This window comes from Acinetobacter sp. AOR12_HL, assembly GCF_027855275.1.
GTDB classification, from domain to species: Bacteria; Pseudomonadota; Gammaproteobacteria; order Pseudomonadales; family Moraxellaceae; genus Acinetobacter; species Acinetobacter baumannii.
In genome coordinates, this window is record NZ_JAKTIJ010000009.1 from 1 (window position 1) to 55,851 (window position 55,851).

The 55,851-nt window shown below is 39.4% G+C and carries 46 protein-coding genes, 2 tRNA genes, 3 rRNA genes and 1 pseudogene; 25 read left to right on the top strand and 27 right to left on the bottom strand.

Translation table 11 applies throughout. From position 1 onward, the window contains the following. Positions 1-461: 461 nt before the first annotated feature. Entirely contained in the window at positions 462-1,694 is a 1,233-nt protein-coding gene (tyrS, locus tag MKL36_RS02875) for a tyrosine--tRNA ligase (RefSeq protein ID WP_021510905.1), read from the bottom strand. 61 nt (positions 1,695-1,755) lie between these two features. Here tyrS and MKL36_RS02880 point away from each other — a divergent pair, with 61 nt between their 5' ends. Next, on the top strand, positions 1,756-2,883 hold the full coding sequence (locus MKL36_RS02880) for an anhydro-N-acetylmuramic acid kinase (RefSeq protein WP_021510904.1): 1,128 nt from the start codon (positions 1,756-1,758) through the stop codon (positions 2,881-2,883). A 127-nt stretch (positions 2,884-3,010) separates the two neighbouring features. Further along, positions 3,011-3,856, top strand: coding sequence for an alpha/beta fold hydrolase (locus tag MKL36_RS02885; protein ID WP_021510903.1), 846 nt, complete (start codon positions 3,011-3,013; stop codon positions 3,854-3,856). 55 nt (positions 3,857-3,911) lie between these two features. Here MKL36_RS02885 and erpA read toward each other — a convergent pair whose 3' ends face one another. From erpA to MKL36_RS02905, 4 genes are all read right to left on the bottom strand, one after another. Then, a complete protein-coding gene (erpA, locus tag MKL36_RS02890) occupies positions 3,912-4,247 on the bottom strand; it encodes an iron-sulfur cluster insertion protein ErpA (RefSeq protein WP_000993572.1) in 336 nt (111 codons plus the stop codon). A 124-nt stretch (positions 4,248-4,371) separates the two neighbouring features. Next, positions 4,372-5,376 carry a putative solute-binding protein gene (locus tag MKL36_RS02895; protein ID WP_001212536.1) on the bottom strand — a complete coding sequence of 335 codons (1,005 nt, stop codon included), beginning with the start codon at positions 5,374-5,376 and terminating at the stop codon, positions 4,372-4,374. A 342-nt stretch (positions 5,377-5,718) separates the two neighbouring features. After that, positions 5,719-6,726 carry a putative solute-binding protein gene (locus tag MKL36_RS02900; protein ID WP_000724999.1) on the bottom strand — a complete coding sequence of 336 codons (1,008 nt, stop codon included), beginning with the start codon at positions 6,724-6,726 and terminating at the stop codon, positions 5,719-5,721. A gap of 255 nt (positions 6,727-6,981) precedes the next feature. Then, a complete protein-coding gene (locus MKL36_RS02905; protein WP_021510902.1) occupies positions 6,982-7,986 on the bottom strand; it encodes a putative solute-binding protein in 1,005 nt (334 codons plus the stop codon). Positions 7,987-8,242: 256 nt separating this feature from the next. Here MKL36_RS02905 and MKL36_RS02910 point away from each other — a divergent pair, with 256 nt between their 5' ends. Next, complete coding sequence (locus MKL36_RS02910) at positions 8,243-10,168, top strand: ATP-binding cassette domain-containing protein (RefSeq protein ID WP_021510901.1); 1,926 nt, start codon at positions 8,243-8,245, stop codon at positions 10,166-10,168. Between the two features lie 251 nt (positions 10,169-10,419). Continuing rightward, complete coding sequence (locus MKL36_RS02915) at positions 10,420-10,977, top strand: VTT domain-containing protein (RefSeq protein ID WP_001009202.1); 558 nt, start codon at positions 10,420-10,422, stop codon at positions 10,975-10,977. Between the two features lie 85 nt (positions 10,978-11,062). Here MKL36_RS02915 and cybC read toward each other — a convergent pair whose 3' ends face one another. The 5 genes from cybC to dnaA all read right to left on the bottom strand — a co-directional run bounded on the left by cybC (position 11,063) and on the right by dnaA (position 17,754). Beyond that, positions 11,063-11,455 carry a cytochrome b562 gene (gene cybC / locus MKL36_RS02920; RefSeq protein WP_021510900.1) on the bottom strand — a complete coding sequence of 131 codons (393 nt, stop codon included), beginning with the start codon at positions 11,453-11,455 and terminating at the stop codon, positions 11,063-11,065. A 37-nt stretch (positions 11,456-11,492) separates the two neighbouring features. Next, on the bottom strand, positions 11,493-13,961 hold the full coding sequence (gene gyrB, locus MKL36_RS02925; protein ID WP_000093729.1) for a DNA topoisomerase (ATP-hydrolyzing) subunit B: 2,469 nt from the start codon (positions 13,959-13,961) through the stop codon (positions 11,493-11,495). A 52-nt stretch (positions 13,962-14,013) separates the two neighbouring features. After that, entirely contained in the window at positions 14,014-15,096 is a 1,083-nt protein-coding gene (gene recF, locus MKL36_RS02930) for a DNA replication/repair protein RecF (RefSeq protein ID WP_000550816.1), read from the bottom strand. Between the two features lie 14 nt (positions 15,097-15,110). Beyond that, the gene (dnaN, locus tag MKL36_RS02935; RefSeq protein WP_001237350.1) at positions 15,111-16,259 is read right to left on the bottom strand and encodes a DNA polymerase III subunit beta; all 1,149 of its coding nucleotides are present in this window, start codon (positions 16,257-16,259) and stop codon (positions 15,111-15,113) included. 97 nt (positions 16,260-16,356) lie between these two features. Next, positions 16,357-17,754, bottom strand: coding sequence for a chromosomal replication initiator protein DnaA (gene dnaA, locus MKL36_RS02940; protein ID WP_000964768.1), 1,398 nt, complete (start codon positions 17,752-17,754; stop codon positions 16,357-16,359). Between the two features lie 670 nt (positions 17,755-18,424). Here dnaA and rpmH point away from each other — a divergent pair. From rpmH to mnmE, 5 genes are all read left to right on the top strand, one after another. Further along, on the top strand, positions 18,425-18,559 hold the full coding sequence (gene rpmH / locus MKL36_RS02945; RefSeq protein ID WP_000831329.1) for a 50S ribosomal protein L34: 135 nt from the start codon (positions 18,425-18,427) through the stop codon (positions 18,557-18,559). 29 nt (positions 18,560-18,588) lie between these two features. After that, positions 18,589-18,981 carry a ribonuclease P protein component gene (gene rnpA, locus MKL36_RS02950; RefSeq protein ID WP_001240377.1) on the top strand — a complete coding sequence of 131 codons (393 nt, stop codon included), beginning with the start codon at positions 18,589-18,591 and terminating at the stop codon, positions 18,979-18,981. 10 nt (positions 18,982-18,991) lie between these two features. After that, entirely contained in the window at positions 18,992-19,312 is a 321-nt protein-coding gene (gene yidD, locus MKL36_RS02955) for a membrane protein insertion efficiency factor YidD (protein WP_000251652.1), read from the top strand. Positions 19,313-19,317: 5 nt separating this feature from the next. Then, positions 19,318-21,078: a membrane protein insertase YidC gene (gene yidC, locus MKL36_RS02960; protein WP_001188089.1), complete on the top strand. Its 1,761-nt coding sequence runs from the start codon at positions 19,318-19,320 to the stop codon at positions 21,076-21,078. Between the two features lie 90 nt (positions 21,079-21,168). After that, positions 21,169-22,524: a tRNA uridine-5-carboxymethylaminomethyl(34) synthesis GTPase MnmE gene (gene mnmE, locus MKL36_RS02965; protein WP_021510899.1), complete on the top strand. Its 1,356-nt coding sequence runs from the start codon at positions 21,169-21,171 to the stop codon at positions 22,522-22,524. Between the two features lie 46 nt (positions 22,525-22,570). On the opposite strand, the gene MKL36_RS02970 is transcribed toward mnmE, so the two are convergent. Beyond that, positions 22,571-22,834 carry a metal/formaldehyde-sensitive transcriptional repressor gene (locus tag MKL36_RS02970; protein WP_000018128.1) on the bottom strand — a complete coding sequence of 88 codons (264 nt, stop codon included), beginning with the start codon at positions 22,832-22,834 and terminating at the stop codon, positions 22,571-22,573. Between the two features lie 57 nt (positions 22,835-22,891). Here MKL36_RS02970 and dmeF point away from each other — a divergent pair, with 57 nt between their 5' ends. Together dmeF and MKL36_RS02980 are read left to right on the top strand one after the other, a co-directional pair. Further along, positions 22,892-23,866 (top strand): CDF family Co(II)/Ni(II) efflux transporter DmeF, encoded by a 975-nt coding sequence (dmeF, locus tag MKL36_RS02975; RefSeq protein ID WP_021510898.1) that lies wholly within the window; start codon positions 22,892-22,894, stop codon positions 23,864-23,866. Positions 23,867-23,961: 95 nt separating this feature from the next. Beyond that, positions 23,962-24,660: a DsbC family protein gene (locus MKL36_RS02980; RefSeq protein WP_021510897.1), complete on the top strand. Its 699-nt coding sequence runs from the start codon at positions 23,962-23,964 to the stop codon at positions 24,658-24,660. Between the two features lie 52 nt (positions 24,661-24,712). Here the strand turns inward: MKL36_RS02980 and MKL36_RS02985 are convergent, their stop codons facing one another. The 8 genes from MKL36_RS02985 to MKL36_RS03020 all read right to left on the bottom strand — a co-directional run bounded on the left by MKL36_RS02985 (position 24,713) and on the right by MKL36_RS03020 (position 32,213). Further along, positions 24,713-24,964 carry a GlsB/YeaQ/YmgE family stress response membrane protein gene (locus MKL36_RS02985; protein ID WP_000269732.1) on the bottom strand — a complete coding sequence of 84 codons (252 nt, stop codon included), beginning with the start codon at positions 24,962-24,964 and terminating at the stop codon, positions 24,713-24,715. 172 nt (positions 24,965-25,136) lie between these two features. Beyond that, on the bottom strand, positions 25,137-25,664 hold the full coding sequence (hpt, locus tag MKL36_RS02990; RefSeq protein WP_000214980.1) for a hypoxanthine phosphoribosyltransferase: 528 nt from the start codon (positions 25,662-25,664) through the stop codon (positions 25,137-25,139). Positions 25,665-25,878: 214 nt separating this feature from the next. Then, positions 25,879-27,204: a guanine deaminase gene (gene guaD / locus MKL36_RS02995; RefSeq protein WP_016684991.1), complete on the bottom strand. Its 1,326-nt coding sequence runs from the start codon at positions 27,202-27,204 to the stop codon at positions 25,879-25,881. Positions 27,205-27,260: 56 nt separating this feature from the next. After that, entirely contained in the window at positions 27,261-28,316 is a 1,056-nt protein-coding gene (locus tag MKL36_RS03000; RefSeq protein ID WP_016684992.1) for an aromatic ring-hydroxylating oxygenase subunit alpha, read from the bottom strand. Between the two features lie 289 nt (positions 28,317-28,605). Continuing rightward, a complete protein-coding gene (locus MKL36_RS03005; protein ID WP_021510896.1) occupies positions 28,606-29,766 on the bottom strand; it encodes a glutathionylspermidine synthase family protein in 1,161 nt (386 codons plus the stop codon). A 21-nt stretch (positions 29,767-29,787) separates the two neighbouring features. Continuing rightward, entirely contained in the window at positions 29,788-30,153 is a 366-nt protein-coding gene (locus MKL36_RS03010; protein WP_021510895.1) for a hypothetical protein, read from the bottom strand. A 188-nt stretch (positions 30,154-30,341) separates the two neighbouring features. After that, entirely contained in the window at positions 30,342-31,298 is a 957-nt protein-coding gene (locus MKL36_RS03015; RefSeq protein WP_021510894.1) for a TerC family protein, read from the bottom strand. A 318-nt stretch (positions 31,299-31,616) separates the two neighbouring features. After that, positions 31,617-32,213 carry an undecaprenyl-diphosphatase gene (locus tag MKL36_RS03020; RefSeq protein WP_000051338.1) on the bottom strand — a complete coding sequence of 199 codons (597 nt, stop codon included), beginning with the start codon at positions 32,211-32,213 and terminating at the stop codon, positions 31,617-31,619. A gap of 135 nt (positions 32,214-32,348) precedes the next feature. On the opposite strand from MKL36_RS03020, the gene MKL36_RS03025 reads away from it, so the two are divergent. Continuing rightward, positions 32,349-33,599 carry a low temperature requirement protein A gene (locus MKL36_RS03025; RefSeq protein ID WP_001266013.1) on the top strand — a complete coding sequence of 417 codons (1,251 nt, stop codon included), beginning with the start codon at positions 32,349-32,351 and terminating at the stop codon, positions 33,597-33,599. Positions 33,600-33,668: 69 nt separating this feature from the next. Here the strand turns inward: MKL36_RS03025 and mpl are convergent, their stop codons facing one another. Continuing rightward, positions 33,669-35,042 (bottom strand): UDP-N-acetylmuramate:L-alanyl-gamma-D-glutamyl-meso-diaminopimelate ligase, encoded by a 1,374-nt coding sequence (mpl, locus tag MKL36_RS03030; RefSeq protein ID WP_000550108.1) that lies wholly within the window; start codon positions 35,040-35,042, stop codon positions 33,669-33,671. Between the two features lie 241 nt (positions 35,043-35,283). On the opposite strand from mpl, the gene MKL36_RS03035 reads away from it, so the two are divergent. The 4 genes from MKL36_RS03035 to MKL36_RS03050 all read left to right on the top strand — a co-directional run bounded on the left by MKL36_RS03035 (position 35,284) and on the right by MKL36_RS03050 (position 39,455). Further along, positions 35,284-35,646, top strand: coding sequence for a DMT family protein (locus MKL36_RS03035; protein WP_002018080.1), 363 nt, complete (start codon positions 35,284-35,286; stop codon positions 35,644-35,646). Between the two features lie 183 nt (positions 35,647-35,829). After that, on the top strand, positions 35,830-36,342 hold the full coding sequence (gene purE / locus MKL36_RS03040) for a 5-(carboxyamino)imidazole ribonucleotide mutase (RefSeq protein WP_000994663.1): 513 nt from the start codon (positions 35,830-35,832) through the stop codon (positions 36,340-36,342). A gap of 9 nt (positions 36,343-36,351) precedes the next feature. Further along, the gene (locus MKL36_RS03045) at positions 36,352-37,473 is read left to right on the top strand and encodes a 5-(carboxyamino)imidazole ribonucleotide synthase (RefSeq protein ID WP_000361786.1); all 1,122 of its coding nucleotides are present in this window, start codon (positions 36,352-36,354) and stop codon (positions 37,471-37,473) included. Between the two features lie 689 nt (positions 37,474-38,162). Beyond that, on the top strand, positions 38,163-39,455 hold the full coding sequence (locus MKL36_RS03050) for a lytic murein transglycosylase (RefSeq protein WP_021510893.1): 1,293 nt from the start codon (positions 38,163-38,165) through the stop codon (positions 39,453-39,455). A 49-nt stretch (positions 39,456-39,504) separates the two neighbouring features. Here the strand turns inward: MKL36_RS03050 and MKL36_RS03055 are convergent, their stop codons facing one another. The 6 genes and pseudogenes from MKL36_RS03055 to MKL36_RS03080 form a co-directional block, all read right to left on the bottom strand. Continuing rightward, positions 39,505-39,891 (bottom strand): hypothetical protein, encoded by a 387-nt coding sequence (locus MKL36_RS03055; RefSeq protein WP_001985173.1) that lies wholly within the window; start codon positions 39,889-39,891, stop codon positions 39,505-39,507. Between the two features lie 101 nt (positions 39,892-39,992). Next, positions 39,993-41,003: a M57 family metalloprotease gene (locus MKL36_RS03060; protein ID WP_021510892.1), complete on the bottom strand. Its 1,011-nt coding sequence runs from the start codon at positions 41,001-41,003 to the stop codon at positions 39,993-39,995. Positions 41,004-41,084: 81 nt separating this feature from the next. Continuing rightward, positions 41,085-42,002: a matrixin family metalloprotease gene (locus MKL36_RS03065; RefSeq protein WP_021510891.1), complete on the bottom strand. Its 918-nt coding sequence runs from the start codon at positions 42,000-42,002 to the stop codon at positions 41,085-41,087. A gap of 330 nt (positions 42,003-42,332) precedes the next feature. Then, the gene (dnaK, locus tag MKL36_RS03070; RefSeq protein ID WP_001062605.1) at positions 42,333-44,273 is read right to left on the bottom strand and encodes a molecular chaperone DnaK; all 1,941 of its coding nucleotides are present in this window, start codon (positions 44,271-44,273) and stop codon (positions 42,333-42,335) included. 153 nt (positions 44,274-44,426) lie between these two features. Beyond that, complete coding sequence (gene grpE, locus MKL36_RS03075) at positions 44,427-44,981, bottom strand: nucleotide exchange factor GrpE (RefSeq protein WP_001262789.1); 555 nt, start codon at positions 44,979-44,981, stop codon at positions 44,427-44,429. 128 nt (positions 44,982-45,109) lie between these two features. Beyond that, positions 45,110-46,038 (bottom strand): annotated as a pseudogene (locus MKL36_RS03080) (LysR family transcriptional regulator). A gap of 107 nt (positions 46,039-46,145) precedes the next feature. Here MKL36_RS03080 and MKL36_RS03085 point away from each other — a divergent pair. Continuing rightward, complete coding sequence (locus MKL36_RS03085; RefSeq protein ID WP_021510890.1) at positions 46,146-47,012, top strand: MBL fold metallo-hydrolase; 867 nt, start codon at positions 46,146-46,148, stop codon at positions 47,010-47,012. A gap of 391 nt (positions 47,013-47,403) precedes the next feature. Next, entirely contained in the window at positions 47,404-47,634 is a 231-nt protein-coding gene (locus MKL36_RS03090) for a hypothetical protein (protein WP_000733015.1), read from the top strand. A gap of 173 nt (positions 47,635-47,807) precedes the next feature. Here MKL36_RS03090 and MKL36_RS03095 read toward each other — a convergent pair whose 3' ends face one another. After that, positions 47,808-48,134, bottom strand: coding sequence for a hypothetical protein (locus MKL36_RS03095; protein WP_001274778.1), 327 nt, complete (start codon positions 48,132-48,134; stop codon positions 47,808-47,810). A gap of 210 nt (positions 48,135-48,344) precedes the next feature. Between MKL36_RS03095 and MKL36_RS03100 the strand changes: the two genes are divergently transcribed. The 7 genes from MKL36_RS03100 (at position 48,345) to rrf (ending at position 55,843) form a co-directional block, all read left to right on the top strand. Continuing rightward, a complete protein-coding gene (locus MKL36_RS03100) occupies positions 48,345-49,415 on the top strand; it encodes an alpha/beta hydrolase (RefSeq protein ID WP_000123591.1) in 1,071 nt (356 codons plus the stop codon). A gap of 143 nt (positions 49,416-49,558) precedes the next feature. Further along, on the top strand, positions 49,559-50,116 hold the full coding sequence (locus tag MKL36_RS03105; protein WP_021510889.1) for a peptidylprolyl isomerase: 558 nt from the start codon (positions 49,559-49,561) through the stop codon (positions 50,114-50,116). Between the two features lie 391 nt (positions 50,117-50,507). Further along, positions 50,508-52,044: ribosomal RNA gene (locus tag MKL36_RS03110) — 16S ribosomal RNA — on the top strand. A 59-nt stretch (positions 52,045-52,103) separates the two neighbouring features. Next, positions 52,104-52,180, top strand: a tRNA-Ile gene (locus MKL36_RS03115). Between the two features lie 55 nt (positions 52,181-52,235). Next, positions 52,236-52,311 (top strand) — tRNA-Ala (locus MKL36_RS03120). 340 nt (positions 52,312-52,651) lie between these two features. After that, a 23S ribosomal RNA gene (locus tag MKL36_RS03125) occupies positions 52,652-55,544 on the top strand. Between the two features lie 184 nt (positions 55,545-55,728). Continuing rightward, positions 55,729-55,843 (top strand): 5S ribosomal RNA (gene rrf, locus MKL36_RS03130). Together the 16S, 23S and 5S rRNA genes with 2 tRNA genes alongside form the textbook arrangement of a ribosomal RNA operon. Positions 55,844-55,851 lie beyond the last annotated feature (8 nt).

Below are 55,851 nucleotides of genomic sequence, written 5' to 3' on the forward strand. Positions count from 1 at the left end.
ATCAATCTAATCACAAGTAACTGTTTTTCAACAAGTTTCTATCTGCATCACCGCCGATGGATGTGCATTATAGACCATCTCTCTCCCTTTGCAAGGGGTATTTATCCCTTTTTCACTTGAGTGCCGTTTTTTTCTACTATTTTGCGAAAAAAGTGATATATATGGCTTTTTTTTAGGCATTTTTACTATTTTTTATTGGTTTTTATCTTTAGCTATATAATCATTTTAGAGTTAGGGAGTCTTTTATATGGTTTTTATTCCTCTATAAGCTTTTTTATTCCAAAGAATCCAAAGAAATATTAGAGCAAATACTCTACCCCACTTTATATTTCTTCTTATTTTTTAATTTATTTTATTCTTAATAATACTTAGATGGTTCCACGTGGAACGCTTAATTGGTTTTTATAGTTCTGAAATAAAAAAAGCAGGATTACTCCTGCTTTTCTATCACTACATAACTTTTAGTCAGTGAAAGTTACACGTGCAATTGCTTTTTTCCCAGACTGAATAATAAAAGTCCCGTTTTCTTTTACAGAGAAACTTGCATCTACTACATTCCAGTCTACTTTTACTGCCCCTCGTGCAACAGCATCTTTTGCAGCTGCTGCATTTGGATTTAATCCTGCTACGCGAAGAATCGTGGCAATAAAGATTTCACCACCAAACTCACCACGTGAAATAGTTACTTCAGGAGTATCTGCTGGCACTTCACCTTCTGTAATACGGTTACCAGCACTCTTATGAGCATTAGCAGCTGCTTCAGCATCATGGAAGCGTTCAACCAACTCGAGTGCAAGAATACGTTTTACTTCTTGTGGATTACGACCAGCCGCGATTTCATCTAATAAAGCTTTGATCTCATCTAGAGATTTAAAACTTAATAAATCGAAATAACGTTCGATTAAAGAGTCAGGCATTGATAATACTTTTTGGTACATTGCACCTGGCGCATCAAAAACACCAATATAGTTACCTAAAGATTTAGACATTTTATTTACGCCATCTAAACCTTCTAGAATTGGTACAGTGATACACACTTGTGATTCTTGGCCATAACGGCTTTGTAACGTACGGCCCATGAGTAAGTTAAAGGTTTGGTCTGTACCACCTAACTCAACGTCTGCTTCAAGTGCGATAGAGTCATAGCCTTGAACTAAAGGATATAAGAACTCATGAATTGCAATTGGCTGATGGTTGTTATAACGCTTAGTGAAGTCATCACGCTCTAACATACGTGATACTGTTTGCTGGCTTGCCAACTGAATAAGATCCGCAGCAGACTTTTGATTAAACCACTCTGAGTTAAAACGTACTTTTGTTTTTTTCGGATCTAAGATTTTGAAAACTTGTTCTTGATAAGTTTTAGCGTTAGCTTCAACTTGTTCGCGTGATAACGGCGGACGAGTTGCACTTTTGCCTGTTGGATCACCAATCATGGCTGTATAGTCGCCAATCAAGAAAGTAACTTCATGACCCAAATCTTGAAACGTTTTTAGTTTATTAATAAGAACCGTATGTCCTAAATGTAAATCTGGAGCTGTAGGGTCAAAACCAGCTTTAATTTTAAGAGGACGATTCTCTTTAAGCTTTTTCAGTAAATCTTCTTCTGAAATAATTTCGTGCGTGCCTCGTTGGATGAGGGCAAGCTGTTCTTCGGCGGGCAAGAAATTTGACATCACAAAACCTAAACACATCAGTTATTCAATTTGTGCGATATACTAACATTTTTTCAGCGTCTTGCAGGGGAAGTTGCATATGAGCGCAATCTATATCGGCGTAATGACTGGCACTAGTATGGATGGTGTGGATATTGTTGCGGCTTCATTTGAGCCACTACAGCTTCATGCCACACTTACAGTTCCATTCGAACCCGAGTTACGTGATGAGCTTATGGCATTAACTTTACCCGATGACAATGAAATTGACCGCATGGGTAAAGCTGATGTTGCTCTAGCCAAAATGATTGGTCATGGGATTAATTCTCTCATTGAAAAGCACCAATTAGATCGTAGTCAAATTAAAGCGATTGGGTCGCATGGACAAACCATTCGTCATCGTCCAGAGCATGGTTTTACGCTACAAATTGGCGATCCAAACATTATTACTGAGATCACTCAAATCCCGGTCGTTTCAGATTTTCGTCGTAGAGATATGGCAGCAGGTGGTCAAGGCGCTCCATTAGTGCCTGCATTTCATCAGGCATTATTTCAACATCCAAGCATTCATCGGGTGATTTTGAATTTGGGTGGCATTGCCAATGTGAGCATGTTGCCTGCCAATAATCCTGACGGCGTTTTTGGTTTTGATACGGGACCTGCCAATATTTTGATGGATGCATGGTGTCATCGCCATACAGGCCATCCATACGATGAAAATGGTGACTGGGCGGCTTATGGTCATCCTATTCGCTCTTTACTCGACCGTCTTTATGCTCATGAGTATTTTTCTAAAGAACCTCCTAAAAGTACGGGACGTGAAGATTTCAATATTGACTGGTTAGATGATCAGTTAATCGATTGGCGTAATGATTTAACTTATGATGAGTTAGAAGATACACCTGAAAATATTCAAGCTACCTTATTGAAACTTACTGTACGCGCCATTCAAAAAGCGATCTATCGTTCTAATATGGAAACAGGTGAAGTTTATGTATGTGGAGGTGGAGCTTATAACTCTTATTTGTTAGAACAATTACGTTGGCGCTTACGTAAGCACAATTGGTCAGTTCAAACCACTGACGTTTTAGGGCTCTCCCCTACTTGGGTTGAGGCTACAGCATTTGCATGGTTAGTAATGCGTTTTGTGGATGGTTTAAGTGGTAATTTACCTGCGGTAACAGGAGCCTCAGATTTTAGAATCTTAGGCACGATCACGGCGGTATAAAGCTACTTATTCAATTTAATTAGATAGATTCGACCTCATAACACATTTCCTGACCCGAAATGCTGTTATTAAATTGGTCATAAAAACTCATGATAAATGCCAACAAAAATAAGTAAGGCATGTTGTTATGGATCTGACCAAACGTATTCATCAATACACACGTGGGGCTTGGACATTCGATGTCATTGATTCAGGCCCTATAGATGGCCCTCTCGTGGTTTTATTGCATGGCTTTCCAGAAACTGCCCATAGTTGGGAGCAGACTTCGGAATTATTACATCAGCATCAATTTAGAACATTTGCGATCCATCAACGTGGTTATAGTCTAAATGCTAGACCACAAAGCCGCTTTCATTACGCTTTAAGTGAACTAACTGAAGATGTCGCAGTTTTTATTAAGGGACTTGGTCAACCAGTTTATTTAATTGGGCACGATTGGGGTTCTGTAGTTGCGTCTAGTGTAGCTATGAAGTATCCGCAGTATATTCAACATCTCACTTTAGTTTCCGTACCCCATCAAGCTGCTTTTTTAAAAGCCTGCTTAAGTAGCAATCAACTACTAAAATCTTATTATTTTGCAGTTTTTCAGCTTCCTATTTTGCCCGAACTTTTATTTAAGAAAATGCCTAAAATAGCAAGAAAATTTCTTAAATCATCTGGCATGACCGAACAGCAAATTGAAATATTCGAAACTGAATTTATAAAAGAAAATAGGCTAACTACGGCATTAAATTGGTATCGTGGCTTTTTTTGGGAAAAGCCTGAAAATCCTTTTAAAGCAATAGACGTTCCCACTCTTTTTATTTGGGGTAAGCATGATATTGCAGTAACAGAAAAAAGTGCCAAGTTAAATTCAGGTTATTTTAAAAATAATTATAAGGCTATTTTTATGGATGCCTCTCATTGGATTCCTTATCAAAATGCACCTGAACTCGTACAATGCTTTTTAGAATCTATACATGATCAAGCATAATCTTATAAATAAAAAACCTCTCTATAATGAGAGGTTTTTTTATTTAAAATTCTTTTTAAATTGAGAATGAAGAACCACAACCACAGGTTGTTGTCGCATTCGGGTTCTGCACAATAAAGCGTGAACCTTCAAGGCCTTCAACATAATCAACCACTGAGCCAACTAAATATTGATAGCTGAGCGAGTCAACCAGCATCTTTACATCGCCATTTACAAATTCAGCATCATCTTCATTTACGCTTTCGGCGAAATTGAAGCCGTATGAAAACCCTGAACACCCGCCTCCGGTTACATATACACGTAACATGAGATCGTCATTCCCTTCACTATCACGGAGTTGGCGTACCTTATTGGCAGCATTATCTGTCAAAACTAGAGCTTGGGCATTCATGATGATTGTTCCTCGGATTTTGCTGTGCCTTTCAAAATAAAAAAGACCCTATATTGAGTATAGCATAATCAATATAGGGTCTGTCTTCGAAGTTTAAAGCGAATCTTGAGTATTTTTATCAAGATTATTTGTAATTCTCATCTTGTAAGCCACATTCAAAGTTTTTCGCGTCTTGCTTACAACGGAATTGCCATAGTAGTTTCATCATCCGTTTATCATAAACACCGCGTTGTGTAAGGTTAATTCGAGACTCACGCATGAGCTTTTGGTAACCTGGTTTATCGGCAGCTGGTACTTCCATCCAATATTTTTGCGGAATATCCGCTTTCATTTTACCCAAGATAGTAAAAGCACGCGGTAACTGACCAGCCACCCACTCTCTAGATTTCTGACCAAAACCAGCTGGGAATTTGTCTGGACGAATAATAATATTTCCGGTCACCTGTAAAATTGGATAGTTTACAATTGCCCCTTTTGTACCTAAGCCTTTTTGTAACTCTAAAGGTTTAAAAGCTGCTGCTGGCGCACCAATAATATCCACCTGATGATTATTAAATTTGGCCCCGAAGTTAGTCACATCTGCACTCACTGCCTGAGCACCCACCTGCTGAACCATAATTTTTTGTGCTTCATCATAGTCTAATACGGCGATTTTTTTACCGGCAGCTTTCGCTACGGTATTAATACTACGGTCGTTTACTAAAAGGTAAGCATCTCCTACCGGAATAACGCCTACTACCTCATAGCGGCCATTGACCATATATTTACTAAAGGTTTGGCTTGCTAAACCTTGCATGACTTTAACAGCAAGTTTGAGATCGGGAATCGCGCCAATTGCATCTAATGATCCCGTAAATGAGTTGAATTGACGTCCGCGCATGCCTGATACACTAATACCATCACATTTGCCCGCTTTAAAATCTTCAGCAATCACTGCTTCATTCTGGTTTACTTTTAGTTCGATATCAGCTCCCCAGTTTTTCGCTGCAAGCTGATAGTCCTTCATGAGTGCATAGACATCGCCATTTTTACCAACAAAGTCAAAAACACATATGGTTTGTTTGGCCTCGGCTGCAAATGAAATTGTTGTGAGTCCCATCGCAAGTAAAAGCGTTTTGGAAAATCGCATATTCTTTTCCTTTCCTTGTAAATTTTTTGTTTTTGGCATCAAGAAATTTCACGCTGGTTGGCATGATTCTCATGAGATATGCTTCATCTAAGATTCACACTTGAGATATTTTTATGCTCAATTCTGTTTGTCCGAGCTCAATAAAAAATAACGAGTTAAATTCTCTTAGCTCTTTTAATGACTCACTTCCTTGTTCTATTTTCTAATATCTTCATATATCCAGATGAAGTTTTATCCTCAATTTAGATTAGCGTCTTTTTAATGAATCACAATGGCTGAATTGACAGCTTTTAGAAAGCAAAAAAGCCTAGAATAAATCTAGGCTTTTAAGTTCAAAATGAATTATTCACCAGGCATTGAACATTCAAAGTTAGCTTTGTCTACAGAACAACGTGCTTTTTTCAATACAGACATCATACCTGCATCGTAAATACCGCGTTTAGTTAAATCCATACGGCCATCACGTAACATTTTTTGATATTTCAGTTTGTCTTCAGCACTTAGGTTCATTTTGTATTTACCTGGAATTTGTGCTTCTAAACGGTTAATCATTGCAAAGCTTTTTGGTAATTGTTTTACGAACCAATCACGAGACTTTTGACCAAAGCCTGCTGGGAATTTATCAGCACGTAATACTAAATCAGCCGTTACATGTAATACCGGGAAGTTCCACATTACACCGTTTGCGCCCAAACCTTTGTTCAATTCTAATGGTTTGTATGCATAAGCAGGCGCACCTACCATATCTACCTGACCATTATTAAATTTAGCAGCAAAGTTTGAAATATCAGAAAGAACTGCCTGAGCACCTACGCGCTGCACCATAATTTTTTGTGCATCGTCATAACCTAACACGGCGAATTTTTTACCAGCAGCTTTTTCAACTGAGTTAATGTTTTTATCACGTACGAAAATGAACGCTGAACCTAACGGAGAGATACCAGCAACTTCGTATTTTTTACCGCCAAGGTTAGTTGTCATTTTTGCAGCATTACGTGCATCTAATACATAAGTAATAGCACGTTGAGCAATTTGGTTATTAGGAACGCCGCCAAGTGAGTCGATTGATCCGGCAAATTTGTTATATTGGCGAGCGCGCATAGCTGTCATTGCTACGGCATCACATTTACCAGCTTTAAAATCATTATCTGCAACAGCCTCGTCCTGACGAGGAACTAAGTTAATTTCAGTACCCCAGCCTTTTGCAGCTAGAGCCCATTCTTCCATCATTTTATATGAGTCGCCTGCTTTTCCTAAGAGGTCGAATACACACACGGTACTCGCTGCTTGCGCTGAAGCAGAAAAACCAACAACAGAAGCGGCAGCCATAGCAAGTACGATTTTTTTCATTTTCTTCATCCTTCCACGGAACAGATTTTTTGTTTGAAGTTTCCTTTCAAACACAGATATTAATCATGTTTTTTAGAAAAAAATAGAGCTTTTACTCAAATATTTTTATCTCATTGAACCATTGTTTGTTCGATTTAAATTATTTATTAAAATGAAAAATCGCTAATTTTCCGTAAGTTATTTTTTATATTCACAATTTTCATACCCATATTCAGCTTTGAAATATCTGTAGGGTTTTTGTGATTAAAAAACAAACTACTCTCCAGTCAGCGTACATTCAAAATTTGTCCGTTCAATGGTGCATCGTGCGCGCTTGAGTACACTCATCATTGTCGCGTCATATACACCTTGTTTTGTTAAGCCAAGGCGACCTTCACGTAATATTTTCTGATATTTCAACTTATCTTCGGCTGAAAAATTTAATTTAATTTTAGGAGGAATACCGGTTTCTAACCGTTTTACCATTGCGAAGTTCTGTGGCAACTGTTTAATAAACCATTCACGAGACTTCATTCCAAAATTGGCCGGAAACTTATCACTTCTTGCAATTAAATCCCCTGTGACGTTCACCACAGGAAAAGTAAACATGGCTCCATTTGTTCCAATTCCCTTACCAATTTCTAACGGTTTATAAGCATAAGCAGGTGCAGCAATTGCCTCGACTTGGCCACTATTAAACTTTTTCACAAAATCGGTAATCTCAGAAGGAATAGGCTGGGCACCTACACTTTCAACCATAATTTTCTGGGCTGCGTCATATTGCAAAATGGCAAACTTAGTCCCACGTACTTTCTCAATTGAGTTGAGGTTTCTATCTCTTACAAATAAGTACGCTAGTCCGATCTGGACAATTCCAACCACCTCATAGTTTGTTCCATTTTGTATGGTTAGCATGCGATGTTTATTACGTTGATCCAAAACATAACTAATCGCCTTTTGAGCAATAGCATTACTTGTCACTCCCCCAATTGCATCAATCGAGCCTGCAAATTTATTATAGTTTCGTGCTCGCATTGAAGTCATATAAGCTGCATCGCATTTACCCTCACGCAGCCTACGATCTACCAGAGCTTCATCTTGAAATGGAATTAATGTAATGTCCGCTTGCCAACTTTTTGCCGCAAGTGCCCATTCTTCCATCATTTTGTAGGATTCACCTGATTTACCCAATAAATCGAATACACATACGTTTTGCCCCGCGTGTGTTGTCCCCATAGCACAGCAAATGACTGCACTTACTATCCCCAATCTTTTTTTCATTTGACTTTCCTTAGTCTGGTTTTATTAGTTAGTAGCTCATTTATCAACCAAGTTTTAAATTGTTTTTATTTTAGCCATATTTTTCTAAATGTGGCCTATCTTGCTCAAAATTTGGATATTTTCAGACGAATAGCTTTAATCGGGATCAGTGAAACCATGCAATCTCAGTATTTATAAACTAAAACTCCGAAAGTTTTGTCTTCATGATCAGTTCTCTTTAAAATACAGCATCCCTAACTCACCTCGATAAGACAAGATGATTCAATTTGACCAAGTTTCTTTACGCCGCGGTGGACGTGTTCTATTTCAAAAAGCGTCTATGCAATTACACCCAGGTTGGAAGATTGGTCTGACTGGGGTCAATGGTGCAGGTAAATCAACACTATTTGCAACATTACTCGGTAGCTTAGGAGCAGATGAAGGCTCGCTTACTCGTCCTTCTGTATGGACTGTTGCCCATATGGCGCAAGAAGTTAAAGCCCTAGACATGCCTGCTATCGACTTTGTCCTTTCTGGTGATGAAGAATATTGGGATATTCAGAATAAACTTGCTCAACCAGAACAATTAACAGACTCGGATTTGGCTAAATTACATGGCCGTTTTGATGAAATTCATGGTTATTCTGCGCCATCTAAAGCAGCTCAGCTGATGGCTGGCTTAGGGTTTCTAGAACATCAATTACGTTTAAACGTTGCTAGTTTTTCTGGTGGATGGCGTATGCGTCTAAATTTGGCGCGTACATTGATGAGTCGTTCTGACTTACTCTTATTGGATGAGCCAACTAACCACTTAGATTTGGATGCAATTTTATGGTTAGAAGATTGGCTCAAAGCTTATGAAGGCACCCTCATTTTAATCTCGCATGACCGAGATTTCTTAGATGCAATTACAGACCATATTCTTCATATTGAGAATCAGGAACTTACGCTTTACACGGGTAACTACTCCACATTTGAGACCACTCGAAGTGAACGTTTAGCACAACAACAACAAGCTTTTGAAAAACAGCAAGAAGCACGTGCTCATTTACAAAAGTTCATTGATCGCTTTAAGGCTAAAGCCACTAAAGCTCGTCAGGCACAAAGTCGTATTAAGCAACTTGAACGCATGCAGCAACTTGCACCTGCTCATGTAGATACACCGTTTACTTTTAGTTTCCGTGAACCTACCAAAATGAGTTCACCGTTACTGACCTTAGAAAATGCCAGCATAGGTTATGGCGATAAAAAAATTGCTGAAAAAATTAAACTTCAAATTACGCCAAACTCGCGTATTGGTCTGCTTGGTATGAATGGTGCGGGTAAATCAACATTGATTAAAAGCTTGGTGGGTGATTTACCATTACTGGCAGGTGAACGTAAAGCTTCCGAGCTACTCAACATTGGTTACTTTGCGCAGCACCAAATGGACGCCTTAGATGGTCATGCCAGCCCAATGCTTCAACTCGCCCGGATAGCCGATAAACAAATTAGTGAAGCAACATTACGTTCTTTTTTAGGTAGTTTTGGCTTTAGTGGCGAACGCATGGATACTCCATGTGAAAGCTTCTCTGGGGGTGAGCGCGCTCGTTTGGCCTTAGCACTCATTGTATGGCAGCGCCCAAATGTTTTAATTCTGGATGAACCAACGAACCACTTAGACCTTGATATGCGTCATGCGCTTAGTATGGCCTTACAAGATTTTGAGGGTGCAGTTGTTCTGGTTTCTCACGAACGTCAACTTATTGCCAGCGTTTGTGATGAACTCCTTTTGGTACACGGTGGCAAATGTACCGAGTTTGAAGGTGATTTGCAGGATTATGCTAAATGGCTACGTGAAGCACGCCAGCAACAAATCAATGCTCAGACTGCTGTAGCACAAAATAATTCATCTTCTGCCGCTCCCGCTAAAGTCGATAAAGAAGCACAGCGTAAAGAAGCAGCTCGCCGTCGTGAACAAACTCGACCAATCCGTAAAAATATTGAAAAGGTTGAATCTCAAATTGAAAAGCTTCAGCCACGTCTTGCTCAAATCGAAGAAGCTTTAGCAGATACTTCACTATATGAAGCTAATCGTAAGGAAGATTTGCTTAAACTGATGAATGAGCAAACCGAACTCAAAGCTAAGCTTGAACAATATGAAGAGCAACTCTTAGAACTCATGATGGAACTTGAGGAAATGGAAGCCTCATTTGAAAACTAAATATCTTGGCCAGTATTCGTATATTTAAGTATCTGTACTGGCTTTTATTTTTTATTAGCTTATAAAAATATGAACGATCTCTAATAAAGTTTCATTCAGCTGTTAAATTTTTGAGATAGATTCAAATTTGATAACATATAAAACTTAAGCTACATCTTAAGGGTTGCCATACACAGATAATTTAACTAAATTCTGTAACTTCGTTTTTACCCTTCTTGAGTAGGTATTTAATTCGGGATCAGACAAACTGAATGAATTTTATTGATTTTATTACTAATTTTGAACAATTTTTACCTATTTTGATTCAGGAGTATGGTGCATGGGTTTATGCCATACTCTTTTTGATTATTTTTTCTGAAACCGCTTTTGTGTTTATGTTCTTTTTACCTGGAGATAGCTTACTTTTAACTGTAGGTGCACTGTGCTCGGTGGTTGAACTGATGCATCTTGGTTATATGATTACTCTGCTCACCGTTGCAGCAACATTAGGCTATATCGTCAATTATTCTATTGGCCGCCATTTTGGAAACCGTATTTTTGAAGCAAAATCACGTTTTATTAAAAAAGAATATTTGAATAAAACGAACCGCTATTTCTTGCAACATGGCGGTAAAACTATTCTTTTAGCACGTTTTATTCCTTTCGCACGTTCTTTTGCACCCCTCGCTGCCGGCTCAAGCAATATGAGCTATGGAAAATTTTTGATTTACAATGTGGCAGGAGCTATTTTGTGGATCTGCATCCTTTTAACGGCTGGCTACCTATTTGGCCATGCACTCATTCAAGTTACAGATTTTGTTGAAAATTAATAAGTTTGGTTAAATAAATTTATATAGCTAAAAATAAAGGGAATGAATTAATCATTCCCTTTATTTGATTTAGATCAAAGTAACTTTATCTAAACTTTTTGTGGTTTTCATTACGAATATTTACCAGATTAATTGCTTCAGCTTTGGCTTGGTCCAATTGTCCCTTATCAACAAAAACCGTAACCCGATCAATTTCAGCAACCAACTGATCTAAACCCGCTTGGTACTCTTTTACCTGTACATTTTCAGGGGGTAAACCTTCCAACTTATGAGGTAAAGATAATTTTGAAGATAATGCTGCCTGACGCATAATCACAAGCTGCTGTTTAGCGTTATCGATATCTTTTGCTTCAGCAAAGGCTTTAGTGCTCTTCGCTAAAGTTTTCATGTCGGCTTCCAAGTCTGCTGCAAATGCAGAATGACTCACTAAAGCCGCACATGAAATCAGTATACTTGCTAGAATTTTTTGACTCATCATCTTCTCTCCCTAGACTGATTTAGAATCTTGCTATCAATTAAGCATCAATATCCGCATTTAATGCATTTTCTTCAATAAAGGCGCGACGTGGTTCAACATCATCGCCCATTAAGCATGAGAACATGCGATCAGCTTCAATTGCATCATCAATAGTCACCTGTAACATATTACGGTTTTCAGGGTCCATTGTGGTTTCCCAAAGCTGCTCAGCATTCATCTCGCCCAGACCTTTATAGCGCTGGATCATCATTCCACGGCGTGAATCTTGCAGAATGTGCTGCCATACCTGATGGAAATTAGCGACTTGAATACGACGATCACCTTTTTGCAAGTATGCGCCATCTTCAATTAACTTGAACCAACTCTTCGAGTTCTTCAATAAACGAGCATATTCCGCAGAATTCAATAAACCTGCGTCAAGTAAGTAAGCATGTGGCAAGTTATGAACATATACAGTTACACGTGGCCAGTAATGCGCAGATTTCTCGCCTTGAGCATTCTCGCGTTCAAATGTTTCAAGCGTAATTTCAGGGCGCAAACTTGGCTGTAGTCTTTGTACAGCTTCACGTACTTGATCCGCCCATTGTTGTACATAAGCTTGATCATGGTTTTGATCTGCTTTAAATGCGTCGACTTCGAGTAATGCATCAAGTAAGCTTGCTGGATAACGTAACGTTAAGCGTTGTAAGCTCTTTTGTGAAACTTGATAGTCTTGAATTACTTTTGCCAGCGCTTCACCTGTAATTGCAGGCGCATCAGCACTAATATGTAAAGCAAGCTCATCAATCGCATTTGAAATCAAGTAAGTTTCTAATGCGTCGTTATCTTTAATATATTGCTCTTGCTTACCTTTTTTGAGCTTATACAAAGGTGGCTGTGCAATATAAATATGACCACGTTCCACCAACTCCGGCATTTGACGGAAGAAGAATGTTAATAACAATGTACGGATGTGCGAACCATCGACATCGGCATCGGTCATAATAATAATTTTATGATAACGGAGCTTGTCAGGGTTATATTCTTCACGGCCAATACCACAGCCAAGTGCTGTAATTAATGTACCCACTTCCTGACTAGAGATCATTTTATCAAAGCGCGCACGCTCAACGTTCAGGATCTTACCTTTTAAAGGTAGAATAGCCTGCATTTTACGGTTACGGCCTTGTTTGGCACTACCACCCGCAGAGTCACCCTCGACAAGATACAATTCAGAAAGCGCTGGGTCTTTTTCCTGACAGTCAGCCAATTTACCAGGCAAACCTGCAATATCTAATGCACTCTTACGGCGTGTCATTTCACGTGCTTTACGTGCAGCATCACGTGCGCGTGCAGCATCAATAATCTTGCCTGCAATTGATTTTGCAGCTTGTGGATTCTCAAGTAAGTAAGCAGAGAACTCTTTGTTCATTGCTTGCTCTACCGCTGGTTTTACCTCACTTGATACCAATTTTTCTTTTGTCTGAGACGAGAATTTTGGATCAGGAACCTTAACAGAAATAATCGCTGTTAAACCTTCACGCGCATCATCACCAGTCACATTCACTTTTTCTTTCTTGAGAATATTTTCATTTTCAAGATACTGGTTTAAGCCACGTGTTAAAGCTGCGCGGAAACCTGCTAAGTGCGTACCACCATCTTTTTGTGGAATGTTGTTTGTGAAACAGCGAACATTTTCTTGGTAACTATCGTTCCATTGCAATGCAACTTCTACAGCAATACCGTTGTCAGCATCAGCTGTGAAATGGAAGATTTCGTTGAGATGGTTTTTACCTTCGTTGATGTATTTTACAAACTCAGATAAACCGCCTTCATAGTCATACACATGCTCAAGGTTAATACGTTCATCACGTAAAACGATACGTACACCAGCATTCAAGAAAGAAAGCTCACGTAAACGGCGTGCTAGAATTTCAACATTAAAAATGGTTTGACTGAATGTTTCTGCACTTGGCCAAAAACGTACAGTTGTTCCGGTATTATCCGTTTCACCAATCACACGCAATGGATATTGCGGATCACCATGATGATATTCTTGCTCATGGATTTGACCAGCACGGTAAATCGTTAAATGCAATTTACTTGAAAGTGCGTTAACAACCGAAACACCTACGCCGTGTAAGCCACCTGAAACTTTATAGCTATTATCGTCAAACTTACCGCCTGCGTGCAGAATCGTTAAAATTACTTCTGCAGCAGAAACCCCTTCTTCAGGGTGAATATCGGTTGGAATACCGCGGCCATTATCTGAAACACTGACCGATTCATCTTCGTGAATCGTGACAATAATTTCATCACAGTGGCCAGCTAAAGCTTCGTCGATTGCATTATCGACAACCTCAAACACCATATGGTGTAAACCGGTACCGTCGTCTGTATCCCCAATATACATACCCGGACGTTTACGAACTGCATCTAATCCACGTAATACTTTAATACTAGAGGAATCATAAGCCTTTTCATTGGTTTGTTCTGTTTGAGAGGCTGATTGAGACTCTGAACTCATGGTTTCTCCCTAGCAAATATAGGTTTATTCAAAGATGGGTAACATCAAAAAATTATGGTGCAGCAAGACTAACTTGACCGGATTCAACACTGAATAATTGATATGAAATAGACAGATCATGTAAATGTTTTTTTACCGATGCATGATCTAAAGTTGTCATAAAAACCTGGCTACCAAGTTGGCTTAATCGTTCAATTAAACGTTGTTGTGCGGTTAAGTCTAATTCTGCTGTCAGATCATCTAATAATACCACAGTTTCCTTATTACTCGCATGCAACATTGCAATTTGTGACAGTTTTAAGGCAATAATCAAGAGTTTTTTCTGACCTCTTGATAAAACATCATCCGCATGTCCAAATGGCGTTTTTAAGCGCAAATCTGCCCGATGCGGACCATACTCGGTATAACGTCTCTCGATGTCTTTTTGATGCTGATTCAACAAGTCTTGCATAAGCCCCTGCTCTGTATGAAAACCTGGGCTATATTCCAGCTCAATCTCCAAATCAGGCAGTAATTGGCTTAAGTCATTTTGGAAATAAACATTCCATTGCTCGACTATACTTAAACGTTGTGAGTGCAAAATCTCGCCATAATCACTCAACATTTTGTTCCACGGTTCTAAATCAGCTAATGAAAGATTACGCCGTGTTTTGAGTAAGGTATTACGCTGCTTTAGCGCACGAGAGTAATATTGCCACGCAAAATAAAATTCAGGTTCCACGTGGAACATAAGCCAATCTAAAAGTTGTCTTCTTGGCTTGGCACCATGATCAATAATATCCGTACTTTGCGGATCAATATGCTGTAAAGGAAGCAATTTTGCGAGCTGACCTTGAGTCGCAACAGTATCGCCATTCACTTTCATGAGTTGCTCACCAGAAGCGAGTTTCTGCATACCAATTTTTTCAGTTGCTGACTGAGCAAATACAATCGCGTCGTCAGCTTCATATTGAATATAATTTTTGGGTATATGTGTACGGAATGAGCGACCTGTTGCAAGCAAATGGATCGCTTCTAAAATTGATGTTTTACCCGAACCGTTTGCGCCATAAAAGACATTAAACGGTTGCAACCCATAGAGTGCAACCGTTTTTAAATTACGCACACGTTCAATATTTAAGCGCGTAAGATGCATATAGTTAAACCAGATTAAACACGCATCGGCATAACCACATAGGTCTGGTCAGGATGAGCCGGATCTTGAACCAATACAGACTGATTCGCCTCAGTCATGCTCATATTTACATCATCACCATCTAATACACCCAACACATCGAGTAGGTATTGAGCATTAAATGACATTTCTAATGGGGCACTTTGATATTGGATCGCTAAATCTTCAATTGCTTCATCTTGTTCAGGGTTATTTGCACGAAGCTGTAAAGAATCCTGATTGAAGTTTAGGAAAACACCACGCAATTTTTCATTACTTAAAATTGCTACACGTTGTAATGATTGTTTAAATACGTCATGACCAATCAAAACATGTTTATCACCACCACGTGGAATAACACGGCGATAATCAGGGAATTTCCCATCAATCAATTTAGTTGTAAAACGAACTGTAATATCACCTTGTTCTTTATCACGGCTTGGCGTATTAATCGTTACATTTAATAATTCACGGCCAATAAGCAAAGTGAGCTGTTCATCTTCAATGCTGAGTAAACGTTGTAATTCACCCACAGCTTTACGAGGCACAATCGCTTGTACCAACTGAGATGAAGTAGAGGAAGCCAAAATTTCACAAAGTGCTAAACGGTGACCATCAGTTGTTACTGCACGCAATTGATTTTCATCAATTTCTAATAAAGTACCAGTGAGGTAAAAACGTACGTCTTGTACAGCCATTGCAAAAGCAGTTTTTTCAAATAAACGCTTTAATTCACGTTGAGTCACCTGTACTTGCGTACCTTGGCTATTCTCAGTGGTTAACAATGGATAATCTTCAGCCGGTAGTGTACCTAGCACAAAACGGCTATTACCAGACTTTAAAATACATCTTTGATCTTCAGTAATTTGTAAATCAATCAATGCAGCTGTAGGCAAAGATTTACAAATTTCCATCAATTTACGAGCAGGAACAGTTGTCTCGCCTGCCTCAAGGCACGCCCCTTCTGATAAAGCGGTGCTCGCTACGAGTTCAACTTCTAAATCGGAACCCGTAATAGTGAGCGCTTGAGCATTAGTCTGAATTTTGACGTTTGAAAGAATATTCAAGGTATGACGACGTTCTACCGCACCGACCACATGCGATAAAACATTGAGTAAACTTTCTTTAGCGATTTTCAAACGCACGATTCATTCCTCTAGCAACTTGGAGCAAACATTTCATTTTTTAGCTGTGTACTATGCTGCACTTACGTAGACTTTGCAACAACGTCTTATTATTTCATTAACTTTGAAGCAAACGTAATAAGTTCTTATAATCTTCATCAAAGATTGGGTCTTCTTCCCGTAAACTGACGACTTTTTCACAAGCATGCATCACTGTACTGTGATCACGCCCACCAAAAGCCATTCCAATTTCAGGAAAACTATCTCCCGTTAATTCACGGGCAAGCCCCATCGCCAACTGACGTGGTCGAGCATAAATTCGGGTACGCTTTGGACCTACCAGCTCTTTTAATGGAATTCGGAAATATTCACTCACTACACGCTGGATATTTTCTACACTAATTGTACGAGCACGGATCGCTAAAACATCTTTTAAAGATTCCCGTACGACATCAAGGTCAATTGGAGCACCTTTAAAACGTGAAATTGCGACAACTTTATTCAGTGCGCCCTCAAGTTCACGTACGTTCGCTACGACTTGTTGGGCAATAAACAACGCACAGTTTCTAGGTAAATCAACGCCACTATTTTCAGCTTTTTTAAGCAGAATTTCGATTCGAGTTTCAATATCAGGTGGTTCAACACCTACTGATAGCCCCCAGGAAAAACGAGAAACCAAACGAGGATCAAGTTCTGTTAATTCTTTAGGATATCGATCTGATGTTAAAATAATTTGTTTGGATTCATCAAGTAAGGCATTAAATGTATAGAAGAATTCAACGAGGCTTGCTTCTTTTCCTGCCAAAAGATGAATATCATCTACTAATAACAAGTCTAAAGAACGGCAATTTTTCTTAAACTCTTCTACCTTTCCTTTTTGTAATGAGCTCACAAAATCTTGTACAAAACTTTCTGAAGTCATATACATGACTCTTGCATTCGGCTTCGCTTGCAGTAAGGCATTACCAACTGCTTGCATTAAGTGAGTCTTACCAAGACCTGTCGGGCCATATAAAAACAAAGGGTTATGTTGAGAAGCACCTAACTGTGTTAATACTTTTCTACAGGTTTCTGCTGCCATTTGGTTAGAACGGCCTTCAACAAATAGTGAAAAAGTAAATTGTGGATTTAATAGTTTCTTTTTTGAACTCTTAGAACTAACCGCAGTATTAGCAACAGGTTCCGGTTCTCTTTTCACCTTAGCAGGTTGAGGTATAGGGGCAGTTTGTAAAGCTGCTGTAGTTGTTGCAGGCTGTTCACTAGAGGACAAAATACTACCAGGACGAGAATCTACCAAGATTTCAACCTGACGCACCCGCCCTTCTGACAATTGTTCAGCCAATATAGAAATTAACTCTAAATGATTCTCTTGAATATAACGCGTCCAATAAGGATTAGGAGCATAGAGACGTAGTATCCCCTCTACTTCTTCAGCTACTAAAGGGCGAATCCACATCGCAAAGACGTTATCAGAGAGCTCTTGTCGCAAGCGAGTTAAGCAGTCTGTCCAAAGCATGTGTATCCCCTATGTCTGCGTTTTAAATTCAAATCATTTAAAGATTAACCCTTCCTGATGAGAAGGGGTCGCCATTCTACCCAAGTTATCCACATCTGTCATGACGATTTCGTTTGATTTTGCCTAAAAAGAAATCTCTTGTGAATAAATTTAAATTCAAAATCAATTGTGAATAACTTTTTGCACATCCTGTGGATAAATTATCACATAAACTTATCCACAATCCATAAAGACAATAAAAACAGAGTTATCAACAGTTCAAATATATGTTTTTTAAATTTAAAACTGTGAAATCCACAAGAAAAGTCCACACTAATAAGAATAAATTTAAATTTTAAAATTTGAATTTATTTAATAGGGCTGATCCAAATTGTGGATAACTAAAAAATATGAATTTAAATTCAAATATACCAAATCAAAACCAACTTCACATCAAGGTTTGTTGATAAGTATGTAAATAAGAAGTGTATATCTTAAAAGTCTTAATAAAAATAAACAATTACTTTGTGCATAACTTTTAAATAAGAAAAATAGGCTAAATATAAAGAGAAGATAAAAAGTTAAAAATTTGACTTAAATACAAAACTTTCACGGTTTTTCATTGACAGCGTAAACATTGCACAATAAAATCGCGGACCTTTATAGAAAGATCATTTTTGGGAGTTTCGATATGAAACGTACTTTCCAACCATCTGAATTAAAGCGTAAACGCGTTCATGGTTTCCGTGCTCGTATGGCAACTAAAGCTGGTCGTCAAGTATTAGCTCGTCGTCGTGCAAAAGGTCGTCATAGCTTAACTGTTTAATACTGTTACGCTGACCAGACTTGGGTGTGATGGCACTTTACAGTTTTAGCACAGATCTTCGTATACGCTGTGCTGCAGATTATAAAAGTGTATTTGATGGTGCGCTTTTTAAAGTGCATCAACCCCATTTTTTATTTCTTGCAAAATTAACCGAACAGCCTAACAGCCGTTTGGGTATTGTTGTTGCTAAGAAAAAAGTGCGTCGTGCGCATGAAAGAAATCGAATAAAACGTCTTGCTCGTGAGAGCTTTCGTCTACATCAGCCGAAATTTGGGTCAGACATAGATGTTGTTGTGATGCCTAAAGTTGGTATAGAAACGATTACGAATGCTGAGCTATATCAACAATTAGATTTTGCTTGGCAAAAATTACAACGCTTAGCGAAAAAACATTCTAAAGTTGTCCCAACCTCGCAGAATTAAGAGATGACCAATGGTTCGTATTTTGCGTTGGTTCATTCGACTGTATCAAATTGCGATTAGTCCGCTTCTTGGACCCCGTTGTCGTTATATCCCAACTTGTTCCCAATATGCGCTAGAAGCATTACAAACTCATGGTGCGATAAAAGGCGTTTGGTTATCTTCTAAACGTATTTGTCGTTGTCATCCGTGGGGAGGCTCTGGATACGATCCGGTACCGCCTAAAGCAATTCGTTTTATTTCGTTTCATCAAATAGATTCTCAAACGCATCATGTTGCTGTACCCTTTCGTGATCGTTTAATGAAGCAAAATCTCTCTAACCATTTGGGGTAATAGATATGCAACAATGGGCCAGGTTTGCAATTCTCGGGGCCATGTTTGTCACCGCATATTTGCTCATTTTGGCTTGGCAAAAAGATTATGGAAATGCTGCAACTGCACCGCAACAACAAGCGGCGGCTGTAAGTTCACATGAAGTATCTGCTGATTTGCCAAATGCTAAAACTGCAACAGTGGCTTCCGATGTGCCACAAGCAAATATTGCGCAGTCACAAACCACAGATGCAACTGCACCTGTGAATCAACAGCTTATTTCAGTACAAACTGACCTTTATCATCTTTGGATCAATCCAAAAGGTGGTGATATTGTTCGTATTGAATTACTCTCTCACGACAAGAGCAAAGACAGTAATCAACCATTTGTTATGCTTGAAAATGATGCCAAGCGTACTTATGTTGCTCAGTCTGGCTTAATTGGTTTGAATGGACCAGATAGCAGTCGTGGTGGTCGCCCATTATATGCTGTTGAAAAAACATCATATACTTTAGCTGATGCTAAAGGGGTACAAGATCAAAGTGGACATTCTGAGAAAGTTTTAACAGTTCCTATGGTGTTTAAGACACCAGAAGGCGTTGAAATTATTAAAACTTTTACATTTACTCAAGGTCAATATCCAATTGTTGTTAAACATCAAGTTGTTAACCGTAGCCAACAAAACTGGCAAGGTCAGATGTTTGGACAGTTGAAACGTGATAATTCGGAAGATCCAGGTAAGTCTTCTCAGGGTATTTTCACTTTAGGTACGTTCTTAGGTGGTGCATGGGGTACTCCGGATGCTCACTACAACAAACTTAAGTTTGCGAATTTCTCTGAAGAAAAACTCAATACCGAAGCTAAAGGCGGTTGGGTTGCAATGGTTCAGCACTACTTTGTAAGTGCTTGGATTCCAGGAAACCTTAAACTGACTCAAGCAAATGGTCAGCCTTATGTCGCTAAACTTGAATCTCGTCAGTCTGCGGATCATATGAATATTATTGGCTTTACTTCGCCAGTAATTAATGTTCCGGCGGGTACTTCGATGGAAGTCGATGCGAAGCTTTATTCAGGTCCAAAAGTACAATCTGAATTAAAAGATTTAGCGGTAGGTTTAAACCAGACTGTTGACTATGGTTGGTTATGGCCAATTGCGAAGTTATTGTTCCTAGGTCTTCAATTCTTCCATAGCATTGTAGGCAACTGGGGATGGTCAATTATCTTACTTACCATTATGGTGAAGATGATTTTATGGCCTTTATCTTCAAAAAGTTATCGTTCTATGGCGAAAATGCGTGTGATTGCACCAGAAATGCAACGCATGAAAGAAGAATTCGGTGAAGACCGTATGCGCTTCTCGCAAGAAATGATGGCGCTTTACAAACGTGAACAGGTTAACCCGCTTTCTGGTTGTTTACCGTTATTGCTACAAATGCCAATTTTCCTTGCTTTGTACTGGGTACTCATGGAAAGTGTGGAATTACGTCATGCACCGTGGTTAGGCTGGATTCAAGACTTGTCTGCGATGGATCCATGGTTCATCTTGCCATTAATTATGGGTGCGACAATGTTTGCTCAGCAAATGTTGAACCCGCAACCAGCTGATCCAATGCAAGCGAAAGTATTCCGCATTATGCCGATTATGTTTACGGTATTTATGTTGTTCTTCCCTGCGGGTCTTGTGTTGTACTGGATTGTGAACAACAGTATTACAATCTTACAGCAATGGTTTATTAACAAGAGCGTTGAGAAAAGTCGTATCAGTAAAGCTGAATCGGCATCTTAATCCTTGAACTTTTGCTGAATCAATCCGCTTAAGATGGTAATCTTAGGCGGATTTTTCTTTGGCTGTATTTTAGGTTTTTAGGTGAATAATATGCATAGTCAAACCACAATTGCCGCAATTGCAACGCCACCAGGGCGTGGTGGAGTGGGCGTGATTCGCTTATCGGGACCTAAGGCCTATGATATTGCTCAAAAACTGACGCAAAAAAACTTACCTGAAGCTCGGATGGCGGGTTTCCGTAAGTTTTATGATGCTGATGGAAGTATTATGGATGAAGGTATTGTCTTGTGCTTTCCAAATCCACATTCTTTTACTGGTGAAGATGTTATAGAACTTCAAGGCCACGGTGGTCCTGTCATTCAAAATGCCTTACTTGGCCGTTTATTTGAGCTTGGGGCAATTGCTGCAAAAGCTGGGGAATTCTCCATGCGAGCTTTTGAAAATGGCAAAATGGACTTGGTACAAGCTGAAGCAATTGCCGATTTGATTGATGCGACCTCTCAAGCTGCGGCTCGTTCGGCAGTCCGTTCTTTACAAGGCGCTTTTTCAACAAAAATTAATACAGTTTTAGAAAAACTGATTCATTTACGTCTGCACGTAGAAGCTGCGATTGATTTTCCAGAAGAAGAAATTGATTTTTTGGCTGATGGCAAAATTTTAGCTTTACTTGAAGACGTTCAGCAGTCTGTACATGCTGTTCAAACCTCTGCACGACAAGGGCAATTACTCCGTGAAGGTCTACAGGTTGTTATTGCGGGTAAACCAAATGCAGGTAAGTCGAGCTTGTTGAATGCACTTGCTGGTGTTGAGCGTGCAATTGTGACTGATATTGCTGGCACAACTCGTGATGTTTTACATGAAAAAATTAGCTTAAATGGTTTACCAATCACCTTAACGGATACTGCGGGTCTTCGTGAAACGGGAGATGTAGTCGAGAAAGAAGGCATTCGACGTGCAATCAAAGAAATTGAGCAGGCCGATTTGTTGTTATTGGTCTACGATTTAAATCAAGGCGATGATCCTTTAAAACTGGCTCAAGAATACTTTGCCGAACATATTGAACCGCGTCGTCTCATGTTAATTGGCAATAAATGTGATTTAACTGGTCAATCAGCCGAAATAAGCGATTATCAAGGGTTCCGTCATATCACAGTTTCAGCAAAACAAGAGATGGGCGTACAAGGCCTCGTAGATGCGATTACAGCGCATGCAGGCTTTCACCCTGAGGAAGATGCATTTATTGCGAGAACACGTCATTTAGACGCAATGAAGCGCACTCAGCTCTATTTGGCAGAGGCACGTGAGCAACTTGTTGTATTTAACGCTGGTGAACTCGTTGCTGAATCACTACGTCTTGCTCAAAATGCTTTAGGTGAAATTACGGGTGACTTTAGTGCCGATGACCTATTAGGCAAAATCTTTGGTTCGTTCTGTATCGGAAAATAATAAAAAAACTGGATGATGTAGAGTGCTATGTCATCCAGTACTTTTCTCAGCCGTATCTCTTTAAAACTTTTAAAAATTCATCTAACTCATTTTGATCGACTTCTGCGCCTTTAAGTACGTGATGATGTAAATGCTGTTCCATTAATTCACTCATCAAACCGTTTATTGCACCTTTTATGGCTGCAACTTGCTGCAAAATATCTATACATGAAGATTCTGGTTGTTCTATTGCATTTTCAATGCTGTTGATTTGCCCTTTTAGTCGTTTTACACGATTAACAATTTTTTTATCCTGACCAATGTGACTCATCTGTTTTCTCTTGTACAATTTAATATACTGGTAGGGAGTATATTGGGTTTAAATTTTATGCAGGATTATAGTGTATCACGTCATCATCAACATCAGTTTGATGAAGGAAATCCACTTGCACAAAAACGTATTTTGATTGCAACCATTTTAACGGCGTCCATGATGGTACTGGAAGTATTTGGTGGGTGGTTCTTCAATTCAATGGCACTACTGGCCGACGGTTGGCATATGAGTTCACATATGTTGGCCCTTGGTTTAGCCTACTTTGCCTATCGTGCAGCCCGTCATTATTCCAATGATCACCGTTTTAGCTTTGGAACTTGGAAAATTGAGATTTTAGCCGGCTATAGCAGCGCAATTTTGCTGATGGTTGTGGCTATTTTTATGGCGTTTCAGTCAATTCAACGTTTATTTAACCCAGTTGAAATTTTTTATAATGAAGCTATTCCAATTGCAATTTTAGGTTTAGTTATTAACTTGATTTGTGCCTGGTTACTTCATGATGATGGTCACCATCACCATCACCATCACCATCACCATCACCATCATGAGCATAGCCATGGGCATCATCACCATGATTTAAACCAAAAAGCTGCGTTTTTACATGTGGTTGCAGATGCAGTGACTTCTGTTTTTGCAATTGTAGCGCTTTTCGCAGGTAAATATTTTGGATGGGATTTTTTAGATGCACTTTTAGGAATTTTAGGTGCTATTTTAGTTGCAAAGTGGTCTTTTGGCTTAATGAAAGAAACAGGTAAAACCCTTCTAGATGCTGAAATGGACCATCCTGTAGTTGATGAAATTCGGGAAGTAATAGCTGAATTTCCGAAACATGTGGAAATTACAGATATTCATGTCTGGAAAGTCGCAAAAGGTAAATTTTCTTGTATTTTGGCACTTGAAACTGACAATATCTCTTTAAATGCAGACCAGATTCGTGATGCTTTATCGATTCATGATGAAATTGTGCATATTTCAGTAGAAATTAATACCTTAAAACCTGTTTATGTTCCACGTGAAACATTGGCGTAACTGAGTAGAAGTTTGGTTATAACTCGGTAATCAGTTCTGTTTTCACTAACGGAACTGATTAAAATGTTCTTCTCTCCTGCCTCCGAGTCGGTTTTATGATTAAAAAATTAGGAATATTGGCGTTATTTAGTTTAACTACAAGTTTGAGTTTCGCTAATGTAGATACTGTTCGGGAAAATATTAAAAAACAATATCCTAATTTGAAAATTAGTAATATTGAGAAAACCGAAATGCCTGGACTATATAGTGCTAATCTGGACCAGCAAATTATTTATCTTGGTGAAGATGGGCAGCACATGTTTGTAGGCTCTATGATTCGGTTAAAAGACCAAAAGAACTTAACTAAAGATCTGGTTTTAGGGCAGAACTCAATTGATTGGAAACAGTTACCTTTAAAAGATGCCATTAAAACAGTCAAAGGTAATGGTCAGCATGTTTTAGCAGTATTTTCTGATCCAAATTGCCCTTATTGTAAGCAGCTTGAACCTGAACTCGACAAGCTTAAAGATGTCACTATTTACACTTTTATTTATCCTTTAAAACCTCAGTCTATTGTGGTTTCTAGACAAGTTTGGTGTGCACCGAATCAATCATATTCATGGAAAAAATTAATTGAGCAAGGTGTTAAACCAACGGTTACGAGCTGTACAAACCCGATTGACCGTAACTTGGAATTAGGGAAAAAATTAGGTTTTAATGGCACACCTACTCTCATTTTTGCTAACGGATTTAAACTCGTCGGAGCGCGCTCTGCTGAAGAAATTCAGGCAGTTTGGAAAGAGTTAGGTTTATAAAATGAATTAAAAAAAGCACCTTTCGGTGCTTTTTTAAAATTAAATTTCCTACTTAGCTTTTTCGTGCAATTAGGTTATAGATAAAGAGAATAATGACGGCACCAATGACAGAAGCAATAAAGCCCGCCGCTGAATTTTCTCCATAAAGACCAAGTAAGCGACCGCCATAAGTGGCTAGAAGTGAACCTGCAATACCAATTAAAGTAGTAACAATAAAACCTGCTTTATCATCACCTGGGTGTAAAGCACGAGCGATTAAGCCAGCGAAGAAACCAACCACAATAGCAACAATAAGTGACCACATATTTGTTCTCCAGTTGTTTTTTTGATGAAGTTAATGATTTTGCTTCATATTCTATCGTGCGGTAGAGTGATCTGTTTTGTCTGTAGCAGATTGCGACTTTTTGTGTCTTTTTTGTTCAAAACTCAGCCTTTATATAAAAAAATAGCACCTTGCGGTGCCATTTTTATAAAATTTATAGGCCAATCTCACCAATAAATGGTAAGTGTCGATATTTCTGGTCGTAGTCTAAGCCATAACCAACAATAAATTTATCTTCAACTTCAAAACCTAAAAATTTAACTTCTAAATCAATTTCACGGCGAGATGGTTTACTCACTAATGTGCACAATTGAATTGAATTTGGTTCGCGAGTTTGCAACATTTCCACGACTTTGCTTAAGGTGTTGCCTGAGTCAATAATATCTTCAACCACAAGCACGTCTTTACCACGAATTTCACCATCAAGATCTTTTAAAATTTTAACATCTCGACTTGAAGTGGTACCGCCGCCATAGCTAGACACTGTCATAAAGTCGAGTTCATGTGGTTTGGTAATCGTACGGCATAAATCTGCCATGAAAATAACAGAACCACGAAGTAGACCAATCAGAACCAATTCTTTGTCACTATTTGCATAGTGAGAATTGATTTGCTCGCCGAGCTCTTTGACTTTTGCTTGAATTTCTTCGGTTGAAATCATGATGCTCATTGCAACAGTCATGGCAGATTCCTACAAGATATAAAAGAAAAAATAAAAAAGGTGTTGACCAGCAACACCTCGAAAATCTGAGTTAATGGTAAAATTTTAAAGCAAAATGACGTTTCATGCACCCTTTGATGGCTGTGAAATTTTATCATTTTGCGGATTATGTCGATCACGCTTTAACGCAATAGCACATATTCCAAATAATAACAAAAGCTTAACAATACCTTTTTTATTTGGCTGTTTCTTTTTGATAAGCACGGTTTCCATAAATATAAGTTGCCTCAATATTACGGTCATCACCTAAAGTGAATAATGCAAACAGTGAATCTTCAACAGACTTAGATTTAGACTGGCGAAGTTCCTGTAATGCTGTTGGCTTTAAGTTTAGTACCACAAAGTCTGCTTCTTTCCCGACGTTGAAGTTGCCTAACTGATCCTGCAAATCGAGTGCTTTTGCTCCGCCTAGGGTTGCATGATAAAGCGCTTCATAAGCTGAGAGTTTATCACCTTGTAATTGCTGAACCTTATAAGCCTCGTTAACAGTTTGCAGTAAGCTAAACGATGTGCCAGCCCCAATATCTGTCCCTAAGCCTACTTTCACTTGTTTTTCCCAAGTTTTTTTCAATGGAAATAAACCACTGCCTAAGAACAGGTTTGAAGTTGGGCAAAATGCGATAGCCGATTGTGTATCATGCATACATTGCCATTCTTCATCTTCTAAGTGAACGCAATGCGCAAACACAGAACGCTTACCAGTCAGACCATAATGTTGATAAACATCTAGATAGCCCGCTTGTTCCGGAAATAAAGATTTCACCCAAGCAATTTCATCTTTGTTTTCACTTAAATGCGTATGGACATACACATCCGGAAATTCTTGTTTTAACTGCCCTGCTCTTTCTAACTGTTCAGGTGTAGAAGTTGGTGCAAATCGTGGCGTAATCGCATATAGAGCACGGCCTTTACTATGCCATTTTTCAATCAAGGCTTTGGTGTCGGTATAAGCTGTTTCTGGTGTGTCACACAGCGCTTCAGGGGCATTACGGTCCATAAGTACCTTACCAGCAATTAAACGCATCTGAACGCGCTCTGCGGCTTCAAATAAGGCATCTACAGATTCGGGATGAACTGTACAGAAAACGAGGGCCGTAGTTGTACCGTGTTTTAAGAGTTCCTGAACAAAGAACTGGGCAATTTCGTTTGCATATGTTTTGTCTTGAAACTGGATTTCAGTTGGGAAAGTATAAGTATTAAGCCAGCTTAAAAGTTGCTCGCCGTAAGCTCCCACCATTTCGGTTTGAGGGAAGTGAATATGAGTATCAATAAAGCCAGGTACAATCAATTGTTCTGGATAATGTTGAACCTCAACTCCAGCAGGAAGATGCTGTTGAGCGTCTGCCCATGCACCAAACCATTTGATTTTTCCATGTTCACTAATCAATACGCCATCTTCCAAATAACGTATTTGATTTGGAATATCAGTTGGCTCAGAGACAGTTTGTTGAATATCTAAAAAACGACCACGCACAACGGTGGTATTTGCGATCAATGACATGGAAAGCCTATATATTTTCACTTTTTTCGATTGATTGTACCCCAGTTAGCCAAGATTTAAACGGTATAACGTTTACTTAGTCCCCATTCAGCCAAAATCCTTCGATAAGTCGTTGATGAACGGTCTGCTTCAAAATGTGCTTCCATCATTAGATCAAGCGGTAGTTCTTCTGGTTTTTGTGATTCGACCATGTCTTGGTCTTCGGCAAAAATTTGCGCATTAAATGCATATACTTTTTCTAAATCACCTGTTTGGTCAAAGTTACGGGTGAGTGGAACAAATAAGCGGGTTTTATTACTTGAGATAGGACAACAGGCATTTAAAATTTTTAAGATCCCACCTTCTGGAAAATCGACAGTAAGTACGGCAGAAAATGGTGGATAAACCTCAAAGGTACGCTTCCACAAAAAGCCTTCTGGTTCGAGATGTTTTAGTTCATGCGGATAATTACTGACATTGCTGATATAGACCGTTTTTAAGCCATAGTTAGTACGTTCAGTGTGATATTTTGGGACGATGGGATTATCACGATTCGCAAAGGCGTTGTGATGCACCCATGCAAAATGAGCGACATCAATAAACCCTTCAAGCTGACGACCACTAGAACCACCAATATCCACAAAAGGTGGCAAAATCGCTTGATGCTCTGCATCATCCCAAGTATCTAATACAGGAATATTGGCTTTAGCAATATCACGACCATGAATACTGGTCCAAATGAGGCCATATCTTTGCACAACCGGAAATTTGGTCAGAGAAAAACGATCAGAAATTTTAATTAGTTCGGGTTGAGCTGGTATTTGAGTACATTTCCCTTCAGTGTTATAGCGTAGACCGTGATAAGGACAAACAATCTCTTCACCATCCACCCAGCCTTTGGTTAAAGGCACGCCACGATGTGGGCAAATATCTCGAACCAGATGAATTTCTCCACTTTCTGTTTTGTATAACGCCATATTGATGTCTAGTAGTGTGACTCTTTGAGGCGCATTAGAGACATCTTGAATACGTGCGACGGGATACCAGTGAGTAGATAGAATTTCCCAATCTTTTGCTTCAAAACTGCTGTTACACGGCATGGCAAGGGGAGTTAAAGTTGGAATCGCATTCATGGCATCACTCCTTAAAAAATTAGGGCTCTGACGAGCCCTTAAAATCTAGGCTTTTTTCTTTTTAGGAGATGCAAAGAGCTTGCCAATATTGAATTTTAAGAAAGTAAACTAGAATAAAAAATTTAAAATACATAGAGTTAAATCATTATATTTTTGAATTTTTGTTCTAATTTAGCTTTAAAAGCGAACATTGATTATTCGCTATATATTTAAAATGCACTGATTGACTGCGTCGAAGGCACAATAAAAAAGCACCTAAACAGTGCTTTTTTAAATCTCTATTCGCTTATTACTCGACAAAATAATGTGCTGCAAAGTGGGCATCATTACCAATGATGTCATAACAATCTTCACGAATAGACATGCCTGCACATTGATGTCCAACCATCCATAAACCAAGAGTAGGTAGTTGTCCTGAAAATAATGGGGTATCTACCCATTTCTGTACGACATAACCATATTTGTCATAGTCATCAAAATAAAAGCTACCAGAAGCCGCGCCTTGGTCATGGCCGTCTTGTAAAACCCGAATATTGGCCCCTTCCCTTGCCAAAATCGGCTTTTTCACCCATTTGCCAGACAAACTTTGTTGCGGGTCATAGGTATGGGTTTCGACCAATAATGGATGATTGGGATAACACTTCCAAAGCTCAACCAGAATCGCCTTATTTGAAAGTAGCATTTTCCAGCAAGGTTCAATCCACTGTGTTTGTGGGTGGATATATTGAGAAAATGCTTCTTCCCAGATCCATTCCCATGGATAAAGTTTAAATATGTTTTGAATGGGCTGATTATGGAGATCAACAAAATCTTGCCCGTTCCAGCCTATGTTCTCCATAGAAAGCTCGGAAACTTGTAGATGAGCTTGATAAGCGGTATCCATCAAATACTCTAAATTACCCCAGTCTTCCCTTCCAGCCTCCTGACAGGCAGCAAAATGCACATGGCTACCACGCGGTAAAATTGTCTTCCAGCGTTTAATCAGGTCTTCATGAATGCTATTAAACTGGTCTCGGTTTGCAATGCCTGAAACTTGTTCTATCCACAGCCACTGCGCGACAGAGGCTTCGAGTAAGCCAGTAGGCGTGTCGGCGTTATATTCCAGCATTTTGATATTTCGCCCATCGTAAGCGAAATCAAAGCGGCCATACAGCATGGGAGCATTTTGTTTCCATGAATGTTCAATATGGTTTATGGCTGTTTCTGGAATTTGAAAGTAAACAGGATAGTTTCCCCGTTGAATGAGGTCTCCTACTACTGATAAACACATCTGATGCAGTTCATTTGCCGCATCTTCGAGTTGTACAATCTGTTTAAGGGTAAACTCATACGCAACCCCTTCAGACCAGTAAATTGAGCCATCGAGAGAAGGTAAATTAAAATAATCAAAACCAATATTTTGATGCTCCACTTGCCAGTCTGGACGTGGAGTAAATATTTTTCTTTTCATATTAAGTGAATGCCTAAAGACTTAGCCGCCGAAAGAGAAACCACTACGACCAAACCCCCCACGTATTGGGGATGAAGAAGACGCGCTTTTTGCCGTACTTGAGATAACTGGTCGGCCTACACTCAAATTGCTGTAAGGATGCAAAGTATTTCCGCGAAAAGAAACTTCCCGATTATTTTGATAATACGCAGGCCCTAAATAGCGACTACCCACATAACTAGAACCATGTCCACTTGAGCTATTTTCTTGTTTACATGTTTCATTATTCCAGTCGCGAGCACAGTCATATTGGTTGTTATATACGTCTTGTACTAAAGGACCATCATTATGGCTACATGCCGTGAGTAATAACGGGACAACGACAAGATTAATTTTTTTAGAACGCATGAGACTCCACACATTTTAATAAATATATTCGGCATAAAATACCGATTAGCTGTTATCTATTATGTTTCTGATTAGGAAAGATAAATTTTAGGTTGGCATATGATATTAACCTGTTTTTTTAAAGTACAGTCTCTTTTGAAGATTTAGATAACAAGGCATCTTACATGTAGATGCCTTGTTGTGATGAATTAGGACTGCAATTGCTTTTTGTTGTGTCGTAAAGAAAGGTAAGCAGTGATTGCTAACACTAAGACGATAAAGCTTAATGAGATCCAGATTGGCATGTGGAATACATCAAGCAATAACATTTTTGCACCAATGAACAATAAGATAATACCTAAGCCGTATGACAAGTAATGCAATTTAGTCGCAGCGCCAGCAAGTAAAAAGAACATTGCACGTAAACCTAAAATTGCCATTAAGTTCGCCGTTAAAACAATAAACGGGTCGCTAGTTACCGCGAAAATAGCAGGAATAGAGTCTACTGCGAAAATCACGTCTGAAGCTTCAACCAAAATCAAAACTAGAAATAACGGCGTTGCCCATAATAAACCGTTTTGGCGTACAAAAAATTTGTCACCTTCAAGCTGTGGCGTAATACGCATATGGTTACGTAACCATTTTAAGAGCTTGATATCTTCAATGTTGGTTTCTTCTTCTTGGCCTTTTAAGAACTTAAAGCCTGTATATACCAAGAACGCACCGAAGATATAAAGTACCCAAGAAAACTCTTGAACGAACCATGCACCAATAAAAATAAAGAGGGTACGCAGTACGATTGCGCCTAATACGCCGTAGAGCAAAATTTTACGTTGTAGCGCAGCCGGTATAGCAAACGCTGCGAAAATCATTAACCAGACGAAAACGTTGTCAATTGCGAGGGACTTTTCGAGTAAGTAACCTGCAAAGTATTCCATGGTTTTTTGGTTTGCTAAGGTCACCCCAACTGTTTGTTGTAGGTAAAGCCATAAACCACCACCAAATAAGGCTGCAACGCTTACCCACGCCACACTCCAGTAAGCAGCTTGCTTAATTGAGACATCTTGACCTTGTTTTTGCTTAAAGCCCAAGAAGTCAATCAGAAGCATGACAATGACTATGCCAAAGAATGCTATGTACAGCCATAAATTGCCGATTGTTTCCATAAATCCTCCATACATCCGGCAATTGGGCATAAAAAAACCTCGACCAGTTGCCAGATGAATTAAACATCTGTATCAACATGATCAAGGTCTTGCCTACACCATGAATTTCACGATGCTCAGATACCGACTTTTTAATAAAAGTGTATTGACGATATCTGACACATAACATTGCTGTTATGTTTGGAGGAGGCTACTCCCCTTGTCAAACTAAATTCTGTTTTGGATAAAACATATCCAAGTCCACATAGAATGGCAGATTTTTTTGTATTACGCAACTGAACTTCATGTGGTGGTTTTACTACATAAAAGCTCTAGAGGTTATTTAATCAAACCACGGTCTAAAAGCGGTTTGCATATAATCTGGTAAAGGTGAATAAAGAATGCAGTTAAAGGCGTACCATAAACATTCCAGAAGTAATAACCGGCTGTGTTGACTAGTAACGCGACAATAAAAGCACCCAACATATCTAAAGGGAAATGCACACCTAAATAAATACGTGACCACGCCACCACAAATGACAAAAATAAAAGAATAATTCCAATCATTTTGCGCTGAGCAAATAAATAAGACAGGGCAATGGTGCTAAAAATTAGCATATGATTACTTGGAAAAGACGCTGTTGGCGCATGTTCAATAAAGGTGGTGCCCACACCCATCACAAACGGTCTTGGGTGATGGTAAAACAGAGAAATAACGTAACCGACTAAAAGCGATACACAGGTTAGAAAGACAGATTTAATGACCCTATTTTTTAAATCTTGATCGCCATAAAACCATAAAAATGTAAGTATGAATAAAAGAATATAGAGGAGATCATTAGCAAAAAAGATAGCAAGACGAATGATAAATTGACTCGCATCCTGAGCCCCATTAATGACATGGAATAAGCTAAGGTTGAGTGTTTCTAAAGACATTCATATTCCAAACAAGAACAAAAACGTGAGCTATGATAAAGAATTAAGCTTAAGGTCTTGATAAAGAATTGTCACAAAAATGAAATATAGTTTATTTGTGAGTAAATAATAGACAGTAAGGCTAGATAATTTTTAATGCGTGTTCGGGGCGTTAATATTAAAGTGTTAACGTGTTGGCACTTTATTCGAGAACGTTATTTTATGACTACTCAAGAAAAACAGAAAAAATTAAGTTTGAGGCCCCTATCTCCAAGAGATCCAGAACAGCCGCATAGAGCAGCAACTCCCCTCGAATTATTATTCGATTTAATTTTTGTGGTCGCGATTGCAACAGCAGGTCAGCAGCTACATCATGCAATTATTGAAAATCATCTATGGCATGCATTACCAAGTTATCTGATGGTATTTTTTGCGCTGTGGTGGGCATGGATGAATTTTTCATGGTTTGCTTCGGCTTACGATAATGACGATGCATTGTATCGGTGTCTTACCTTTGTACAAATTGTAGGGTCACTAGTCATGGCCGCAGGTATTCCTGATGTGTTCCATAGTCAGGATTTTGACATCATTATTGTCGGCTATGTGATTATGCGTTTGGCTTTAGTCACCCAGTGGCTGAGAGCAGCAAAACATGACCCTGAACGGCGAATTACGGCGTATCGTTATGCCGTAGGTATCGTATTGGTACAAATTGGTTGGCTTGTTGCTAACTTTGCTCATGCCCTTTCAATTCCTTTATTTTTACTTCTAGTTGTGGTCGAGTTATTTGTTCCTATCTATGCAGAAAAATATTCGCCTACGCCGTGGCATCCTCACCATATTGTAGAGCGCTATGCCCTTCTTACTATTATCGTTTTAGGGGAATCCATCGTAGGTAGCTTTAATGCCATTCGTGATGCGCTTGCGGCTCAATCTATTAATATTCCGGCTGTTTTTTTAATGATTGGCGGATTAATGTTGATGTTTGCAATGTGGTGGGCTTACTTTGACCGCAGTGAACAGCATCATCATGTTAAAGGTGTACGTCCGTTTGTTTGGGGATATGGCCATTATTTTGTTTTTGTGAGTGTTGCTGCCGTAGGTGCTGCCCTTGCTGCTGCTGTGGATGTTACCACCCACCATGCCCATATTTCTGATTTATACATGGGTGTAATTGTCGCGGTGAGTGTGGTGCTTTATACCAGCTGCATATGGATACTTTACGAGTTTCAGTGCTTATCTGGAATTACTAAATGGTTTTATCCTATTACTGCACTCATTATTTTATGTATTCCGTTTATTTGTAATAACGTGGGATATAGCGTGTTTGCGATGGGTATTGTCTATACGTTACGTTTATTCATCTCGAATAAATTTATGGAAAATATAGAGCCAAAACAGGTTTAAAAAATAATTAAACTAAAAAACGGGTTTCAATTTGAAACCCGTTTTTTATTGAATCATCTGGAGCGAAAGTTAAGCAGCTTTTGCTTTTAATGCGCTCATAAGTTTTTGATGTAAGCCACCAAAACCACCATTCGACATAATTACAACGGCATCACCCTCACCTGCTTCATTGACAATACGGTCAATAATTTCATCAAGTGAACGGCTGACTTGGGCATGGTTAGTCGCAGCTTCAATCACAGGTTGTAAATCCCAATCTAGGCCTTCTGGCTGATACCAAATCACTTCGTCTGCTAAACGTGCAGAATGTGCCAAGCCATCTTTATGGCTACCCATGCGCATGGTATTTGAACGTGGCTCAATAATGGCCCATAAACGACGTTCGCCTAAACGTTTACGTGCGCCATCTAAAGTCGTGTCGATTGCTGTTGGATGGTGAGCGAAGTCATCATAAACCTCAATACCATTGATCGTGCCGAGTAACTCCATACGGCGTTTTACACCGCCAAAGTTAGACAAAGCTTCACATGCCTTTTCAAGCGAAACGCCCACATGCTGAGCGGCTGCAATGGTTGCTAATGCATTCGCTACGCTGTGCTGCCCTGTCATGCTCCATTTCACTTCGCCAACAACATTGCCATTTTCGAGTACTTTAAAATGGCTGCCATCAATTGAAATTAATTCGGCAGACAAAGTAGCTTTTTCATTTGCTTCTAAACTTGTACGAATCACTGGTGTCCAGCAACCCATTTCAAGTACTTCATCAATATGTGTTTCAGTAATTGGCGCAATAATACGGCCTTCACTTGGAATAGTACGAACCAGATGATGGAATTGCTTTTGAATCGCTGCTAGGTCATCAAAAATATCGGCATGGTCAAATTCAAGGTTATTTAAAATCGCCGTTTTTGGATGATAATGAACAAACTTAGAACGTTTATCGAAGAAAGCTGAGTCATATTCGTCGGCTTCAACCACAAAGTATTTGCCACCGCCTAAACGAGCGCTTTCACTAAAACCAAGTGGAACACCGCCAATTAAAAAGCCCGGGTTTAAACCCGCCTGATCAAGTACCCAAGCGAGCATGGTTGTCGTGGTTGTTTTTCCATGAGTACCCGCCACACCAAGTACATGTTTACCTTGTAAAACGTGATCAGCAAGGAACTGTGGACCAGAAATATATGGCAGGCCTTCATTTAACATGTATTCGACAGCATCTATACCACGTTTCATGGCATTGCCGACAATAACCAAGTCCGGATGAGGCTGTAAATGGCTACGGTCATAGCCTTGCATGAGTTCAATACCTGCATTTTCTAACTGGGTAGACATTGGTGGGTAAACGTTTGAATCGGAACCTGTTACTTTATGTCCTAAATCACGAGCTAAAAGTGCTAAAGAGCCCATAAAAGTGCCACAAATACCCAAGATATGCAGATGCATTGCTCGCCTTCTCCACTGCTTTTGTACACAGTATTAATGTGAATTACTGTGTTTTCATTATTGATAAATTTGCCAGCAACGATAGCAAGGCTCAACTGGAAAAGATAGTCAAAATTCGTTGTTGTTCTATGTGTTTGAGGCGTTCATAAAAGTACAGCTTTATTTTTTAGATTTAAGCTGAATTACAGTTTTATCTTTTATAATATTTTCGATCCATATTAATACTTACATCATCGTGATGATGAAGGATGTGCCTTTGAGCCCAACGGTTTTAGCTTTCGTTCTGTTAATTATTTCTAACTGTTTTATGACACTTGCATGGTATGGGCATCTTAAGTTTTTGCACCACGCACCATTCTGGCAAGCGATTTTATTTGGTTGGACTATTGCCCTGCTTGAATATAGTTTTATGATTCCGGCAACTCGACTCTTGAGTGACCAAGGTTGGACTTTGGGTGAAATGAAAATTACCCAAGAAGTTGTCACGCTTATTGTATTTGTTCCATTTATGGTGTTGCTATTTAAGCAGCCGTTCAAGCTAGACTATGTTTGGGCTATGTTATGCTTGTTTGGTTGTGTCTATTTTGTATTTAGAAGCCAGTAAAATTATATGAAATTGGGTTTTCAGACAGATCGTTGTTAAATCCATCGGAATCATGCTTTTTCCACATAAACTTGGGCTTTGGGGTGAGTGAAAAAACAGCTATAATATTGGCCTCATCTTTTTCTCTCATGCTTGGCTTGGTACAAGTCGAGTTTTTACCATTTTTACGCTTTGGAAATGCCAATGAACGCGGTCGCAACAGATACCCAACCTTTAGTCGGAATTATCATGGGTTCCCAGTCCGATTGGGCAACGCTTGAACATACTGCCAATATGCTTAAACAACTTGGTGTCCCATTTGAAGCGGAAGTGGTATCTGCTCACCGTACTCCGGACCGTTTGTTTGAATATGCAGAAACTGCGCGTGATCGTGGTATTCAAGTGATTATTGCAGGCGCTGGTGGAGCTGCGCATTTACCAGGTATGTGTGCGGCAAAAACTGATTTACCTGTGTTGGGTGTACCAGTTAAATCATCAATTTTAAATGGCGTAGATTCATTACTTTCAATTGTACAAATGCCAGCAGGTATCGCTGTAGGTACTTTGGCAATTGGTCCGGCTGGTGCGACCAATGCTGCGATTATGGCTGCTCAAATCTTAGGTTTAACTCGTCCTGAAATCGCAAAAAATGTTGCAGATTTCCGTGCTGCACAAACTGATAAAGTTGCAAGCAACAATATTCCGGGACAGGTTTAAGAGGCTGAAATGGATAAAACTATCGGTATTTTTGGTGGTGGGCAATTGGGCCGTATGATGGCGCAAGCAGCTTTACCATTAAATATTCAATGTACTTTTTTTGAAGCAAATACAGATTGTCCAGCAGGTGTTTTAGGCCAAGTTTTTTCTAGTCAAGATGAACAAGGTTTAAAGCAGTTTATTGAAAGCGCTGATGTTTTCAGTCTTGAGTTTGAAAATACACCTGTTGCAGATGTAGATGTGTTAACACAAACTAAAACACTGCACCCTCCCCGTATTGCTTTAGCAACTGCGCAAAATCGGTTGTCAGAAAAAGCATTGTTTGATGAACTTGCGATTCCTGTTGCGCCGTATCGTGCTGTAGATAGCCTAGAAAGCTTGAAAAAAGCTGTTGCTGAGCTTGGTTTACCAATTGTACTTAAGACTGCAACTGGCGGGTATGACGGTAAAGGTCAGTTTGTACTTCGTTCAGAAGACCAAATTGATACAGCTTGGGCAGAGCTTGGTCCTGCAAAAAGCTTAGTGGCTGAAAGTTTTGTGAAATTTTCTCGCGAAGTTTCGATTATTGCAGTACGTGGTCAAAATGGTGAAGTGAAGACTTGGCCATTGGCTGAAAACCACCATCACAACGGTATTTTGTCGCACTCAATCGTACCTGCACCGAATAGTGAAGCTCTACAACCTGTTGCTCAAGACTACATTACGCGTTTGTTAAATCATCTCAACTATGTAGGTGTGCTAACTCTCGAGCTATTTGTGACAGAACAAGGCTTGTGTGCAAATGAGATGGCACCACGTGTGCATAACTCAGGTCACTGGTCAATTGAAGGTGCTGTATGTTCACAGTTTGAAAACCATATTCGAGCTGTTGCAGGATTACCATTAGGCTCAACAGACGTTGTTCGACCAACGGTTATGATCAATATTATTGGTCAGCATCCTAAAACTGAAGATGTTTTGGCACTAAATGGCGCTCATCTGCACCTTTATAACAAATCGGAACGTGCTGGCCGTAAGTTAGGTCACATTACGTTAATGCCTGTGGATAGTAATGAATTGACGAATTTATGCCGTCAGTTAGCGAAAATTTTGCCAGAACCACTCGCTTTAACAGATGATATGACCATTTAAATAAGTTAAATTTTCTAAAAAGCGATCTTCGGATCGCTTTTTTTGTCTTTTAAATTTAAAAAAATATTAAAAACCTGTTATTTGTTCACTGTGGATAACTTTTGTTGAGCTTTTGAATTTAAGTATAGGCCCTAATTTTGAATTTAAAAATGAAATAAGTTGTTTTGAGAGTTTTTAAATTTAAAATAAGTTATCCCCAATACTTAAAGTTTGAATTTAAATCTGGTACTCCAGCTTGTGTTTGTTTTGAATTTAAAAAGATGTATGTCGTCTGAATGATATTTTGAATTCAAAACTGTGCCTGACTTTTAAATTTAAAACGTATATTCATGAGTAGCCAAGGGCTTGTACTTCACAAAAGTTATGAAAAGCATAAAGAATATAGTGTGTAAGGCGCTTTAGATGTGTGGTTTTATGAGTTATCCACAAGTGGGTTGGGCTTGGATTTTTAAATTTAAAATGAAGTTTTTGAATTTAAATTATAGGGCAGATTTTGAATTTAAAAATTAATTCATCTTGTGAGGAAAGTTTTAAATTCAAAAATAGAGAGAGAAATTTGAATTTAAAACTCCGAAAATGAATTTAAAGAAGTAATTATGAATTCAAATTTACGATTTCTCTCTGAAAAATTTGAGTCCATAATGGTATGGTACTTACAAATTTAAATTTAAAAATTGAACTAGGATAATATGCGACGTTTTTCTTGTATTGTTGGGTCTGTATTTTTGGCGATGACCCAGGCTCAAGCAGAGCTGGTAATTAATGGTTCTACAATATCTAGTAATGCGACTGTTCCAGTAACGAATAGTGATACTTATACGCCTAATAATAATTTCCAGAGCTGTTTGGCAAATTTACGTTCACAGGCTATTGCTGCTGGTGTTTCAGGTAGCACTTATGATCGCTATACGCAAAATTTAACACCAGATTACTCGGTGATTGATAAGTTAAATTACCAACCAGAGTTTTCGACACCGATTTGGGATTATTTGTCTGGTCTGGTAGATGAAGAACGTGTTGCACTTGGAAAACAAAAACTTGCACAACACCGGGATGTTTTAAATCGTGCTTCTCAAGTGTACGGTGTGCCTGCTGAAACCATTGTAGCGGTATGGGGTGTTGAAAGTAATTTTGGTGATATTTCTGGAAAATATCCTTTATTACAAGCTCTTGGGACTTTAAGTTGTGAAGGGCGCCGACAAAGTTATTTTCGTACCGAGTTTTTTGCCACAATGCGTATTTTACAGCGTGGTGACTTAACTGAAGATCAACTTAAAGGTTCATGGGCAGGAGCATTTGGTCATACTCAATTTATGCCATCAACTTATGAACGCTTAGCGGTTGATTTTGATGGAGATGGCCGACGCGATTTAGTATCGAGTACTGCAGATGCATTGGCATCAACGGCTAATTTCTTGAATAAAGCAGGTTGGCAGACGGGTATGCCTTGGGGTTTTGAAGTTCAAATTCCAGCAGGCATGTCAATTGATGGAGAAGGACGACGCTCGAAAAAACCATTAAGCAGTTGGAGTGCGCGAGGAGTAACACGGATTGATGGTTCGCCACTAATACAAGGTCCTTTGTCTGGTAGTACGCCAGCCGGTTTAATGGCTCCAGCAGGACCAAGTGGACCAGTATTTTTAGTATTTAAGAATTTTGATGCTATTTATAGTTACAACGCTGCGGAAAGTTACGGGCTTGCAATTGCACATTTGTCTGATCGCTTAAGAGGAGTAGGTCCATTTGTTAGCTCTTGGCCAACTGATGATCCTGGTACTTCACGTGCAGAGCGTCGTGAAATTCAGCAATTTTTGATTAATCGTGGCTATGATATTGGTGCTGTTGATGGATTGATTGGCGATAAAACCCGTGTTGCTATTCGTCAGGAGCAAACCCGTTTAGGTTTAAATCCAACAGGACGGGCAGGGCAACAAATTTTACGTGCATTCCGCCAAGAACAAGCACGAAAAATGATGCAATAAAATATTAAATAAAAAAGGTCTGCATATGCAGACCTTTTTTATTGAACAGCTAAACTATAGATTGATCTAACTTAACTGCTTCCAATATATCAAAAATAACTGAGGTGACATCTTGGCTTAAATCACGGTCATTAAAGATTTCATAAGCAGTAATTGTGACATCTGTATCACTTGGTAGCTGCTTTTGTTCTTCTTCAATTAGGTGCTCGATAGGCAATAATGTCTGCTTAACTTCCAGATGTAAAATATCTTTATATTCAATATTTTCATCTTCAAGCTCAATTTCTTGCTCATTGAAGTAAGGTAATAAAATAGAATGAAGATAAGGTTTAAGTTCAATAATATCAAATAGTTCGATATCTCGAGTTTGCTCAATCGTACTAATGTGATCATTTACTTCAATCAGGATATGATAATAACTCATCTTGATCTCCATTCTATTTTAGACGGCTCTTATAACCACAATAACATGACTTTGACATGAATTTCGATGTATCTATTTATAAAATAGATACATCGTATGAGTTCAGTATCTAATTATTGAGGTAAAGCGCTTAATAGATCACGATCAGCATCAGTTAAAATATTACTTTTTTTATCGCTATCTTTTCGAACTGAGTACATTAAAGCACCCGGTTGATCACTATGTTTTAAGCCAAGTGCATGGCCTAATTCATGAGCAATTGTTAAACGTAAATCATCAATAGAACTATATTCATAGATCATGATTTGTTTACCGTTATAAATACCTTTCTTAAATACATCAGCTTGGGCATTTTGCTTAAACTGATTTAATGATTGATTGAATTCATCATTAATCTGGTTAAAGTGAGTAACCTTTTTATTTAAGTCTGCAGCTTGCTGATTATAAGCAGCAATATCTTTCTTTAAAGCAACTGTCTGTTTCTGTAAATCTTTCTGAGTTTTCGAAAGTGATTTTGCAGTGTATTCAGGTGCTAATTTTCCTTCCTTAAACTGCATCATCTGTTGATCAAAATTCTTCAATTTCTCATTTAAGATCTGTTTTTTATTTTCAAGATCCGATTGAGTTTGACTTAAATTTTGCTTCAACTGTTTAATTTGTTGTTGCTCATCAATTACACGTTGTTGGTCTTGTTTGAACTGAGAAGCGATTTTTTGACGCTCTGCTGAACGATTTTGGCTGTCATCGTATACAAGACGAATTTCTAACTTTGCATTTGGGTCATAAGTAAAGTAATTTTTACCTGTACCTTCTTTCCAAATATCAGCAGCTTGCTGTGTAATCTGGATCAATTGCTCTTGACTTAAACCAAAACGAGGGTCAACTTCAGCAATTTTATATGTCAAATGTTGAACATTTTTTTGCTGAACTTGGGTGTGTAGGGGAGTCGCAAGATTAGCATTAGCCTGAAAATTAGAAAAAGCAAAGGCCATGCCTAATAACAAAGAAGTTAAACGCATAATCAAAGGGGGGAGATTTGAAAAAAAACGTATTATAAGAATATAAAATGAAAAATCAATCAAAAAATATACAATTTCGACAAAATAATGAGACTTTTGTCTCATTATTTTTTACCAAATGCCAAATTATTTTTTAGTAAAAATTGAATAGTTTTTATTTTATTTAGTTTATTTAATCAGTTAGTTTTAATGATTTTCGTCATCTGAACCATATAATGTAGCCAATAGATCTAAATCTGAATTTGTTAATTTGAAGTTATGAATATCCTGCTCTCTTAAAAGAGGATACATCAAAGATTTAGGATCATCGGTATGTTTTAAACCTAATGCATGTCCAAACTCATGAGCAAGTGTTAGGCGCAGATCATCGAATGAAGTAAAGCCATAAATCTGAATTTGGTTTTGACTAAACAAGCCTTTATGAAAAGTCTTTGAGCCAGAAGTCGTGCTCAAATTAAATTGCTCAATAGATTGATTAAGCAGGTTTTGTTGTTGATTTATTTGCTTAATTTGTCTATTAAGCATTTCTATTTTATTGCTATGTTGAGAAAACTTTGTTTGTAATTCTAACGAAAGCTGACTTAACTCAGCTCGGCGTTTGTTTAAACTGCTTTGAGTAAATTGCCCGTAGTTTCCTTGATTAAAAAGAGATACATCTTTTTGATATTGTTCGAATTTATAATTAAGATTCTCTTTTTCTTTATTCAAAAGAGAGGTTTCCTGATCAATTTGTTGTTTAAATAAAAGAATAGCTTTATTTTTCTCTCTCCATTCTTCCTGCTGCTTTAATAGCTCATTTATACTATTTTTTCTTTCATTTTGAGTAGCTTGTTGGTTGTCCAATACTAAATTAATAGTAAGCTCTGCTTGAGAATCATAAATAAAATAGGTTTTCCCAGTTTCTTTTTGCCAAATTTCAGCTGCTTCTTTACCAATTTGAATAAATTGTTCTTTCGTTAATTTAAAACGTGGATCTATATAATCCATCCTATATTTTAAAGGCTGATTAAAAGAAATATTTGATAAATTGCTTTGAGCAAAAGCAGCTACCTGTAAGCTTATACTGAAGTATAAACTTATTCCCCACCATAGAAATTTTTTCATGGCAAAAATAAAAATATAAATAAATTCTTATTGTTAGGATGTAATCCTTATTCGTCAAAGTGATAAAAATGACCAGAGATAGCGATTGTTTTGTGATCTTGCTAAAGAAAGAGAATAAATAAATACATGTGTTTGGCATTAATGGAAAAATTAATGGATTTCATAACAGTGATTTTAATTTTTTAAAATATCTATAAATAATAAATAGTTAATTTTTATGATTGGCTATTTTGCCCATTAAGTTTATGAAAATATATAAAAAATATTATTGTTATTTTTTGTAAATAATAAAAGACCGCGCCTTCGCGCGGTCTTTTTTAAAGAGACAAATTATTTTTTGTCATCTTTTACTTCAGTGAACTCAGCATCTACAACGCCATCGTCTGCTTTTTGTTGACCAGCATCACCACCTTGGAATGCATTTGGGTCGAAACCTTCAGCACCGCCAGCTTGTTGCGCTTGTTCATAAGCACGTTGAGTGATCGGCATTAAGATGTTTTGTAAAGCTTCAGTTTTCGCTTTGATTGCTTCAACATCATTTTCTTTTGTTGCTGCTTCAAGTTCAGAAACTGCTGTATTTACCGCTGTTTTTTCATCTTCAGTCACTTTGTCACCAAGATCTTTAACAGCTTTGTTTGAGCTTGAAATTAATGCATCAGCTTCGTTACGAGCTTTTGCAAGTTCTTCAAACTTACGGTCTTCTTCAGCATTTGCTTCTGCATCTTTAATCATCGCTTCGATTTCAGCATCAGATAAACCTGAGTTTGCCTTAATCTGGATCGATTGCTCTTTACCAGTGCTCTTGTCTTTTGCAGACACTTTCAAGATACCGTCAGCGTTAATATCGAAAGATACTTCAATTTGTGGCACACCACGTGGAGCAGGTGGGATGTCACCTAACTGGAAGTTACCCAACAATTTGTTTTGTTGAGCCATCTTACGTTCACCTTGGTAAACTGAAATATCGACCGCTGGTTGGTTATCAGCAGCAGTAGAGAACACTTGTGATTTCTTCGCAGGAATCGTTGTGTTTTTCTCAATGATTGGTGTTAATACACCACCCATTGTTTCAATACCTAAAGTTAATGGTGTTACGTCAAGAAGCAATACGTCGTTCTTGTCACCAGACAATACAGCACCTTGAATTGCAGCACCGATTGCAACTGCTTCGTCAGGGTTCACGTCTTTACGTGGCTCTCTACCGAAGAATTCTTGTACTTTTTGTTGTACAAGTGGCATACGAGACTGACCACCAACTAAGATGACGTCAGAGATGTCAGAAGTCGAAAGACCAGCATCTTTAAGAGCAATCTTACAAGGTTCGATAGTACGAGCAACTAAATCAGCAACTAAACCTTCAAGTTTTGCACGAGTTACGTTGATCACTAAGTGTTTAGGACCAGTCGCATCAGCAGTGATGTATGGAAGGTTGATTTCAGTTGCATTCGAAGAAGAAAGCTCGATTTTTGCTTTTTCAGCAGCTTCTTTCAAACGTTGTAACGCAAGTGGATCGTTTTTCAAGTTTACGTTTTGTTCTTTCTTGAATTCTTCAACCAAGTATTCAATTAACGCGTTATCGAAGTCTTCACCACCAAGGAAAGTATCACCGTTAGTTGATAACACTTCAATTTGTTGGTCACCATCAAGGTCCGCGATTTCAATGATAGATACGTCGAATGTACCACCACCTAAGTCATAAACTGCAACTTTACGGTCGCCTTCTTTTTTGTCCATACCGAACGCAAGTGCAGCAGCAGTTGGTTCGTTAATGATACGTTTAACATCTAAACCAGCGATTTTACCCGCATCTTTAGTTGCTTGACGTTGAGCATCGTTAAAGTAAGCAGGGACGGTAATTACCGCTTCAGTTACTGTTTCACCTAAATAATCTTCTGCAGTTTTTTTCATCTTTTTCAAGATTTCAGCAGAGATCTGTTGAGGTGCTAGTTTTTTATCGTTTACTTCAACCCAAGCATCACCGTTGTCTGCTTTGATGATTTTATAAGGTACAAGACCGATGTCTTTTTGTACTGCTTGATCTTCATAACGACGACCAATTAAACGCTTGATCGCGAATAATGTATTTTTAGGGTTTGTTACTGCCTGACGCTTAGCGCTTTGGCCCACTAAGATCTCTCCATCTTTATACGCAATGATCGATGGAGTTGTACGTGCGCCTTCTGCGTTTTCGATTACTTTTACTTTATCGCCTTCAAGTACAGCAACACATGAGTTGGTAGTACCTAAGTCAATACCAATAATTTTTGCCATTTGGTGTGTTCCTCTAAAATTCTGTTGCAATGTTTTTGCTTGTTATTCGATATGAGAGTCAATCGGTTTTTTTCAAGCATTTTTATGAAAAAAAATCAAAAAACTCTCAAATTCTTGGGCTTTTAGCAAAGAGATGCTTTGCTTTTGCTCATTTTATTGACCAACCATAACCATAGCAGGGCGCAATAAGCGGCCATTTAAGGTATAGCCTTTTTGTAAAACGGTACCGATTTCATTTGCTTTTGCATTTGGATCAATGCCAACAGCTTGGTGTAAATCTGCGTTGAAACCATTTTGAGTATCAGCTTCTACAACGCCAAATTTCTCAAGAGTCGTTAAAAGTGACTTTAAGGTTAACTTAACACCTTCAAGTACAGGCGTTTCTTCATCGCCAGCTGCCTGAATTGCGCGTTCTAAATTGTCGACAGAGTCCAACAATTCTTTTGCAAATTTCTCAAGCACAGTCTCTTTATGCTTCTCAGACTCACGCTGAATACGCTCTACACTTTTTTGTGCTTCGTAAACTGCATTGGCAGTACGAGCTTTTTCAAGCTTAAGATTTTCTTCTAGTTTAGTGATTTGCGCTTGTAAAGATTCAACGGTAACGTCGTTTGCTTGCTCTACACCTTCAGCCTGAGTTTGCTCGTTAGATTGCTCAACTTGCTCATTTTGAATGTCTTGAGCTTGCTCGTTTTGCTCATTAGCCATTGATGATCTCCGTTTAAATGGGTTTTTAAACATGTACAGTCCTTTTTGGCATCAGTATTTACTGTGTAAAACCTGAACTGCCATGCATATGCTGTAATTCATTAATAGGGATGAAGTATGGGCATTGCCTAAAAATTCAAGCGTACACGGCAATTTAAAGCTTTTAATTTTGCGGTTTTAAGTAAAAATCTAAATTTTCGATCATAAAAGCTATAAATTCTTGAGTGATTCGGGGTAAATGTTGTCTAGAAGCATACACGACCGACAAACTTAACTCGGGGGCCGTAAAATTTTTAAATAAAGCTTTTAAGCGTTTTTCTTTTAAATCTTTCTCAACTAATAATGTAGGCAACATTGCGACTCCCTGTGCATGTAAGCACATATCGTAAAGTGCATTCACATCATTACTTTTAAAAGTGACATTTAGAGGATAGTTCTGAGGTTGTTGCTCATTATCAAAAAGTGTCCAGAATTGATGTTGGCTATGATGTGCAATACATTCATGTTGAATGAGTTGACGAGGATGGAGTAGGGGACTGTGCTGTTTTAAATAATCAGGATGAGCACAGAAAACGGATTCGATTTGACAAACTGGCCGTGCAATTAAACCATCTGCGACTTTTTGAGTAATGCGTAGTGCCAAGTCCACTTGTGCATCTATAAGATCCATCGTGCTTTCAGTCAGGTACACATCAAACTGAATATGAGGATGCTGTCTCTTAAATTGCCGAATACATTCCGCAACCCCAAGTTCAAATAGAAATAATCCGCATGTAAAACGGATTGTACCGTTGTGTTGTTCAGGTGCTGCGAGTTCTTGTAAAAGTTGTTGCTGCTGTAAAATATTTTCGCAGTAGAGCAGGGCTTTTTCACCTGCGGGTGTAAGAGATATTTTTCGGGTATTTCTCTGAAATAGTCGAGTTGAGAACGTATGTTCAAGGTGCTCAAGATAACGCGAAACCATTGCACGAGAATAATTAAGATGCTCTGCGGCTTTAGTTAAATTACCGTGTTGTGCAATAGAAACAAAGACCTGAATGGCTTTTAAAGTATCCATATGTCTAGCTATTATTACAATATATGCAACAGTTTATCTTAAATTAGTGCGTTTATCTTACATAAATTGCAATTTAAAGTGTTCTTCATGAAACAGGAGAATACCTAATGAAATTATTTAAATTATCCGCTTCCGCACTTGCTACTGCTACAGCATTAACTATGGCTCAGTCAGCTTTTGCTCAAGATCTGAAAATTCAGAGTTTTCTGGCTAAACCAGAGCACTTTGGTGTCACCTCAACCTTAATAGAAGGCGACAAAGAGGTTTTACTGGTTAATGCACAATTCTCAAAATCTGAAGCATTACGTATTACTGCAAATATTCTCGATAGCGGTAAAACATTAAAAACTATTTTCGTAAGCTATGGCGACCCGGACTATTATTTCGGCTTAGATGTATTTAAACAGTATTTCCCGAATGTACAGATCATTGCTACGCCGGAAACAGTAAAGCATATTCAGGATACTCAAGCGCTTAAAGTTAAATATTGGGGGCCACAAATGGGCGCAAATGCACCTAGCCAGATTATTGTGCCTCAAGCTTACACTGCTAAAACTTTAAAACTTGAGAATGAGTCAATCGAGATTAAAGGTAAAAAAGAGCTTACTTATTTATGGGTTCCTTCTGCAAAAGCAGTTGTGGGTGGTATTCCGGTATCTTCAGGTATTCATTTATGGATGGCAGATACACCTAAAACCAAAGATCGTGTGGAAGTCATTCAATCTTTAGAAAGCATCAAAGCACTACAACCTAAAATTGTTGTACCTGCTCATATGGTTGAGGGAGCTCCACAAGGTTTAGATGCTGTTAACTTTTCGATTAACTATTTAAATAGTTATGAAAAAGCAGCTAAAGCAACTAAAAATGCTACTGAGCTGAGCAAGCTCATGCAGAAGCAATACCCAACGCTTCAAAGTGTTGATAGCTTAGAGCTCGGCGCTAAAGTGGTAAAAGGTGAAATGCAGTGGCCATAATCTAGCGTTTAAGCCCTATTAACTTTCAAGAAAGCCGTGACAATTCACGGCTTTCTTACAGAAAAATCGATTTTAAAAGTCAAAAAGCTCTGTAACAATCTACGCAACTTGTATTGCGTTTCTATAAAGGGAAATATTTTGAATATATCTGTCAAATAGAGAAAAAATAAAAAATTGATAAAATTAAACAAATGCTTATCTATAGTTTCATTTATAAAATAATATAGTTGATTTAAGAAAGTAATTTTAATAAAAAATTGCAGAATTTGTACCGCTATTACTACAAAAGACAACCAATGATACGCACGTTGAGAAAAAAAATTGTGAATTATAGGCAGCGCGAAGATGAACTTTGCATTTAAATGTTTGTCGTAATGAAAGGAAAGCTATCATGAAAAAATTAGGTCTTATCTCTGTAGTACTTGCTGGTGTTGCATTTACAGCTGTTGGTTGTGCATCAGAAGCTGGTTTAAACGCTTCTGGTTCTGCTCAAACAAGTGCTAGCCCATCTGGCGTACAAGCTGGTGTTGGTGTAGATGCAGGTGTTTCTGGTCAAGCTCAACCAGGTCAAGTTGATGCTGGCGCTTCTGGTTCAGTTTCAGGTTCTGCAACTGCTCAGTAATTTGCTGCTAAAAATAAGAGATATGAGTTTATAGAACGTATATGTTCAAGATGCCGATACATATATGAAATGAGCTGCTACTCATTTTTCTATAAATTAGAGAGAATTTATATTCCTCAAAAAAGCCCCAAGAGACTTATTGCTTTGGGGCTTTTTATATAGAAGTAGTATGTTTAGTCATCATGACGATAATCTCTATGATCATGATCTCGGTCTTCTAAGCGTTTCTTCTCCCATTCACGGTGTCGTTTTTCCCATTCACGACGGTCCTTTTGCTGTTCACGAATATCTTTGCGTTGTTGTTCATATAATCTTTTACGCTCTTCCCAACGTTTGCGTTCCCACTCACTATATCGACGTCCATCGTTACGGTCATAACGATCGTCGTCATGATCATGGTAACCATAACCACCGCGATAATAAGGATCATCTGTATAAGCAACACAGCCTACAGTTAAAAGACTGGTTGCTAACAAAGTAACAACTAGTTTTGCTGACATAGCAGTACCTCTTTTTGTCTGTTAACAATAATTGGCAAAAAAGTCCTGTTTTAAACGACAGATTTGTTAATGACATTTGCTATAAATCAGATTAGCGTAGATTGGTTTTTACCTTTGTATCTTGATTGCATGAGTTGTATGCGAATATAGTCAAACAACAAAGAATTCTGTAGAAAATATGAAGGATAAGAGGGATTCAAGGAGACAGGCATGACAGCATTTAATCAAAAAATTCAAACATTGCTAGATAAGGGGCAAGGTCCTGCTGCTCGAGCACTTGATAGGTTACCTCGACTAGCTCAAGAGTCTCTCGCTAAAATTTTAGGATACTCTTATCAATATCCAGATCTCGATTCATTTACGAAATGCATGATGGCTGTGCAAATTAAACAGGGGAGAGTGGGATTTATTGGTTCAGACCCAATTGAATCAAGAAGAGCATTCGATGCACAAATGCAGGCCATACGCCAAAAACCAACTGATATTGAGTTAGTAGAAGATATTCGCTTACCTCTACAAAGCGGGACTATCTTTGCTAGACATTATCATCCTGCCCCTAACAAAAAATTGCCATTGATCGTGTTCTATCATGGAGGTGGTTTTGTTGTAGGTGGTTTAGATACTCATGATGAGGTTTGTCGCTTATTAGCAAAATATGCAAAAGTACAAGTGCTCAGTATCGACTATCCTTTAGCACCTGAAGTTTCACCTCAACATTTAATTCAATCGTGTGAAGATGCATTAGCTTGGGTTTATCAAAACCGCAGACAATTAAAAATATTAAAAAGTAGAATTGCTGTCGCAGGGGATAGTGCTGGTGGAAATATTAGTACTGTTGTAGCGCAAAGATCAGTAAATAAAGCTTATGCTCCGCAGGCACAATTATTGATTTATCCTACAGTCGACTTCAAAAGTAGACATCCTTCATTTTATGCTTATAACGAAGGGTTAGTCTTAACAAATACTGATATTGACTATGTCACACAATATTATGCAACTTATCATAATGTAGAACTTGATGATCCAATAATTTCACCTACCTATGGCAATTTAAAGAAAAACCCGCCCGCTTTTGTAATTACAGCGGGGCATGATGTCTTACATGATGAAGCTAAAATATATAGTCATAAGTTAAGACAAAATGGCGTGAAAATGCATTATGAAGAATTTCCGGATCAGACCCATGGCTTTATTAATCTGACTCCGATTTCTAGAAAAGCAAAACGTTATACGATCGAAATTAGTAAAAACTTTAGAAAGTTTTGGGATAAAAATAGTTAACTAAGCTGATTAATCCATGTTTCACGTGGAACGTGGATTAATATAAAAGCTATATAAAGCTATTAATAAATACTCACTAGAATTGTTTGCCGTAGGCGATTAGATTTAACGGTTAATTATTTATAAAGTTGTTGTAGGGCAATATGAAAAAATTACTGATGTTGTTGTGTTTAGGAGTAAGTAGTCACTCACTGTGGGCGAATACCTTAGTTGAGATGCAAACAAATTTAGGCAACATCGAAATAGAGTTATACGATGATAAAGCACCAATGAGTGTGAATAACTTTAAAGGCTATATAAAATCTGGTTTTTATAAAGAGACCATCTTTCACCGTGTCATTCCAGGATTTATGGCTCAAGGTGGCGGAATGACTGCGAACATGCAGGAAAAGACAACACGAGCACCTATTAAAAACGAAGCAGGAAATGGTATTGCAAATACACGGGGTACTTTGGCGATGGCCCGTACTTCAAATCCTGATTCAGCAACTAGCCAGTTTTTTATAAATGTTGCAGACAATAACTTTCTTAACCGTTCACCAGGAAATCCCGGATATGCCGTTTTTGGTAAAGTGGTCAAAGGAATGGATGTAGTTGACCGTATTGTTCAGGCTCCTACATCAAACTATGGCATGCATCAAAACGTACCAAAACAGCCTATAAAGATAGTAGATATAAAAATCAAAAATTCTAAAAAATAAATTAACCATATAAATCAGTTATTTAATTATTTTCAAGATTTTATTTGGCTGAAAAAGAACCGGTCGAGCGCGCATATTTATAAAAGTGCTTGCGTACCGGTTTTTTTTCCCTATAATGCACTCATCCCGACGCGATACACGAAAATATCTTAGCTTACAGGGTTAAGATGAAGGTTTTGTATTGCGTTGAATTCTGTCTCTGATGAGGAGCAGAAAAATCATTAAGAGAATTGAAGAACAACTTGTGTGGATTTTTACTGATTGATTAATCGAAATAATTTTCATTGATTGATTGGTTTAAATTACTCGAAGTTTATTTGAGCGAAATTTAAGTCAGTAATTGATGAGCCAGAATTGGCACCTTGTCTATAAATAAGGTGCAAAATGATTTTAACTGAAGAGTTTGATCATGGCTCAGATTGAACGCTGGCGGCAGGCTTAACACATGCAAGTCGAGCGGGGGAAGGTAGCTTGCTACTGGACCTAGCGGCGGACGGGTGAGTAATGCTTAGGAATCTGCCTATTAGTGGGGGACAACATCTCGAAAGGGATGCTAATACCGCATACGTCCTACGGGAGAAAGCAGGGGATCTTCGGACCTTGCGCTAATAGATGAGCCTAAGTCGGATTAGCTAGTTGGTGGGGTAAAGGCCTACCAAGGCGACGATCTGTAGCGGGTCTGAGAGGATGATCCGCCACACTGGGACTGAGACACGGCCCAGACTCCTACGGGAGGCAGCAGTGGGGAATATTGGACAATGGGGGGAACCCTGATCCAGCCATGCCGCGTGTGTGAAGAAGGCCTTATGGTTGTAAAGCACTTTAAGCGAGGAGGAGGCTACTCTAGTTAATACCTAGGGATAGTGGACGTTACTCGCAGAATAAGCACCGGCTAACTCTGTGCCAGCAGCCGCGGTAATACAGAGGGTGCGAGCGTTAATCGGATTTACTGGGCGTAAAGCGTGCGTAGGCGGCTTATTAAGTCGGATGTGAAATCCCCGAGCTTAACTTGGGAATTGCATTCGATACTGGTGAGCTAGAGTATGGGAGAGGATGGTAGAATTCCAGGTGTAGCGGTGAAATGCGTAGAGATCTGGAGGAATACCGATGGCGAAGGCAGCCATCTGGCCTAATACTGACGCTGAGGTACGAAAGCATGGGGAGCAAACAGGATTAGATACCCTGGTAGTCCATGCCGTAAACGATGTCTACTAGCCGTTGGGGCCTTTGAGGCTTTAGTGGCGCAGCTAACGCGATAAGTAGACCGCCTGGGGAGTACGGTCGCAAGACTAAAACTCAAATGAATTGACGGGGGCCCGCACAAGCGGTGGAGCATGTGGTTTAATTCGATGCAACGCGAAGAACCTTACCTGGCCTTGACATACTAGAAACTTTCCAGAGATGGATTGGTGCCTTCGGGAATCTAGATACAGGTGCTGCATGGCTGTCGTCAGCTCGTGTCGTGAGATGTTGGGTTAAGTCCCGCAACGAGCGCAACCCTTTTCCTTACTTGCCAGCATTTCGGATGGGAACTTTAAGGATACTGCCAGTGACAAACTGGAGGAAGGCGGGGACGACGTCAAGTCATCATGGCCCTTACGGCCAGGGCTACACACGTGCTACAATGGTCGGTACAAAGGGTTGCTACACAGCGATGTGATGCTAATCTCAAAAAGCCGATCGTAGTCCGGATTGGAGTCTGCAACTCGACTCCATGAAGTCGGAATCGCTAGTAATCGCGGATCAGAATGCCGCGGTGAATACGTTCCCGGGCCTTGTACACACCGCCCGTCACACCATGGGAGTTTGTTGCACCAGAAGTAGCTAGCCTAACTGCAAAGAGGGCGGTTACCACGGTGTGGCCGATGACTGGGGTGAAGTCGTAACAAGGTAGCCGTAGGGGAACCTGCGGCTGGATCACCTCCTTAACGAAAGATTGACGATTGGTAAGAATCCACAACAAGTTGTTCTTCATAGATGTATCTGAGGGTCTGTAGCTCAGTTGGTTAGAGCACACGCTTGATAAGCGTGGGGTCACAAGTTCAAGTCTTGTCAGACCCACCATGACTTTGACTGGTTGAAGTTATAGATAAAAGATACATGATTGATGATGTAAGCTGGGGACTTAGCTTAGTTGGTAGAGCGCCTGCTTTGCACGCAGGAGGTCAGGAGTTCGACTCTCCTAGTCTCCACCAGAACTTAAGATAAGTTCGGATTACAGAAATTAGTAAATAAAGATTGAGATCTTGGTTTATTAACTTCTGTGATTTCATTATCACGGTAATTAGTGTGATCTGACGAAGACACATTAACTCATTAACAGATTGGCAAAATTGAGTCTGAAATAAATTGTTCACTCAAGAGTTTAGGTTAAGCAATTAATCTAGATGAATTGAGAACTAGCAAATTAACTGAATCAAGCGTTTTGGTATGTGAATTTAGATTGAAGCTGTACGGTGCTTAAGTGCACAGTGCTCTAAACTGAAATGTTGAAGTTACTAACTTGTAGGTAACATCGACTGTTTGGGGTTGTATAGTCAAGTAATTAAGTGCATGTGGTGGATGCCTTGGCAGTCAGAGGCGATGAAAGACGTGATAGCCTGCGAAAAGCTCCGGGGAGGCGGCAAATATCCTTTGATCCGGAGATGTCTGAATGGGGGAACCCACCTACTTTAAGGTAGGTATTGCAACATGAATACATAGTGTTGCAAGGCGAACGAGGGGAAGTGAAACATCTCAGTACCCTTAGGAAAAGAAATCAATTGAGATTCCCTCAGTAGCGGCGAGCGAACGGGGATCAGCCCATTAAGTTATGTGTGTTTTAGTGGAACGCTCTGGGAAGTGCGAACGTAGAGGGTGATATTCCCGTACACGAAAGGGCACACATAATGATGACGAGTAGGGCGAGGCACGTGAAACCTTGTCTGAATATGGGGGGACCATCCTCCAAGGCTAAATACTCCTGACTGACCGATAGTGAACCAGTACCGTGAGGGAAAGGCGAAAAGAACCCCTGTGAGGGGAGTGAAATAGATCCTGAAACCGCATGCATACAAGCAGTGGGAGCACCTTCGTGGTGTGACTGCGTACCTTTTGTATAATGGGTCAGCGACTTATATTCAGTAGCGAGGTTAACCGTATAGGGGAGCCGTAGAGAAATCGAGTCTTAATAGGGCGTTTAGTTGCTGGGTATAGACCCGAAACCAGGCGATCTATCCATGAGCAGGTTGAAGGTTGGGTAACACTAACTGGAGGACCGAACCCACTGTCGTTGAAAAGCCAGGGGATGACTTGTGGATAGGGGTGAAAGGCTAATCAAGCCTGGTGATAGCTGGTTCTCCCCGAAAGCTATTTAGGTAGCGCCTCGGACGAATACCATAGGGGGTAGAGCACTGTTTCGGCTAGGGGGTCATCCCGACTTACCAAACCGATGCAAACTCCGAATACCTATGAGTACTATCCGGGAGACAGACTGCGGGTGCTAACGTCCGTAGTCAAGAGGAAAACAATCCAGACCGCCAGCTAAGGCCCCAAAATCATAGTTAAGTGGGAAACGATGTGGGAAGGCATAGACAGCTAGGAGGTTGGCTTAGAAGCAGCCACCCTTTAAAGAAAGCGTAATAGCTCACTAGTCGAGTCGGCCTGCGCGGAAGATGTAACGGGGCTAAAACTATGTGCCGAAGCTGCGGATGTATACTTTGTATACGTGGTAGGGGAGCGTTCTGTAAGCCGATGAAGGTGTGTTGAGAAGCATGCTGGAGGTATCAGAAGTGCGAATGCTGACGTGAGTAACGACAAAACGGGTGAAAAACCCGTTCGCCGAAAGACCAAGGGTTCCAGTCCAACGTTAATCGGGGCTGGGTGAGTCGACCCCTAAGGCGAGGCCGAAAGGCGTAGTCGATGGGAAAATGGTTAATATTCCATTACTTCTGTGTAATGCGATGAGAGGACGGAGAAGGCTAAATCAGCCTGGCGTTGGTTGTCCAGGTGAAAGGATGTAGGCATGTATCTTAGGCAAATCCGGGGTACTCTATGCTGAGATCTGATAGCAAGCTGTACTTGTACAGCGAAGTGGTTGATGCCATGCTTCCAGGAAAAGTCTCTAAGCTTCAGTTACACAGGAATCGTACCCGAAACCGACACAGGTGGTCAGGTCGAGTAGACCAAGGCGCTTGAGAGAACTCTGCTGAAGGAACTAGGCAAAATGGTACCGTAACTTCGGGAGAAGGTACGCTGTTGTTGGTGATGGAACTCGCTTCCTGAGCTGACGACAGCCGCAGAAACCAGGCCGCTGCAACTGTTTATTAAAAACATAGCACTCTGCAAACACGAAAGTGGACGTATAGGGTGTGATGCCTGCCCGGTGCTGGAAGGTTAATTGATGGGGTTAGCGTAAGCGAAGCTCTTGATCGAAGCCCCAGTAAACGGCGGCCGTAACTATAACGGTCCTAAGGTAGCGAAATTCCTTGTCGGGTAAGTTCCGACCTGCACGAATGGCATAATGATGGCGGCGCTGTCTCCAGCAGAGGCTCAGTGAAATCGAAATCGCTGTGAAGATGCAGTGTACCCGCGGCTAGACGGAAAGACCCCGTGAACCTTTACTGCAGCTTGACACTGAACTTTGACCTTACTTGTGTAGGATAGGTGGGAGGCTTTGAAGCTGGAACGCTAGTTCCAGTGGAGCCGTCCTTGAAATACCACCCTGGTAATGTTGAGGTTCTAACTCTGTCCCGTGATCCGGGACGAGGACCGTGTCTGGTGGGTAGTTTGACTGGGGCGGTCTCCTCCTAAAGAGTAACGGAGGAGTACGAAGGTGCGCTCAGCGTGGTCGGAAATCACGCGTAGAGTATAAAGGCAAAAGCGCGCTTAACTGCGAGACCCACAAGTCGAGCAGGTACGAAAGTAGGTCTTAGTGATCCGGTGGTTCTGTATGGAAGGGCCATCGCTCAACGGATAAAAGGTACTCTGGGGATAACAGGCTGATACCGCCCAAGAGTTCATATCGACGGCGGTGTTTGGCACCTCGATGTCGGCTCATCTCATCCTGGGGCTGAAGCAGGTCCCAAGGGTATGGCTGTTCGCCATTTAAAGAGGTACGCGAGCTGGGTTTAGAACGTCGTGAGACAGTTCGGTCCCTATCTACCGTGGGCGCTGGAAATTTGAGAGGATCTGCTCCTAGTACGAGAGGACCAGAGTGGACGAACCTCTGGTGTACCGGTTGTGACGCCAGTCGCATCGCCGGGTAGCTATGTTCGGAAGGGATAACCGCTGAAAGCATCTAAGCGGGAAGCCTACCTCAAGATAAGATTTCCCTAGGACTTTATGTCCTCTAAAGAGCCGTTCGAGACTAGGACGTTGATAGGTTGGATGTGGAAGCATAGTGATATGTGAAGCTGACCAATACTAATTGCTCGTGAGGCTTGACTATACAACACCCAAGCAGTTGTATATGAAGCATCAATCGATTCTTAAATATGCAAGACAACTTGATTTAGTTATACCTCTAGCTAAAATGAACAAGTAAAGTAAGATTCAATCAGCCCAGTCTGTTACAGATTTGGAAAACGCTTCGGCATCAAATAAGACCCAAGCAAGTATCCATAAACAGTTGTGCTGGCGACCATAGCAAGAGTGAACCACCTGATCCCTTCCCGAACTCAGAAGTGAAACCTCTTAGCGCTGATGGTAGTGTGGGATTACCCATGTGAGAGTAAGTCATCGCCAGCTCATTATTC

Coding starts and splice junctions, on each gene's coding strand:
- recF (WP_000550816.1), bottom strand. CDS start 15,096: ATGCATCTTACGCGCTTAAATATTGAACGTGTGCGTAATTTAAAAACG.
- tyrS (WP_021510905.1), bottom strand. CDS start 1,694: ATGTGTTTAGGTTTTGTGATGTCAAATTTCTTGCCCGCCGAAGAACAG.
- dnaK (WP_001062605.1), bottom strand. CDS start 44,273: ATGGCAAAAATTATTGGTATTGACTTAGGTACTACCAACTCATGTGTT.
- rnpA (WP_001240377.1), top strand. CDS start 18,589: ATGGCACTTTACAGTTTTAGCACAGATCTTCGTATACGCTGTGCTGCA.
- MKL36_RS03050 (WP_021510893.1), top strand. CDS start 38,163: ATGCGACGTTTTTCTTGTATTGTTGGGTCTGTATTTTTGGCGATGACC.
- MKL36_RS03005 (WP_021510896.1), bottom strand. CDS start 29,766: ATGAAAAGAAAAATATTTACTCCACGTCCAGACTGGCAAGTGGAGCAT.
- gyrB (WP_000093729.1), bottom strand. CDS start 13,961: ATGAGTTCAGAGTCTCAATCAGCCTCTCAAACAGAACAAACCAATGAA.
- erpA (WP_000993572.1), bottom strand. CDS start 4,247: ATGAATGCCCAAGCTCTAGTTTTGACAGATAATGCTGCCAATAAGGTA.
- MKL36_RS03025 (WP_001266013.1), top strand. CDS start 32,349: ATGCGTGTTCGGGGCGTTAATATTAAAGTGTTAACGTGTTGGCACTTT.
- mnmE (WP_021510899.1), top strand. CDS start 21,169: ATGCATAGTCAAACCACAATTGCCGCAATTGCAACGCCACCAGGGCGT.
- MKL36_RS02895 (WP_001212536.1), bottom strand. CDS start 5,376: ATGCGATTTTCCAAAACGCTTTTACTTGCGATGGGACTCACAACAATT.
- MKL36_RS02880 (WP_021510904.1), top strand. CDS start 1,756: ATGAGCGCAATCTATATCGGCGTAATGACTGGCACTAGTATGGATGGT.
- hpt (WP_000214980.1), bottom strand. CDS start 25,664: ATGACTGTTGCAATGAGCATCATGATTTCAACCGAAGAAATTCAAGCA.
- dnaA (WP_000964768.1), bottom strand. CDS start 17,754: ATGCTTTGGACAGACTGCTTAACTCGCTTGCGACAAGAGCTCTCTGAT.
- yidC (WP_001188089.1), top strand. CDS start 19,318: ATGCAACAATGGGCCAGGTTTGCAATTCTCGGGGCCATGTTTGTCACC.
- rpmH (WP_000831329.1), top strand. CDS start 18,425: ATGAAACGTACTTTCCAACCATCTGAATTAAAGCGTAAACGCGTTCAT.
- MKL36_RS03065 (WP_021510891.1), bottom strand. CDS start 42,002: ATGAAAAAATTTCTATGGTGGGGAATAAGTTTATACTTCAGTATAAGC.
- yidD (WP_000251652.1), top strand. CDS start 18,992: ATGGTTCGTATTTTGCGTTGGTTCATTCGACTGTATCAAATTGCGATT.
- MKL36_RS02915 (WP_001009202.1), top strand. CDS start 10,420: ATGAATTTTATTGATTTTATTACTAATTTTGAACAATTTTTACCTATT.
- MKL36_RS02985 (WP_000269732.1), bottom strand. CDS start 24,964: ATGTGGTCACTTATTGTTGCTATTGTGGTTGGTTTCTTCGCTGGCTTA.
- MKL36_RS02900 (WP_000724999.1), bottom strand. CDS start 6,726: ATGAAAAAAATCGTACTTGCTATGGCTGCCGCTTCTGTTGTTGGTTTT.
- cybC (WP_021510900.1), bottom strand. CDS start 11,455: ATGATGAGTCAAAAAATTCTAGCAAGTATACTGATTTCATGTGCGGCT.
- MKL36_RS03055 (WP_001985173.1), bottom strand. CDS start 39,891: ATGGAGATCAAGATGAGTTATTATCATATCCTGATTGAAGTAAATGAT.
- grpE (WP_001262789.1), bottom strand. CDS start 44,981: ATGGCTAATGAGCAAAACGAGCAAGCTCAAGACATTCAAAATGAGCAA.
- dmeF (WP_021510898.1), top strand. CDS start 22,892: ATGCAGGATTATAGTGTATCACGTCATCATCAACATCAGTTTGATGAA.
- guaD (WP_016684991.1), bottom strand. CDS start 27,204: ATGTCATTGATCGCAAATACCACCGTTGTGCGTGGTCGTTTTTTAGAT.
- MKL36_RS03090 (WP_000733015.1), top strand. CDS start 47,404: ATGAAAAAATTAGGTCTTATCTCTGTAGTACTTGCTGGTGTTGCATTT.
- MKL36_RS03000 (WP_016684992.1), bottom strand. CDS start 28,316: ATGAATGCGATTCCAACTTTAACTCCCCTTGCCATGCCGTGTAACAGC.
- MKL36_RS03015 (WP_021510894.1), bottom strand. CDS start 31,298: ATGGAAACAATCGGCAATTTATGGCTGTACATAGCATTCTTTGGCATA.
- MKL36_RS02905 (WP_021510902.1), bottom strand. CDS start 7,986: ATGAAAAAAAGATTGGGGATAGTAAGTGCAGTCATTTGCTGTGCTATG.
- MKL36_RS03105 (WP_021510889.1), top strand. CDS start 49,559: ATGAAAAAATTACTGATGTTGTTGTGTTTAGGAGTAAGTAGTCACTCA.
- MKL36_RS03045 (WP_000361786.1), top strand. CDS start 36,352: ATGGATAAAACTATCGGTATTTTTGGTGGTGGGCAATTGGGCCGTATG.
- MKL36_RS02980 (WP_021510897.1), top strand. CDS start 23,962: ATGATTAAAAAATTAGGAATATTGGCGTTATTTAGTTTAACTACAAGT.
- MKL36_RS03100 (WP_000123591.1), top strand. CDS start 48,345: ATGACAGCATTTAATCAAAAAATTCAAACATTGCTAGATAAGGGGCAA.
- MKL36_RS02885 (WP_021510903.1), top strand. CDS start 3,011: ATGGATCTGACCAAACGTATTCATCAATACACACGTGGGGCTTGGACA.
- MKL36_RS02970 (WP_000018128.1), bottom strand. CDS start 22,834: ATGAGTCACATTGGTCAGGATAAAAAAATTGTTAATCGTGTAAAACGA.
- MKL36_RS03095 (WP_001274778.1), bottom strand. CDS start 48,134: ATGTCAGCAAAACTAGTTGTTACTTTGTTAGCAACCAGTCTTTTAACT.
- purE (WP_000994663.1), top strand. CDS start 35,830: ATGAACGCGGTCGCAACAGATACCCAACCTTTAGTCGGAATTATCATG.
- MKL36_RS03035 (WP_002018080.1), top strand. CDS start 35,284: ATGAAGGATGTGCCTTTGAGCCCAACGGTTTTAGCTTTCGTTCTGTTA.
- MKL36_RS02910 (WP_021510901.1), top strand. CDS start 8,243: ATGATTCAATTTGACCAAGTTTCTTTACGCCGCGGTGGACGTGTTCTA.
- mpl (WP_000550108.1), bottom strand. CDS start 35,042: ATGCATCTGCATATCTTGGGTATTTGTGGCACTTTTATGGGCTCTTTA.
- MKL36_RS03085 (WP_021510890.1), top strand. CDS start 46,146: ATGAAATTATTTAAATTATCCGCTTCCGCACTTGCTACTGCTACAGCA.
- MKL36_RS03020 (WP_000051338.1), bottom strand. CDS start 32,213: ATGTCTTTAGAAACACTCAACCTTAGCTTATTCCATGTCATTAATGGG.
- MKL36_RS03010 (WP_021510895.1), bottom strand. CDS start 30,153: ATGCGTTCTAAAAAAATTAATCTTGTCGTTGTCCCGTTATTACTCACG.
- MKL36_RS03060 (WP_021510892.1), bottom strand. CDS start 41,003: ATGAGACAAAAGTCTCATTATTTTGTCGAAATTGTATATTTTTTGATT.